The organism is Siphonobacter sp. SORGH_AS_0500 (genome assembly GCF_002838835.1).
Classification (GTDB): domain Bacteria; phylum Bacteroidota; class Bacteroidia; order Cytophagales; family Spirosomataceae; genus Siphonobacter.
Genome location: NZ_NHPP01000014.1, coordinates 1 through 57,671, shown reverse-complemented (window position 1 = coordinate 57,671; position 57,671 = coordinate 1). Strand labels below are relative to the sequence as shown.

The following is a 57,671-nucleotide window of genomic DNA, read 5'->3' as shown; positions in this document are numbered from 1 at the left end:
CATCAGCTTCTACATTCTGGATGAGTTGAGTTATGATCGTTTCCTGAATCATGCCGACCGGGTTTATCGCATTAACTCAGACATTCGATTTGGGGGCTCAGATACGCATACGTCCAATAGTTCGGCACCGATGGCTGCGGCTTTGGTTCAGAATTACCCTGAAATCGAAGCGGCTGCCCGCATTCTCAATCAGGCTCCCGGCATGATCTGGAAAGGCACAGAAAAGATTCAGGAAAAAGAAGTTTATGCAGATTCAGGAATTTTCGAAGTACTGGGTATCCCGATGCTTTCCGGTAATCCGAAGACGGCTCTCAATCAGCCGCACACGGTGGTTATTACTCGTAAAATGGCTCTGAAGTATTTTGATACCGTTGAAGCACTGGGAAAGACCTTACGCGTCAATGGTTCCGACGATTATAAAGTGACCGGAGTTATCGAAGACCTTCCCACTACTTCTCACCTAAAGACTGATTTATTTTTTACAATGCTGGATAACGCCAGAAGCAAGGAAGACTACTGGTTGAGTCATAATTTGTGTACCTACCTGTTGCTCAAACCCGGCGTTTCCCCGAAAAAAGTAGAACGACAGATGCAGGAACTTTTCACGCGTCAGGCGGGGCCGTTAATCCAGCAAACGCTGGGTAAAAGCATGGCTGAGCTGGAAGCTGCCGGCAGTTACATTCGTTACTCACTCATCCCCGTTACTGCTATTCATCTGTATTCGGATCGGGTGGATGAGATGAACCCGCAGAGTAACATTCAGTACGTGTATATTTTTTCAGCCATTGCTATTTTCATTCTCCTGATCGCCTGTATCAATTTCATGAATCTGGCTACGGCCCGTTCGGCTCACCGGGCGAAGGAAGTTGGCGTTCGGAAAGTACTGGGTTCGGGTAATGGAAATCTGATTGGTCAATTTCTTACTGAATCAGTTTTGCTAAGCCTGATGGCCTTTGCCATTGCTCTGGTTATGGCCGAGTTAGCGTTGCCCGCTTTCAATACCCTTGCGGATAAACAGTTATCACTCAGCTTTTTCAAAGACTGGTATCTCCTTCCCGTATTACTGCTTTTTGCCTTACTAGTGGGCATATTGGCGGGCAGCTATCCGGCTTTTTACTTATCTGCCTTTGAGCCTGCCAAAGTGCTGAAAGGAACGTTAACAACGGGTATGCGGAGCGGCTGGTTGCGAAGTTCGCTGGTCGTTTTCCAGTTTTTTTCTTCGGTATTTCTCATCATCTGCACCCTGGCCATTTATTACCAGCTAACATTCATTCAGAAGGAAAAAGTAGGCTTCAACCGGGATCAGGTTTTGATGCTGAATGGCGTGTATGGTCCTCAGGTACAAGCCCTGAAAAACGAAATCCTGCGAATTCCCGGCGTTCAGAATGGTACCGTAACGGGGTATTTACCCATTCCATCCTGGCGGGGCGATAACTCGTTTTTTCCAGAAGGAGAAGTGGTGCAGGAACGGGCCGTCCAAATGCAGGAGTGGTACGTTGACCCGGATTATACGAAAACACTGGGATTGAAAATTATTGCCGGGCGTAACTTTTCGCCTCACATGGCTACCGATTCTTCTGGCATTATTCTCAACGAAACAGCCGTCAAACTTTTCGGATATAAAGATCCGATTGGTAAAAAGATTTCGGTCCTTGAAGATATGCGAACGGGCCAAACCCAAGAATTAACGGTCATTGGCGTCGTTAAAAACTTTAATTACGAATCCCTGCGGGAAAACGTTGGGGCCTTGTCCCTGCAACTGAGTTCAAAACCAGCAGGATGGGCCAATTTCAGACTCAAGACGCAAAACCTATCCGAAACCGTCGGTCAGATTGAACAGGTTTGGAATAAAGTGATGCCGGGTCAGCCGTTTCAGTCTCAGTTTATGGATGAAGCCTTCGACAGTATTTATCGAAGTGAACAACGCATCGGGAAAGTGTTCATGGCCTTCGCCATTACGGCCATCGTAATTGCCTGTCTGGGTTTATTTGGTCTGGCGGCTTACTCAGCCGAACGCCGCACCAAAGAAATTGGCGTTCGAAAAGTGCTGGGAGCATCAGAAATTCAATTGATTACGCTATTATCCAGCGATTTTATCCGTTTGATTGGCATTGCCTTTCTCATTGCCTCGCCCCTGGCCTGGTACGTAATGAATCGGTGGCTGGAAGGCTTTGCCTACCGCATTACGTTGAATGTCTGGTTATTTCTGCTGGCGGGCGGATTAGCCTTGCTGGTCGCTCTGCTAACTGTGAGTAGCCAGGCCATCCGGGCTTCGCTGACCAATCCGGTCAAAAGTCTGAAAACGGAATAATTTCCTAACCCTACGGCAGAGGCTCTGCCGTAGGGTTTCCTTCGTCATTGACTTGTTGTTAACTCCTTTGCATCCGCACTTATGTTTCAGAACTATTTCAAAATTGCCCTCCGCAACCTCTGGAAGAGTCGCTTATTTACCGGCCTGAATATGCTGGGCCTTTCTCTGGGCCTTACGATTTCGTTACTGCTGTTTTTATACATCAAGGATGAGTTGGTCTTCGATCAGTATCATAAGCAGGCAGAACAGATTTACCGGGTGAATCTAGCGGTCTCTTTTGACGGAAAGCAGGAGAAATGGGCAACGGCTCCGAACATCATCGGTCCCACCATGCTGGAGAAAATTCCCGGGGTGAAGCAGCAGGTTCGGTTTCTGAAACACAACTTTGGCGAATCAGCTTTTATTACAACGGGCGAAAAAAATTCGTGGAAAAAAACCTGTACTGGGCCGATTCCACGCTTTTTCGGGTATTCGATATTCCGCTCATTCAGGGTAATCCCCAAACGGCATTGGACAAACCAAATCAGGTGCTGATCAGTCAGGGTACGGCTGAACGCTATTTCGGAGACGAAAATCCGGTCGGAAAAGTCCTAAAAGTCGATAACCGGACCACCCTTGAGGTTACGGGGGTTTACGCCGATTTTCCGGATCATTCCTCCTTCGATGCCAACCTGATTGGTTCTTTCGCCACGGAAACCTGGGCGTATAAAAACCTTTCCTGGAGCAATGCCAGTTTTGAAACGTACGTAGTGTTGAATCCTCAAACCCAACCCGCTTCGGTAGAACGGCAGCTGGATAAGCTGATTAAACAAAATGTTTCCGTCGAGAACCGTTATTATACCGCTTACCTGCAACTGTTAACGGACATTCATCTGCACTCCGAAGACGTCGCCCATGTCTACACTAGCAAAATCGGTGATCCGCAGCAGGTACGCATTCTGGTTATCCTTGCATTGGTGGTACTGGTGATTGCCTGTATCAATTACATGAATCTGAGTACGGCCCGCTCCCAGCAACGTTTTCGGGAGGTAGGTATCAATAAAGCATTGGGAGCCTCCCGAAATCTGATGGCCCGTCGATTTTATATAGAAACGGCGATTCTGGTCTTGCTGTCCATTCTTCTTAGTGTGGCTCTGCTGGAAGCCTTTTTACCGATATTCAATCGCCTTGCCTCTCGGCACCTGACGGCCTATGCCCTGCTGTCGCCGGAGGTTCTGGCCGGATTACTGCTGACGGGAACCCTCGTTACCCTGATTGCTGGTTCGTACCCCGCTTTGTACCTGTCATCGTACTCCCCTAAAAACCTGCTGCAAACCAATTTCCGGTCCAGCACGGGAGCCGGCCTGTTTCGTCGCAGTCTGGTTGTCATTCAGTTTACGGCTTCCATTGTGCTCATCATCAGCAGCATCATTTTTTACCAGCAGCTCCGGTTTGTGCAGCATCAGAAACTGGGCTATCAGCCTGAACAGGTGGTAGCGATTACGACGGTGGCGGCGGAGTCCAAACCGCAGATTGACGGACTGATGAACCGCGTCCGTTCTCTGCCCGACGTGGTGGAGGTATGCCGGAGCCAGACGTTTCCGGCCAACGGTGGCAGTGGGCGTTCCCTACGAAAGAATCTACAGTCTTCGGAAGAATTCAAAATGACGACCAATCATGCCACGCCGGATTTTGTACAGGTGCTAGGACTGAAACTGATCGCTGGGAAAACCCTTCCCTCCGTGGCCAAAGACGCCAAAGACACGACGGTTCAGGTAGTGTTGAACCGCAATGCCGTAACTTTTCTTGGCTATACTCCCGAAAATGCCATTGGCCGGAAAGCTTACGGGCTTTTTGGTGATAATAACTCGGAAATCGTTGGCGTAGTGGAAGACTTTCATTTTGAAAATTTCCATCAACCCATCGGCGGTTATGCTTTTCATAACGCCAATACCGAATCGTATCGCTACCTGCTGGTGAAACTTCGGACCCAGCGACTGACGCAGACCATGTCACAACTCGAAAACGTTTTTTCGGAAAGCCTGCCGCAGTCGGCTTTTGAATACACTTTTCTGGACCAGCACCTGAACAACCTTTACCAGACTGAACAGCGGACGGCCCAGGTTGTACTGGTTTTCTCCATCCTGACCATCCTCGTTGCCTGCCTCGGTTTGTTCGGACTAGCTGCGTATGCGGCAGAGCAACGGACGAAAGAAATCGGCGTACGTAAAGTACTGGGAGCCAATGAATTTCAATTAATCACCTTGTTATCTCGCGATTTTCTCAAACTCGTGGGACTGGCCTTCCTGATGGCCTCGCCGCTGACGTGGTGGATGATGAACGAGTGGCTAAACAGCTTTGCATATCGCATCCAGATTAGCGGGTGGATATTCTTGGCTGCCGGGCTGCTGGCCCTGCTGATTGCTCTGCTGACGGTGAGCAGTCAGGCCCTGCGGGCGGCCTTAATGAATCCCGTTCGAAGCCTGAAAAGTGAATAACTATACCCGCAAACGCTGAAGCCATGCTCCGCAATTATATTCAAATCGCCCTGCGAACCCTCTGGAAAAACAAGGTTTTTTCCCTCATTAACATCATTGGCCTGGCCGTAGGAATGGCCTGCTGTTTACTCATTCTGCTTTACGTTCAGCATGAATTAAGTTACGATACGCACAATGATCGTTCGAAAGACCTCTACCGTTTGGTTACCGAATTCGTTACGGAGGCTAAAACTGAAAAAGCTCCTACCTGTGCAGCACCGGTGGCAGCGGCCGTGAAGAATGAATTTCCAGAGGTAGAAGAAGTGACCCGAGTATTTATTCCTTTCTCGGAAGATAAAGCCATTTTCAAACGCATGGCTCATGGGAAAGCCCTGCAAAGCTTTTATGAATCCAAAGGTGTCTTTGCCGATCCCACTTTTTTTGATCTGTTCGCATACGAATTTCTCGAAGGTTCTCCCAAACATGCACTGGATCTACCGAATTCCGTGGTGATTTCCGAAGAGATTGCCCAAAAGCTGTATGGCACCAACTCCGCTCTCAATCAGGTTATTCGCATTAGCAGTTCCAATGGCGATCTGGATTTTAAAATCACGGGGGTGTTTCGATCTGTTGGTCCTTCCCATATCGACAGTCACTACTTTATGTCGTTAAGCAGTGGAGATATTGGCGACTTTGTTCGCAATACGCAGGATTTTGCCAGTAACAACATGTTCTTTACTTACCTCAAACTCCGTCCCGGATCAGAGGCCAAAAGTCTGGAAGCCAAGTTTCCGGCTTTCATCGAAAAGTACATGGGTAAAGATTTGAAACGGGTGGCATTCAAGAAAAACCAATATCTGGAGTCTGTTCCCAGCATCCATTTATACACCGATGCCGAAACGATTTTTAATAAAAAAGGAAACATTCAGTTTGTCTATATCCTGATTACCGTTGCCTTATTCACGCTGGTTATTGCCTGCATTAACTTCATGAATCTCAGTACGGCCCGTTCCGGTAAGCGGGCGGCTGAAGTGGGGATTCGTAAAGTCATGGGAGCTGAAAAAGAAACCCTGATCGGTCAGTTTCTCGGCGAATCCATGATCATCAGTTTGCTGGCTCTGGTCATCGCTATTTTTCTGGTTGAAGTAAGTTTACCGCTTTTCAACGGCATTGCCGGAACTGATTTAAGTATCTCATTTACCAAAGATTATACCAAACTTTTCCTCTTTTTAGGACTGGCTTTAATTACGGGAATACTGGCGGGTAGTTACCCAGCCTTTTACCTTTCTTCCTTTAATCCGGCTCAGGTTCTGAAAAACAAAGCTAGCAATAGTCTGGCAGCTATTAATCTTCGTAAAGCTCTGGTGGTGTTTCAGTTTGCCTTGTCCATTATACTAATTCTGGGCTCACTTGTCATCTGGCGTCAAATGGATTTTCTGCAACACCAGGACTTAGGTTTTGTGAAAGACCAGCAATTGGTTATTCCTCTTCGAACCAATCTGGCCAAAGATCATTATGCGACCTTCAAACAGGCCATTGAGAAAAACTCGGAGGTAGTTTCGGCCGCCGCCGCCACGAGTTATCCCGGCATTTTCGTAGCGGGCGATCAGACCTTTTACCGGGAAGGAAAAACGGTAGAAAACGGGGTTACCCTCCGCATGAATCACGTTAATTATGACTTCATGGAAACCATGGGGTTTCATAAAATCAGTGGTCGTTTCTTTTCGCCTCAATTTCCAGCCGACACGGCCCAGCGAATCATCATTAACGAACACGCCGTAGCAAAACTGGGCTATACGCCCCAAAGTATCCTTGGCAAGACGCTGCACTGGAATGGTTCGGAAGGACGGCTTGATTATCAGGTAGTGGGTGTGGTGAAAGATTTTAATTTTGCCGGGTTACAGCAACCCATTGATAATTTTGGCTTCATTCTGGCTCCCTGGGGCTTGAACTACATGATCGTTCGAACGAATACTACCAAGGTAAGCCGCTTACTGGCTTCCCTGGAAAATACCTGGAAAACATTTAACCCAGAGGAGCCTTTCGAGTATAGTTTTCTGGATCAGGATTTCCAGCGAAATTACGAAACGGAGCAGAAAATGGGTACCCTAATCAGTTACTTTACCACCGTTGCCATTCTCATTGCGTGCCTGGGGTTATATGGTTTGGCGGCTTTTACTGCTGAACAGAAAATCAAAGAAATCGGGGTGCGTAAAGTTCTCGGAGCCAGCATCACCAGCATCGTGGGCTTACTTTCGCGTGATTTTATAAAACTCGTCATGATTGCCTATTTCATTGCCGTGCCTACAAGCTGGTTTCTGATGAATAAATGGCTCGAAGAATTTGCCTATCGCACCGAGTTAAGCTGGTGGCTTTTTGCGGGAGCCGGATTAATCGCCTTTCTGATTGCCTTGGTTACTGTAAGTAGCCAAACCATTCGGGCGGCGATGGTAAATCCTGTCAAGAGCCTAAAAAGCGAATAACTAGTAAAGGCTACTCCCAACCGTAGAGACGCCGATGGATGGCGTCTCTGCTTCCCCCACCAACCATTTCATTACAGGCAAAAATCATTAACATCCAACCGTATTATAATGAATTCCCTGCTGACAAACGATTCGGTATGCGAAACAGAGACGCCATAAATGGACGTCTCTACGGTATGTCCGAAACTGTACATGAACCGTTCAGTTTCGGACATTTATTTTTTTATATCATACTGATAATCAAATAACTATTGACCTACCAATAAAGCTGGCATACTTTTAAAATGTAGAGCTTACCCTGATACAGTTACTTCATAACCAGCCAGAACTATGTCATACATTGCAATACCTCTGCCTTCGTTACCGGGAAAACATGAAATTGAAATTTCGGTGGTTATTAACGGTCAAAAACAGGATTTGCATTACCGGGTCGAGCTGTTTCGCTGGGACGACTGCTCTACGCCCTCTTTCAATCGGGTGGAATGCCTGCGGGAAATGCTGACGACTTACGATCAGGAATGGTCGCTGTATTACATCGGTGCCCCCACGGACGATTTTGTTCCGATTACTTTCGTTAAAAAAGAAGATTTAAGCCAAATGCGGGCCGTTACCCAACTCGCCTAATGCTCTCCATCGTATGCTAAAAAATTATTTCAAGATAGCCCTTCGTAGCCTGCTGAAACATCGGCTCTTCACTATCATTAACCTCGCCGGATTATCCGTTGGGTTAGTGGCATGTCTGCTTATTAGCCTCTACGTTCGACATGAACTGAGTTACGATACTTTTCATGAAAAAGGCCATCAGATTTACCGACTGGTAACTGACATCAAAACGCCCACCGAAACCATCCATTCCAATGTTACTTCTGCTCCGATGGCCCCGCAATTGGGCGAACGACTACCAGAAATAGAGGCGTATACACGTCTTTGGAAGCGAAATGCGGTTGTTGCGTATAAGGATCAGAAATTTCAGGAGAATGATCTTTACTTGGCCGATTCCACCGTTTTTAATGTCTTCACATTTCCGCTTCTGAAGGGCGATGCCCGCACTGCGTTGAAAGCTCCTTTTAGCGTAGTATTAACTCAGAAAACGGCAAAAAAATACTTCGGCGAACAGGACCCGATGGGCCAGACACTACGGATGGAAGGGCAATTTCCAGTAAAAGTAACGGGTGTATTAAAAGACATTCCTGAAGCCAGCCATATTCCTTTTGACCTGCTCCTATCCATGTCCACGCTGACTAAACATATGCAGCCGGGTCTGGACGAACAATGGGGTAATTTTGGGTTTTATTCTTATTTTGTACTCAAAGGAAATACCAATCCTCAGGCCCTGGAAACCAAAATCCGAGGCGAAATAGATCGCTTGATTGGCAAGGCCATGTCGAAAGATCAGATGTGGTATATCCTGCACCTGGAACCTTTGCAGGAACTTTACCTGAAATCGGATCGCGGGGCACCCCAACAGGGAAGTTTGAAAAACGTCTATATTTTTTCGGTTATCGCCGGATTTATCCTGATTCTGGCCTGCATCAATTTCATTAACCTGACCATCGCCCGAGCCAGCGAGCGGGCCAAAGAAGTCGGCGTAAGAAAAGTGGTAGGAGCCGGTCGGCAACAGCTTACCTTCCAGTTTCTGAGTGAATACGTATTACTAAGTACGTTCGCGTTCGGGCTTGCTGTATTACTCTGCGAGTTACTGCTTCCTTCCTTCAATGCGTTTTCCGGAAAAACGGTCCTTGACAGCACGTTCAGTAACCCAACCTTCTGGCTGATCCTGCTCGGTCTGGCCTTGCTGGTAGGAGTTATGGCAGGTCTATACCCTGCCCTGGTTTTATCGGGAATGAAAGCGATAACCGTTTTAAAAGGACGTTTTGCGACCAGCCGACAGGGCCTGATTCTTCGAAAATCGCTGGTGGTTTTTCAGTTTGTTATTTCGGTAAGTCTGATGGTCTGCACCTTTGTGGTGTATCATCAACTGGCCTATATGCGTCAGCAGTCCCTGGGCTTTTCGAAAGATCAGATGCTCATTTTAAACCTGAACGATCCGCAATACATGGCTCGGCACGGAGCTACGCTTAAAGCTCAGTTTTCTAAAATTCCGGGCGTGGAATCCGTAACTGAATCTTCTACCGTTCCCGGTAGCGGATCTATGGGAGCTTATACTCATTTGGAAAACCAGAAGGGTGAGTTACAGGCTTCCAACATTGGTCTCTACTCGATTGATTATAACTTCTTCGATCAGTATCAGATTCCGATCATCGCTGGAAGAAGCTTTTCTACAAAATTTTCCACCGATTCTACGCAGGCTTTATTGGTTAATGAAGCCGCAGTTCGTAGTTTGGGCTATACTTCGCCCGAACAAATTATTGGTAAAAAGTTTGATCAGTGGGGCCGTAAAGGGATGATTATTGGCGTAGTGAAAAACTTCCATGATGTCTCCCTTCGGGATGAAATCAGCCCGGCTAGCTTCCGAATCAATCCGAATGAATTCCAACAGATTTCGATAAAAATTAAAGCTCAGCACATTCCTGAAACGCTGGCGGCGGTTGAGCAGCTCTGGAAGCAGGCCGTTCCCGAACGACCTTTCGACTACTTTTTCATCGACCAGTCTTTCAATGATAAATACAAAGGCGAAGAGCAATTTGGAAAGCTGTTCATTTACTTCGCCAGCATCGCCATTTTCATTGCCTGTCTGGGGCTGATCGGCTTAACGTCTTATGCTACCTTTCAGCGAACCAAAGAAATTGGCGTTCGGAAAGTGCTGGGAGCGAGTGCCTGGCAGGTTACTACCTTACTTTCCAAAGATTTCCTGAAACTGGTTTTCATTGCCGTTTTGATTGCGAGTCCCATTGCCTGGTACGCCATGACACGTTGGCTCGAAGACTTTCATTACCGAGCGGCCATGCCCATCTGGGTATTTCCGCTGGCGGGTCTGCTTGCTCTGGGAATAGCCTTAGTAACGGTGAGTTCGCTCACGATCAAAGCCGCCACGGCGAATCCCGTCAAGAGTTTAAAAACGGAATAAAGTTTTCTAAAGGTGGGCGGATGGAAATTCGTCCACTTTTAGTTTGCATAGGTTAAAACAGCCTGAATCGCATCTTTAATATTTACTTCTTTTCCGTCGAAAAATCGGGTTTCAATCTGATATTCTTTTTTTATCATTACTCGCTTCCAGATACCTATTACCTGTCCATTTTTTACAATAATCGGCTTAAACAATCCATTATTACTTCCTACTACACTGAATAAATGCTCCTTAGCTAAGGCCAGACTCCGATCTCTATACCCCAGTAAAAACTCATCGAAGCTGGGTAATAAATGAACGGTATGAGCCGGAGCAGGCTCCATTTTGGGCGACATCCAATACGTTTCATGGTTAAATATGATTCGGGCTAACTCAGGTTCTACACTCGCTAAGCCCATTTTCGCCTCATTCATAGTCAGGCCCGACCACCATGCAAAATCGGCTATAGTGGCTGGGCCATGGCTCGTGAAATATCGAAAAGCCCATTCGGCTAAAGCCTCTTCCCTGGTTTTAATGTGTTTTCCTGAAATCCATTCATCCCTCAAGACGTAAGTAAATTCCTTTCCTTCGCGTGGCCCTAAACAAATTAGTCCTTCGATAGCAGCCCGAACCAGTAAATGATTAAAGCGAAGTCCTTCGCAGGAAAAACCGGATTGTTCAAGCTGGGTTTTCAAAGCGGTTCTTTAACAGGCTCCGCTAAAAGGCTGCTTAATACATTCAACCCCTTCAGAGCCTGTCCATCATCCAGGCCATCTCTTCGATGATGCGTTTGCAGACTCGCCAGTAACCTTGGTCGGATGAGATCGTTTACCCAATGAACATCTTCAGGAGCCATAAAATGCAAGGTCCCGCGAGCAGACCAGGTTCGGATTAAGCTTCGATCAGCAATGGCTTGTTCTATCATCACTTCTGTAGCCTGTTGCGTTCGTAAAGCCAGGGCCCATTTTCCTCCGGCAAAATCCTGAGCCTGAATTATTCCCATCCAGCGGGCTGCTTCACCCGACGATACGAATTTTGACGCACTGATTTGCTGGCTAGCCAGTCTGTATCGAAGTAATTCAGAAGCATTCATAGGCTGAGTTAAAATTCTGAACGCAAACTAACAGACTCTGGTGACAACCTTATGTCAGCAAAAAAGATTAAGCCTAGTATTTCCGTCTTCATTCAAAATTAAGCATCTTTATTAGGCATCTTTCGACAGCACTAGCCACAAACACTTTGTAGACCAGAAGCCCAATGGATCAGCGAATTATTAACCTCTTTGACGAATACACCCACAAGCCTCTTACCCGTCAGAATTTTCTGGGAAAACTGGCTAAACTAACGGGCAGTATGACGGCAGCCATGGCGGTATTACCCCTGCTGGAAGTGAATTACGCTCATGCTACCACCATCGCCGAAGATGATCCAGATTTACTGCTTGAAGACGTCACCTACCCCGGCGACGGACTGGACATGAAGGCTTATCTCGCTCAACCCCAAGCGGCAGGCAAGCGAGGGGTCGTGCTCGTTATACATGAAAACCGGGGATTGAATCCACACATTCGTGACGTAGCCCGCCGGGTAGCGAAGGCAGGTTATATTGCCCTTGCTCCCGATGCTTTATCGCCTTTCGGTGGGACTCCAGCCAACGAAGACGAAGCCCGTGGGCTTTTCGCTAAACTGGATAAACAGCAGAATCTCCATAACTTCCTGAAAGGCTTTATTTATGGGAAAACCCTGAAGAACAGTAATGGCAAAACGGGTTGTGTGGGCTTCTGCTGGGGCGGTGCTCTGGCAAATCAGTTGGCAATACATGATCCTGACCTGAAAGCAGCCGTGGCTTTTTATGGTCGCCAGCCCGAAACTGCTGAAGTTCCCCAAATTAAAGCGGCTGTTCAGCTGCATTACGGAGGTCTGGACGAGGGTGTGAATAAGGGCATTCCCGCTTACGAAGAAGCTCTGAAAACCCATAAGATCAAGTATGAACTGTACGTGTATGAAGGTGCTCAGCACGCTTTTAATAACGACACGGCTCCTACGCGTTACAACGAAGCGGCTGCAAAACTAGCCTGGGAACGCACGCTGGCATTTTTTAAAGAGAATTTATCCTGATCTTTAACTTCCCCAAAATTTATTACATCCTAACTATGAAACAAGGGTTACTATTTCTTCCGCTACTGGCCTTTTTGTTAACAGCCTCCAAACCCGAAAAAACGTATCCGATTGGGCAGATCAAGACGGATAAAGGCGAAATTCTTTTTTGGTTGTACGATGAAACGCCTAATCACAAAGCCAGCTTTCTGAAACTGGCCAAACAAGGCTATTGGGATTCGTATACGTTCAATCGGGTGATCCCCAATTTCGTAGCTCAGGGCGGTTGCCCCGATACTCCCGAAGGTTTTTCGGATTCCCCTTACCTACTCAAACCGGAATTTGTGAAAAGTATTCGCCACGTGTACGGAGCCGTGGGAGCCGGACGGGACGATAACCCTGAAATGCTTTCAGCAGGTTGTCAGCTTTACATCGTTCAAAACAAAAATGGTCTTGCTCGTTTGGACGATAAATACACCATTTACGGTCAGGTCTTCAAAGGCATGGACGTGGTAGACGCCATCGTAAACGTCAAAAGAGACAGCACCGACACGCCTTTAACGCCCATTAAAATCGACGTCAATGTGATTAACCTGAGTGCTTCGGAGTTGAAGAAATTGGGGTATGAGGTGAAGTAATAATAGTAGGGAGTTCTGAACTTTAACAGCATCAAAACTCCCTACTACTTTAGTTACCTTTTCTCGCTATAGCTTTAGCAATTAATTCTGGATATTTTGCTTCGAGTTCCTCCCCATAAGCAGGTTCATCTTCCATTTCATTATCCATAGAATCAAAGTGTATTACGTCGGGATAAAGTTCTTCTACAGCATCCTGAATTGCATACAGATCCTCATTATCATGATGAAGTGCATAAGCTTTATCACTAATGTATAATAAACCTTCGGCCCAAATTTCTTCAATGGGAAATGGGTATCGCTCACTTATGGCCAGATTTATATCTTTCGTTATTTCTTCGAAGAAATCTTTCCCTTTTAATAATAGCCAACACCGAAAGTAAATAAAACCATCTTCGGAAAGGTATCCGTCAAAATTTATTGTATTTCTGATTCCATCTAGAATAAAATACAACTCGGCAATTTCTTTGGTATAGAGAACATTTAACTTCTCCTGTAAGGTTTTCTCAAATTGAATTAGTGATTCTTTATCACTCGTAGACAATAGATTCGTTAAACTTTTGATATGCTCATTAGGGTCGTATTCTTTCCAATTTTCGCCCGTCCATTGATTTGATTTTTCAATGCTTTCCCAGAAAAAATTTTCCATTGTTTTAGTGTTAGGTAGATTTAGGTCAAAGATGTAAACTTTATTCGATTGATCTGTAAAATCCACCTACACAGCATTTAAATAAATGATCATAAAATGAGCTCTACCCAGTTATTCGAATGATTGCTTTACGCGTAAAACATTGATTTTCTCTAATATCAGCGACAATCTCATCTACCGTTGGTTGCACTTCGGGAGTTATGCATAGCATAAAAGCTTATATTTCTTTCGTAACAATTGCCCCTTCGCTTGCAGGTAGTATTCTTATGCCCCTATGTCTTCGATAATTTGCGGACGAGGATAGTAATAGTTACCAGTAGCTGTATTGCCTATAATGATCTTCAGCTTTTGCCAAGCTGTATTCTTTTTTAACAATATTTTTATTGTCACACTATTTTGACAACAAAATAGTTGTCAAATATTTAGAGATAATGGATTCTACAAGCCATAATCAAGAATAACCCCTCCTTCGTCCCGCTGAGATTCATAAATCTTTCTCTTACCTTACACATCAGTTCCTGAAAAAGCCGCTTACTTTTGCATCCCTTCTTGTAAAAGTCTTATTTATCGATCTATGAATCCAATTCTTGATCCACATACTCAGAAAATAAAATTTGCCTTCGCCGATATCGATGGTATCATGCGGGGAAAAATCATTAGTCGCGAAAAATTTGAAAAGGGCTGGGAAGAAGGATACGGTTTCTGTAACGTCGTTTTTGGCTGGGATAGCAACGATACGGCTTACGATAATGCAACTTTAACTGGCTGGCATTCAGGTTATCCTGACACGCCCGTTCGCATTGACACAGACACGCTTCGTACCATTCCCTGGGAGGACAATATGCCTTTTTTTCTGGCAGATTTTAGTAACCCCAACGGCGAAGACTTGCCCGCTTGTCCGCGAAGTTTGTTGCGACGCATTAAACGCCAATGCGAGGCAATGGGCTTTCACGCGGAATTTGCTCAGGAGTTCGAATGGTTCAATTTTCGGGAAACGCCCCAAAGTCTGCAACAGAAGGGGTTCCGCAATCTGGAGCCGCTTACGCCCGGCATGTTTGGGTATTCCATCCTGCGGCCTTCGCTTGAAAGCTCGTTTAATAATGATCTCTTCGATTTGCTGACGGCCTTTGATATTCCGCTGGAGGGTCTGCACACTGAAACCGGACCGGGCGTTTACGAAGCAGCCATTAAGCACGACGAAGTACTACGGGCCGCCGACAAAGCCGCTTTGTTTAAAACAGCCGTTAAGGAAATTGGGTACCGTCACGGCATTATCGCGACGTTCATGGCGAAATGGAATGCTGAGTTACCCGGCTGTAGTGGACATATTCACCAGAGTTTGTGGAATCCTGAACAGACGAAAAATCTGTTTTATGACGAGTCGTCGGCAGATCGCATGAGTCCGCTCATGAAGCACTACCTGGCCGGGCAACTGCACTGCCTGCCGCACGTCTTACCCATGTACGCCCCGACGATCAACAGCTATAAACGACTCGTGGAAGGAGCCTGGGCTCCCACTACCCTCACCTGGGCCATTGATAACCGAACCACGGCCCTTCGGGTACTTAACAACGGAGAAGCCTACACACGCTTGGAAAACCGGGTTCCGGGTTCGGACTCTAATCCCTATCTGGCCATTGCCGCTTCGCTGGCTTCGGGTTTATACGGCATTAAACATCAGCTTTCGCTCGACGTTCCGCCTACGGTTGGCAACGGTTATACCAATCAAACAAACGGCATTATACCCGCCAATTTGCGTCAGGCTACTGAGGTTATGAAACATTCTTCGCTTGCAAAAGAATTATTTGGGGAAGGCTTCGTTGAGCATTTCACTCAAACGCGTGACTGGGAATGGCGGCAATATGCCCGGCAGGTCAGCGAATGGGAATTAAAACGTTACTTCGAAATCATTTAATTTTAGTTGTTAGTTGATAGTTATTGGTTGCTAGTAAAACAATAACTATCAACCAACAACCATCAACTAAAAGGTTACCATGAAAATAGTAGATTATCCAGCTATTATTAAACAGGCTCTGGCTGGATTTGATGATTCAAAAATCATTGCCAAAGTTGAGGACATCAGTGCCCGGGTATCGACTAATCACGTCTTTCGGGTTACTTTCGACGATGATGATATCATCATCGCCAAGTTATCTTACTTTGGTTCGTACGAACAGTTTAAAGAAGACCATAAAATCATTCATACGCTTTCGAATAATTTACTTTATCCTTTTGAAAACGTGCTGGCTCGTTCCCTAGTTAAAGACAACGAAGTCTACACGTATCGCTACAGTGACGGTTTTATTGATGCCTGGGTCGTTCTTTATAATCCCATTCGGGCGATGCATAAAATGCCACGTCGGCTGGATGAGGAACACATTCGCAAGTTAGGTCGGGAAATTGCCCGTTTTCATAAAGCCTGTGCGAAGGTCAGTCCGGTATTACCTAAATCTTCCAAAACGCTACGTTCGGATGTCAATGATTTACTACGAATTCTGGAAACAGAAACGGGTAAATTTGAACATCGTATGCACATTAATGACCTGCGAAAACAATGTGAGATTTTCCTGGAAAATCGGCAGCAACTAGTGGAGCAATCCGTAGAAACCATGCCCGTTTTCGTAGACTGGAATATTGGTAATTTCTCAGTCAATGACCATCTCGAATTATTCTCCCGCTGGGATTACGACTGGTTCCGAGTCAGTTATCGGGTTATGGATTTTTACTTCTTCAGTCGCGTTGTTTCTGACATTGGTGATCGCACCGTGTTCAGTTACGTCATTGGACCGTTAATGGAAGACCGCTTTATTTTATTTCTTCAGGAATATCATAAAGTATATCCCTTAACTGAGCCTGAAGTTCGGTTCATGAAAGAAGCGTATCGTTTCTTTATTCTGACGTATGTAATTAAATATGGTCGGTATTTCTTCCACCGTACCTATGCTACAAAATTGCAGAAAGAGGCTTACGAAACGTATTTCCCATCGATTGACAAGCAATTTGATGCGGATAAAATTCTTCGGGCTTTGAATTTATAACGCATGCTGAGACGGAAGAATGACATTCTGCTGAAAAGTGCCTTCGAAGAAGCCTTTCCTGATTTATTACGTTTTTTTTCAAAGATGCCGATCAGCTTTTTGACATGCAACGCGGCTTCGAGTTCATGGACAAAGAGTTAATGGAACTTTTCCCGGAACTTGAAAAGAAAGGCGGTAATCGATTGGTCGATATGCTGGTGAAAGTTTATTCCAGCGAAGGTCAGGAAGAATGGTTACTGATTCATCTGGAGATTCAGGCTCAGCACGACCGCCAGTTTTCCCGACGAATGTTTCAGTATTTCTACCGAATTTATGATCGATATGATGTACCGATTACGGCCATTGCTGTTTTCACAGGCCATCAGAAACCAGTGAAGAGTGATGGCTTCCATTATCACTTTTTAGGCACCGAAATTCAGTATACATACAACGCTTATCACATTCTGGAGCATACGGAAGAACAGTTATTGAGCATGAATAACCCCTTTGCACTGATCGTTCTGGCAGCTCAAAAGGCTTTACTCATGAATAGAATTCCTGAACACGAGCTAGCCAAACACCGATTAACCATTGCCCGGGCTCTAATTGCTAGTAAACGATATGATAATGAACGGATTAAACGATTTTTGTATTTCTTAAAGACGTTTATTTACATTGGTAATTCTGAAATAAACAATACCTTTGATTACGAAATCGATTTATTAACAGGTAACACTTCTACCATGGGAATCATCGAAACTATCCAAATGCTGACTCAAGAAGAGGGGCGGGAAAAAGGCCTTGAAGAAGCAAAGACCACCTTTGTAAAAAACCTTTTGCAAAACACCGACTTTACTTTTTCTAAAATTGCTGCTCTTGCGGATGTACCTCTTTCATTTGTAGAAAAAATCCAGCAAGAAATCAATCGTTAATTCATACGTGACTCCGGTCATTTTTTCCTGCTCATGGGTTCGGTTCACTAATCGGCACATGAGCAGAACTTTTATAAGCCCATGTATCGCCTGATTTTTCAGGAAATCTTTAATCTCCCATGAACCTCAACGAATTTCGCACTATCATTTCTACGTATAAAGTCATTTTTTTGATGCTTATGGTGTACTTAAAAACCATAAAGGCCTGATTCCTGGCATTGAGAATACATTTCAATACCTGAAAGAACAGCATATTGATTACTATATTTTAACCAACGACGCCTCCAGAAGCCCTTTGCAGCTTGCCGAATCCTATCACCGACTTGGGGTTTCGGAGATCAAAGCTGAACATATCATTTCTTCCGGTTTGCTGGCTCAGGAGTTTCTAACCCAGAAAGTTCGTCGTGGTACCGTTGCCTATCTGGGCACGCCCGATTCGGCTTCTTACATTGATACAGGAACCTTAACCCCCCTGCCCATCAGCGAACTTGATATTGACGACTGCGACCATGTGGAGGCCCTTGTTTTCCTGGACGACGAAGGTTTTGACTGGAAAACGGACTTGAATAAAACCATTAATTTACTTCGCAAACGCAATATTCCAGTAATCGTTTCTAATACCGACGCCACCTATCCAGTTTCGAAGAATCAGGTGGCCATGGCGATTGGCGGCATTGCCAAGATGATTGAAAATTCGGTTGGCAAGCAATTCATTCGTTTCGGAAAACCTGAAACGCAACTTTTTATTTATGCCTACGATTACATCCGAAGTATTCAACCCGTCATGAAGCATGAAATTCTTATGGTGGGCGATACCCTTCATACGGATATTCTGGGTGGTAATAAATTCGGACTGGACACGGCTCTTGTGCTTACGGGTAATACCCAGGCTGAAGATGCCGCTGCTCGCATTTCTTCTTCGGGGATTATTCCAACGTATATCTGCGAATCTGCGGTTGTAACTTATTAATTTCATGAGGTTATCACAGCAAATTTGCTGTGATAACCTCAATTTTAATTCCTGAATTAGAAAACTAATTCAGGAATTAAAATTGAGGTAAAATCATCAACTATTGCGGCTTACGCAACACTATTTAAACTCATTTTTTACATAAACATTATAAGTATTTATTACTTATTACCTAGGTAATAATAAGTCAATATTTGTAAAGAATTTTAATTTATTTAATTTCTCTTTTTAGCTATTTAGGAGTAAGAGTGAATCATACCCAATTATTGATTATCAATCATTTATAAAATGATTAAATCGTTATTTAAATTACACATAAGATACTTGGCTATTGCAAAAATTTACGCTTTTTTCGAATAGTAAGTTATGTGCTTATGTAAGGCTATTACTCTACCCATCACTCTTTGTTAAAAAATAGTACCGACTAATCATTTTTATCAATTTCAATCTTTATCGTTTTTCTTTCTTAAGATTCTTAAAAACAAGAAACACTAGACAGTATTCAATGTTAATAATTTTAATTACAAGTACATATTATCATATATTTAATAATATATTTGCCAGTAAGAGAAACGAATCTCTTCAATCTATCTATTATTATGAAGTATAAATTATTTTCAAAGTCTTCTTTATTTATTGGTTTGACTGTATTATCTGGAACTCTCTATAGTTGTCAGAAAGAAATCCTTAAAGAAGAAAAAGCTTCAGTTCTTGAAAAGCGAATTATTAATGATTCAAAAACAGGAACGATCTACGATTTAAATCCTAATTATAGACAGTTAACGCCTGAGTCTAAAGCAGGAAGAGGCTTGTTATCTAGTATAACAGACGAATCAGGACAAATTGAAGTACGAGTATGGGAGGCTACTTCTGATGCTGTAAGTCACCCTGCTGTTGCTGTAAGCGTTGACCAAGGATTCGTAGTTGTAGGGGGAGGAGCCCGTGCATTTAATCCAAATGGTTCACAAGATCCCAATGCTTTATTAGTAGAATCAAGGCCATTAAACGATGGAACTTATTCAACTTGGGTCGCCAGATCCAAAGATCACGATTATGTATATCCGCATAAATTACAGGTATATGTAGTTGGAGTTCGAATGACAGGTGTTAGTACTTCAACTCTTATTAGCAATATGAGTATCAATGAAAATACATCTGGCGTACAATCTCACTCTAATACATCAGTTAGTGTACCCAATGGCTACAAATTAGTGGGTGGTGGAAGTCGAGTAAATAGTCAAGGAACTTGGGGTAGTTTGCTATTTAGATCAGAACCTGACGCATCCTTAACTACTTGGTCTTCTGGAGGTAAAGATCACATTATCACATCTCCTTCAAGTGTAACAGCTTATGCTATCGGCATGAAACCATCAATTCCTGGATTTGGAACGATAGATTTTTCTTTAGCAAATGGATACATAATGTCCAACAATTCACACATATTGACAACTTCAACCAACGTGCACCAAGATAAAGTGCTGACTTGTATTGGAGCTTCAACAAGCTGGATTGGAAAAGGTAGAATGCTATTTGCAATGTATCCAGAGTCCAACATTCGTTCTATTACAGCTAGCTCGAAAGACCATAAATTTGCTGATGTAACAAATGCTACATTGAGTGTTCAAGCGATTCAGATTAAAAAGCAATAATCAACTTGAATTATGAATATATTTTTTCGAGCAAGCCTAAAATTGTTAGGCCTGCATCAAAAAATATTTATTTCTTAATCCATTGTGTAAGCTAAAAATCTAAAGAATGTCTTAAATAATTTAAACGCCTATTGTTGTTAATATTAGTCCATTATAAAAGAATAACTCACTAATGTTGAAAACAGACTAGGACATAGAGACCATCGAAAGAATGATTGTATATTCAATTATATTATTTAATAAATTTGATAGAAAGATTTCAAACAGAACAAAAACCTTCTAATCTCATTTTTTTTCTTATAAGCCGTAATATCCTCCCAGTGTTTTAGAAATACAGATATTCTCTTACAATTATTAACAAAAGAAAAACTCATATAACTTTCATGTAATTTATTAAAAGATCGCTTTGTATCTTTTAATTTTTCTGGGCATTTACTAGCCAATAATTGCATTTTTTTAAGTTTTAATTCATTTTTATCTGATTTAGAAAGTATATTTCTTTTTGCCTTTACCTTACCTGCATTAACTCCTACTGTATTATTAGCATGCTGCCTGTATTTTACTAATGCGTGAGCATAAAATTTTAATGAGCCTGAAAATGTAGCTACAAAACCAAGCCAATAATCATGTGGGATAGATTCAGGAAAGGGAAAGCAGTCTACAACGGTTTCTCGTCGAATCAACATAGCATGGCCCGCAACAGAACCTCCTATTGCATAATTCAATGGGCTATCTAAATCTTTAAGCCTTTTAATATCAGACAATTTTAGATTCATGCTCATTCCATCGGAATGAATAAGTTCAGAGTCACAGTAAATAAGTGGATGATTACCAATATTTTTTAGCAGTTCTTCAATCTTATTTGGCAACCATATATCATCTTGGTCGCATGGAGCTATAAAGTCACCCTTGCACAATTCGAATCCACGTTCAAACGTTTTTACATGACCTTTATTAGTTTTTGATAAATCGAGATGAATATTAGTATATCTTAAAGCATATTCTTCTAGAACAATACGCGTATGATCTGTAGAATAATCGTCTACAACAATAATTTCTATATTTTGATAGGTTTGATTTATAATACTATCAATTTGCTCTTTTAAATACAATTCACCATTATAAGTAGCGATTACTACAGATACTAACGGTTTTAAATGAGTTACTGAATCCATCGTATGTAAAGTCACACTAACTAAAAGAGTAATTTATTTCAAAAATAATTAAATCTTATTTCCTAAAAAGAATTAATCAAAAATAGGTTATTCGGTAACTTATTCAAGCATACAAAAATGTTTTTTAATATCATTCAAGAAGTTCTTTGGAATAAAGGCTAAAATCTGAGAAGTGGTGTTTTACGCTTACTGATAGCTTTTTCCTTGTAAATTAATCCTAATGTCCGTAATTGAACAGAACCTGTCCGATTACGGACATTTACATTTACGCAAAACGCTAATAATCAATAACTTACCTAATAACCTTCCGTTTGGCATAACTTTCTAAAGCTCAGCAACGGCCACTTTCCCTGTTTTATCATGCTTCAGAATTACCTAAAAATCGCCTTGCGGAATTTGATTAAAAATCCGGTGTACAGCTTCATTAATATCATGGGTTTGGCCGTAGGCATGGCCGCCAGTATCATGATTATGCTGTGGGTACTGGATGAATTCAGTTATGATACCTTCCACCAAAAGAAAGACCAGGTATACCGGGTGATGCGGAATTTCAAAGAATCCGAAACCAAAATCTGGACTTCTTCTTCGCAGGGCGGTTTATTGGGTGATTACCTCCGAAAAAATATTCCCGAAATCAAACGCGTCACCCTGACCGATTGGGAGAACCCTATTGCTCTGGCTTATCAGGATAAAGCTCTGAAAAAGACGGTGATGGGTGTGGAACCCGATTTTCTGGATATTTTTTCTTTCGAAGCAGTGAAAGGTTCCTTGAAAACGGCTTTTAAAGATCCTAAATCTATCATTCTTACTGAGTCAACAGCCAAAGCTTTATTCGGCGATGAAGAACCCATTAATAAAATCGTTCGGTATTACGGCAAGTACGATTTAAAGGTATCGGCGGTTCTAAAAGATTACCCTAAACACTCCCGTTTTGCATTTGAAGCTCTGGTTCCGATGAAGTTTCTCGACAGCATCGGCTGGACTTTTTATGGCTGGAGTTCGAACAATTATCAGATTTACGTAGAACTAGACCCCAAAGCCAATTTAGCGGCAGTCAATGCCAAGATCAAGAACATTTACACCGCTCAGGAAAAGAAAGATAGTAATGGAGATATTTTCCTGTACCCTCTCACCAAATCACGTCTGTATGGTCGCTTTGAAAATGGCGTTCCCGTGGGTGGTCGTATCGAAAATGTCCAGTTATTCAGCATCATTGCCAGTTTTGTACTACTGATTGCCTGTATCAACTTCATGAATTTAAGTACGGCTCGCAGTGAAAAACGAGCCCGTGAAGTGGGCATTCGTAAGACTTCAGGAGCCATGCGAAGCGGCCTGATTAGCCAATTTCTCGGCGAATCTTTAATACTCGCTTTCTTAGGCCTTTTGGTAGCCATTGGTCTGGTGGAGTTAAGCTTACCCTGGTTTAATAATCTGGTAGAAAAGCAGTTGGACCTCGAACTAGCCCAACCCATTTACTGGGCCGCGGCCCTGGGTATCGTGATCATTACGGGTGTGTTAGCAGGAAGTTACCCTGCCTTTTACCTTTCCGCTTTCAATCCGGTAACCGTATTAAAAGGCACCATGCGGGTGGGACGCTCGGCTTCTATTCCCCGGAAAGTGCTGGTGATTCTTCAGTTTTCCTTCTCCATTGCTCTAATTATTTCTACCCTACTGGTCTATCAGCAGGTTCAGTTTGCGAAAAACCAGCCGCTGGGTTATAACCAGGAAAACCTGATGTATTTCTCGATGGAGGGCGATGCTGCTAATCACTGGCAGACGCTTCGGAATGAAATCATGGCCACCGGAGTCGCTGAAAATGTCTATTGTACCAGCTCCGTTCCCGGTTCTTCGGGCGGTAGCAATGGTTGGGGTTTTAACTGGCGGGGTCGCCGCCCGGAACAGGCCAATCAGGTCTTCGAATTCATGCGGGTGAGTTACGACTTTTTAAAAACAACGGGCGTACAACTGGTGGCCGGTCGGGATTTCTCCCCGGCCTTTCCCGGAGATACTTCGCGAGCAGTCATCATCAACGAATCTGCCGTTAAAACGCTGGGATTCAAAAATCCAATTGGAGAAACCATTACTCGTGGTGATGCCGATAATCCTTACTATGAACGCTATACGGTCGTGGGAGTTGTGAAAAACTTCTCTTACGGTTCACCTTACGAGGTGACCGATCCGATGTTTATTAACCTGACCGTTCAGGGTGGCAATATGTCTACGATGGTGGTTCGCCTCAAAGGCAATCAGGCGGCCTCAGCGAGTCTTGAAAAAATCCAGCATATCTACCAGAAATATGGTCGTGATGTACCCTTTGATCATCATTTCATGGATACGGATTTTGAGCGACGTTTTCAGGCCGAACAACAGTTAGGGGCCCTTGCCTTTACCTTCGGCGGACTGGCCATTTTTATTTCCTGTCTGGGTCTTTTTGGACTGGCCTCTTTTATGGCCGAACAGCGTCGCAAAGAAATTGGCGTTCGTAAAGTACTGGGAGCCACCGTTACTAATCTCTGGGGCTTACTATCGAAAGACTTTGTTGTGCTGGTTGTTATTTCTTTTCTGATTGCCTCGCCGCTGGCTTATTACTACATGAATCAGTGGCTTCAGAAATACACCATTCGCATCGAAATTGGATGGGTTGTTTTTGCTGCCGCTGGCACCATTGCCCTGGGGGTAACCCTTATTACGGTAAGTTATCAGGCCATTCGTGCCGCACAGGCCGATCCGGTGCGGAGTCTCAAAAGCGAGTAGAACGTAACTATCTATAACATGCTCTTTAATTACCTCAAAATCGCCCTGCGAAATCTCCTTCGGAGTAAGGTATTTTCGATTATTAATATCGCTGGTCTGAGCATTGGTTTAGCCTGTTGCATGCTCATTATCCTTTACACGAAAGATGAGGTATCTTTCGATGCCTTTCAGGCAAAAAAAGACCAGCTTTATCGCGTTACCTGCACCATTCAGCAAACGGATGGAACGCGTAATAAACTCGGCATTGCGGCTATGGTGCAAGGGCCAGTCTTTAAGGCCAACATTCCTGAAGTCCAGGATTTTTCAAGAGTTCAGGAGCGTAACTTTATTGTACGATCAGGCAGTGAAACTTTTCATGAAAAAGCTTCCTGGGCAGATAAAAATTTCTTTACGCTCTTTTCTTTTCCCTTACTGCAAGGTAATCCCAAAACTGTTCTTTCTGATCTGCATTCGCTGGTATTAACTGAAGAGATGGCCGAGAAATACTTCGGTACGACGCAGGCTTTAGGAAAGAAACTGGAGTTCGAAATCAACCATACATTTGAAACTTTTGTGGTTACGGGCGTAGCTAAAAATGCCCCACAAAACTCGACGATTCAGTTCAAAATGCTACTGCCTTTTCTCTATCAGGAAGTTCACGAGAAAGACGCGAGCTGGCTCTGGTTGTCGTATCCTACGTATATTTTATTGCATCCCTCGGCTAACCTTCAGGCGGTAGAAAAAAAGCTGAATCAGGCCTATCTGCGTTTTTCGCAAAAAGAACGCAACGAAGCCCGCAAACACGGTTTCAAAGATCACTTTCATTGGGGTTTGCAGCCGTTTATGGCCATGCATCTGGATACCGGAACGGAATATACGCCTCGGGCTGGTAACCCCATGTATTCCTACATTTTGCTGGGGATTGCAGCTTTCGTTCTCATCATTGCCTGCATTAATTTCGTGAATTTGACGGTAGCACAATCGCTGCGTCGCCGTAAGGAGATTGGCATCCGAAAAGTAGTGGGTGGCCAACGTTCTCAACTCATGCGGCAATTTTTAGGGGAATCATTTCTGCTGTGTTTTGTTGCCTTTGTTTTAGCCATTATTTTGGCCGAAGCCAGTTTGCCTTTCTTTAACAAATTAGCCAATAAACAGCTAAGCCTGAGTTACCTCTTTGACTATAAGCTAGTTCTCGGAATTATCGCTTTGTTTCTTATCACTGGTTTTGCCGCGGGCTTTTATCCAGCCCTGGTTTTATCCGGCTTCGATCCGCTCAAAACGCTGAATAATCGCTTCCGGTTTTCGGGTAAAAACTCCCTGGCGAAGGGGTTGGTGGTGTTACAGTTTTCACTGGCTACTTTCCTTATCATCACTACCTTATTCATTTACTCCCAATTCGATTACCTAACGCACAAAGACCTCGGGTACAATGATAAAAACCTGTTGTCGCTTACCGTCGGCTGGAGTTCCCAAGAAGACAGCCCTACGTCCCTGCGGCAACAAACGTTCACGAATGAATTTCGTCACGCTCCCGGAGTCACGCACGTCGCCCCGATTATGGACGGCGATTGGTTAACGATTTCGAAAGCCAACGGGGTTGATCTGGATGTGGCTTATAAACACATTGACGAGCATTTTTTGTCAACCATGCAAATTCCTTTAGTGGAAGGAAGAAACTTTTCACCCGCCTACCCTGCCGATTCTACACAGTCGGTCATCGTGAACGAAGCTTTTGTAAAGAAAGCGGGCTGGAAAGGATCAGCCATTGGTCGAACCATAGATTTTCTGAATGGAAATGATACCAAACTTGCCATCGTTGGGGTGGTGAAAGATTACCATTATGGTTCGCTGAAAGAAAAAATTGGCCCCGTGTTATTCAGCCCCAATCCTAGTTTACCCTTTGGTAGATTCCTCATCCGCATTCAGCCGGATCAACTGCCCCAGGCATTGGCTTCTATTGAAAGGACCTATCGGAAACTAAATCCGTATCGACCGTTCCAATACGATTTCATGGAACAGCTGAATTACAAAAATTACAAAGAAGAGGCTCAATGGAAACAGATTATTACCCTCGGAGCGGTGCTAACCATTTTTATTTCCTGCATCGGTCTGTTTGGTCTGGCCAGTCTTTCCATGCAGCAACGAACCAAGGAAATTGGTATTCGGAAAGTGATGGGAGCTTCCGTTCTCCAGCTTTCTCAGTTACTGAGTCAAAACTTCCTGACGCTCGTGCTAATTGCCTTTATCATTGCCATTCCGGCGGCCTGGTATGCTACGCATCTCTGGCTCGAAAACTTTGCGTATCGCATCGAAATCAGTTGGCAGATTTTTGCAGTAGCGGCATTATTAACTACCCTCATTGCTTTAGTAACAATCAGTTTCAACACCATCCGAACGGCACTAGCTAACCCCGTTAACTCGCTCCGTTCTGAATAGGCACTTCAAACCCAATGCTTGTTACTCCATGAAAAAACTTATTCTATTGGCAAGTTTACTGAGCTTTCCCGCTCTGGCTCAGCAACGTATTCATTCGTCCATTCACGATGACGGGAAGAAACTGAGTATTGATATTCAGGGAAAAGTAGACGGCAAAGCGGTTGAATTTCAGCACACGTATGAGGTCTCCAACCTCAGTAAAGCGGAGCGTGATCGGTTAGTGGCTGATGCTTACCGTTCTATTGGTCTGGACGCTCCTGAAGCTCCAGTACCTCCTACGCCACCCTCCCCTCCGTCGTCACCCTCAGCTCCCCCGCCGACGCCACCATCACCGCCGAACAGTCCGAATTATAAGATTCCTACGAATGCCTCCCTCACCGTTGATGAAGATCACAAGCATATGACGGTTAAGGTAGAACGCATGGAAAATGGGAAACGAAAAACCGTTCAGAAATCAATGAACACGGAAGGCAAGAGCGAATCTGAAAAGCGTAAAATGGTGAATCAGGTTATTAAGGAGTTTGAACAATCTCACTAGTATATTACCTCTTTTTGACTTCCCGAAAGCTCTAAGTTTTCGGGATTTTTTATACCGTTAAAGTAAAAACGAACGTAGCCCGTCTTCCAGATCAGAAACGAAACGTGAAGCCCAGGATCGACTTCGTTTATTGATCATTAGTAACGCCATTGAAGACGATGTCAAACGTACTTTTTTTAGGAATGCCTTCTCATGGGCATATCAACCCTACGCTGGGTTTGGTACATGAGTTAATCAAACACGGAGAGGAGGTGACTTACTTCGCCTCGGAAGAGTTCCGGCAGAAAATCGAAGCGACCGGAGCAACCTTCAAAAGCTACGCCGCCGATTTAAATATTTTTAAAGCCCAACCTTCTTCGGACGAGTCTCCCTTCTTGAGCATTTTCCGTTCTGCTGAAACGGTCATCGACCCTATTTTATCTGAAAACCAGCGTATCCCCTTTGATTATATGATTCACTCCGCCGCCTTCCCCTTTACCCGCATTATCTCTCAGATTCTCCGAATTCCTGCTATTTCTTCGCTTGCCGTTTTTGCGGGATTGAATAAATTTTTCAAAAAGAAACAACAGGTTCTGCAAAGCAAACAGGCAGCATACGCAGAGGTAATGAAATCTATTCAGAAAAAATACGGCGTATCTTTACCCGACCAGCCACTTCAGTTATTGCTGAATAAAAGTGACCTTAACCTGATTTATACCTCTCGATATTTCATTGCACCGGAAGATTTAGCTCAGTATGACGAGACCTACCGTTTCGTGGGACCGCCCGTGTATGATCGTAAAGAAGACTTGAACTTTCCCTGTGAACGCCTGCGTAACAAACTGGTGATCTACATCTCTCTGGGAACCGTCTTTGGCAGTTTCAACACAGATCTATACCCCATTTTCTTCCAGGCTTTTGCCCATACGGATGCCGTAGTAGTAATGGCTGCTCATCAGGTAGATCTCTCGGGATTCACGATTCCTGAAAATTTCATTATCCGGGATTACGTGCCACAGAATGCCCTTTTGAATTATACCGATGTGGCGATTACCCATGCCGGAATGAACAGCATTAGCGACTTGGTTTCGCACATGGTCCCTTTCGTGGCTATTCCGCTCGGGGCTGACCAGCCTTTATTAGCTCAGCGGGCCGCAGCATTAGGGGCGACCATCTCGCTAGAGGCTCAAACCTTAACTGCAGAGAGCTTACGGGCGGCAGTTAATCGGGTAAAAGACGATCCGTCTTACCTGGAAAATATGCAGAAAATCAATCAGTCGTTTAAAGAAGCAGGGGGTTACCCTAAAGCCGTTGAAGCGATTTTTGAACTGAAAGCAATGAAGGGGATTTCGGGTTAGCTTTCATGGAACAGATGCTTTGATTAGTAGGTTGGAACTACCCGAAAGTTTAGAATTTTCGGGTAGTTCATCACCGTCGCAACGAAAATTAAACGGGTTGTTTCTTAGCTATTTCCTTCCGCACGACCGGAGCCACTTCGGTACCGAATAACTCAATGGCCCGCAGTACTTTGGTGTGGGGAATCATGTGTCCACCGACGAGTTGAGCCAGGTAACGCGTTTGCTGGAATAACTCGTAGAAGTACATGATCTTATCAATAATCTGCTGTGGGCTTCCTACCATCAGCGGACCGCTTTTCTGCATGAACTCCACGTAGTCCCGGCCAATGGGCGACCAGCCCCGTTCTTTCCCTACCCGATTCATGGTTAATTCATAAGGCGGGAAAAATTCGTCCATTGCCTTTTCGTAGGTGTCGGACGTATAGAAGTGAGAGTTAATCGCCAAGGGTAACTTCGATACGTCATGCCCGGCTTTCTCGGCTGACTGACGAAAAAGTTGGATAAAGGGAACAAACCGCTCGGGCGTTCCGCCAATGATTGCAACCGTCATCGGGATATTTAACGCTCCGGCCCGAGCCGCTGAGGCAGGCGTACCGCCCACAGCCAACCAGATGGGTAGTTTCTCCTGCAAGGGTCGTGGATAAACGCCACGATTATCAATCGAAGGTCGGAAATGGCCCTGCCAGTTTATCTTCTCGCTCTCATTTAGTTTCAAAAGCAGCTCCAGTTTTTCTGAAAACAGAGCGTCATAATCGTTAAGGTCATAACCAAAAAGCGGGAATGATTCGATGAACGAACCACGTCCAGCCATGATTTCCGCCCGACCGTTCGAGACCAAATCCAGCGAGGAAAAATTTTGAAACACCCGCACCGGATCAGCCGAACTGAGTACAGTAACTGCACTCGAAAGTTTAATATTTTTGGTAGTTGCCGCCGCTGCCGACAGGATTATCTCAGGAGCCGAAACTACATAATCCGGGCGGTGATGCTCGCCCAAAGCGAAGACATCCAGTCCAACTTCATCAGCCAGTTTTATCTCTTCCAGGAGTTGCTGCACCCGCAGGTGAGCATTCTTCGCACCCCCAGATACATGATCCGGGTTTACTTCGCCAAAACTGGAAATTCCAAGTTCCATAGGTCTATGCATTTAGTAATATATGTCGATACATATAATTTTAATAGAGAATGAAAATCGGATAGAAATAATTCATTCTGGGTCAATAATTTAGCAGGTATGAGCATTTTATCTGAATAAACCACTTCTGCTTCGCCTTTTGATTGTACCCATTTCAAGGCTAATTTTAAAGGCATTACTAACTACACCTATCCTCCATGCATTCCACTACGAGTACCTCTTTCACTCATCCTTCTCCTGTAGAGGATCAATACACGATTAGCGTAGGAAAGTTTGTCTTCTTATGCTTTATTACTGCTGGCCTTTATCAGCTTTGGTGGTCCTACAAGGCCTGGCGTTTCTTCAAACAAAAACAGGAGCTAGCTATTACACCCGCTTTGAGAGCTCTTTTTGGTCTGTTTTTTCTTTGGCCTTTATTCAGTAGAATTAAAGATTTTTCAAAAAAAGAAGGGTATAAGCCCAGATTCAATCCTTTTCTATTATTTATTGGATCATTGTTTTTTGAGCTATTTTCTGCTTTACCTGAGCCTTATTTTATTCTATCATTCCTGAGTATTTTTTTCTTTATTCCCCCTTTTGAAGCTTTGAATTACGCCAAACTTCAGTGCAATGAATTTGTAACTATTGAACAGGAATCTTTCAATACCCGGCAAATTGTTCTCATCGTTATAGGCTCTATTTTATGGCTTTCAGTAATTTTGGAGATGTTTATGTAATCACTACTAACCTATAACCATTTGAGTCCATTTCTTCAGGTAATGGACTTCTTTTTACCCAGACCTAATTTCATTATTTCTTACTTGTAGCAACTTACCTTACGCCGTGGTTGGTATCTTACCAAACACCGTTTGCATACAAATGGCTGGTGAGACACCAGCCATGGCAGGGATAACAAAATCGCCTCTACCCAGACGCGATCAATCGCGTCTCTACCAAAAGAAAGAATAGGCATTGATTAGTAGTATAAAAGGCTAGCCCTCGTTTGAAGCTCCTATGCCGTGGTTGGTGTCTCACCAAACACCGTTTGCGTACAAATGGCTGGTGAGACACCAGCCATGGCAGGGATAACAAAATCGCCTCTACCAGACGAGATCAATCGCGTCTCTACGGACTCTGTCCGAAAGCGAACGAAACACTGTTCGTTTTCGGACAATTTATTTCCTTACCTTAACTGATAATCAACAACTTACCCATTACCCCTTTACAACGGCATAACTTTGGAATTAGCTTTTGTAACAGATCGCTTCACTTATGCTACGTAACTACTTCCTCGTTGCTTACCGCACCTTATTGCGTTATAAAGGATATACCCTGCTCAATGTCATTGGTCTTACGTTGGGACTTACCTGCGGTATTCTGATCTTTCAGACCCTTAAATTCCAGACCAGTTTTGATGCATATCACGCCCAAAAAGACCGCATTTACCGAGTAATGACTGAATTTCACGGTGATCAAGTCTTTCATACACCCGGCGTGCCCATGCCTATGAGCAAAGCCCTGCGGGCTGACTTTTCTTTCCTGGAAAAGGTAGCCCTGATTTACGACCAACACAGCCAGCTCGTAACCATCCCTCAATCGAAAGGGCTTCCGCAGAAAAAGTTCAGTGAAGAAAGCACCGTTGCTTACGCTGAACCCGACCTTTTTGACATTCTTGATTATCAATGGGTAACGGGCAATCCGAAACTATCGCTTACCCAACCCAATAATGTGGTATTAACCCGCAAAATGGCGGAGAAATTCTTTGGTTCTGAAGATCCTATCGGCAAACGACTCCGCATTAATAATGAGCTGGATGTAAAAGTCACAGGAATACTGGCCGACTTACCCGAAAACACGAGGGTTCGGCAGGAAATCCTTATTTCATGGTCTACGCTTAAAAATTACCAAAACGGTCCGGGGAAAAACCTTGAGGATTGGGGCAGCATCAATTCCAGCACCCATTGTTTCATTCTGCTGAGAGAAGGAACGAAGCAATCAACCGTTGAGCAGGCCCTGAAGGGATTTCTGAAGAAATATAAGCCTGATGATTATAAAGAGATGGCTCACCCTATTCTTTCTCTGCGTGAGGTTAGCTTTAATACCGATTATGATGCTGAAATTGGTTATTCTCAACTCTATGCTCTGGGAGTGATTGGCTTATTCCTCGTGGTCACAGCCTGTATTAATTTCATCAACCTGGCCACGGCACAGGCCCTGAAACGGTCCAAAGAAGTAGGCGTAAGAAAGGTCATTGGTGGAACGAAACCACAGCTTTTCTGGCAGTTTATCTCTGAAACAGGCCTGATTACGCTCATTTCCATTCTCCTGGCCGTCCTGCTGGTCGAGCTGATTATGCCCACAGTCAACCACTGGGTTCATGAGTCAACGGGGCTCAACCTGTTTGGTAGTCTGAGTCTCTTTACCGATGCCCCCATGCTGCTGTTTCTGGCTTTTCTTCTGGTAACGGTTACTCTGTTGTCGGGCTCTTACCCGGGAATCGTGCTGGCTGGTTTTCAGCCCGTAGCAGCCCTGAAAGGGAAAATAAACACCCAGCAAGTGGGTGGATTATCCGTTCGGCGTAGTCTGGTTATTGTACAGTTCGTACTCACGCAGCTACTCATCATTGGAGCTATCGTGGTTACCCAGCAAATGGATTTTTTCCGGGGAAAAGACATTGGTTATAACCCCTCAGCTATCGTTCTGATTGATATTCCTTTACCAGAAAAAGCAACCGAAGCATTTCGGACCCAATTACAGCGGGTTCCCGGAGTCAGCCAGGTTACCTTTCAGTCGCATGCCCCCAGTAGTCAGTCGAATAATGAAACCAGCCACCGTTTCGATACCCGTCAGGAAAATGAAAAATGGTCCGTTAATACCAAACTCGCCGATCCCCATTACCTTGAAACGTACGGCCTGAAGCTGGTAGCCGGTAAAAATCTGCCCGAAAGCGACAGTACTCGCGGTTACCTGGTCAATGAAACCTATGTCAAACGATTGGGTAAAAACATCAAGCCTGCCGATGTTATTGGCAGAAACTTAAAGCTCTGGAATATCAGTGCTCCCATTTATGGCGTGATTAAAGACTGGAATAATCTTTCTTTACACAGTCAGATTCAGCCCATAGCTATTTTCTCTGATCACAAACGCTATTACAGTGCTGGCTTGAAAGTTAACACGGCCCATTTGCCTCAAACCCTGGCTGGCATTGAGCAGGTCTGGAACGAAACCTTCCCGGATTTCCTCTATTCTCAATACTTTCTGGACGAACGAATCGCTAAGTTTTATCAAACGGAAAATCTTATTCTGCAATTCGTTCGTGTCTTTTCTTGCATTGCCATCATTATTGGTTGCCTGGGCCTGTACGGACTCGTCAGCTTCATGGCTGCCCAGAAAACCAAGGAAATTGGGGTTCGAAAAGTACTTGGAGCCAGCGTGAGTCAGATTTTGGGTCTTTTCGGGATGGAGTTTGGCAAGCTGGTCTTAATTGCCTTCGTCGTAGCCGCTCCGTTAAGCTGGTGGGTCATGACCAAATGGCTGGAAGATTACAGTTACCGCATCAGCATCGGCTGGACGGTCTTTGTACTTGCTATCGTTATTACAGCCTTCATCGCTATTCTTACGGTTGGTTACCAATCTTTCCGGGCAGCTACAGCTAACCCAGCCAAGAGTCTGAAAAGTGAGTAGTTTTTAGTTGCTGATTGTTAGAGTCTTCTAACAATCAGCAATCCATTAACCGCAGCAGTAGTCACTAAGCACCCCAAACGCCATGCTTAAAAGTTATTTCACCATTGCTTTTCGAAATCTCTGGAAAAACCGGACCTCCTCTTTCATCGACATCTTCGGACTCATGATTGGTTTAAGCGGCTGTCTTCTGATTGGTCTTTACATTCAGAACGAAGTGAGCTTTGACCGTTTTCAGCCCAAGGGCGATCGGATTGCACGGGTTATTATGGAGTATAGCTTTGGCAGCAACGACAAGGCTCAGAAGGGTAATTTTACCAGTACAAAAGTCGCTCCTGTTTTTCAGCGAACCTTTCCAGAAGTAGAGTCTGCGGTTCGGCTCTCGGGTTCTACGGCCACTCTAAGGTTAAACAATACCTTGGTTTCAGAACAGAAATTTGTCTACTCCGACTCCAGCTTTTTCAAAGTGTTTCAGGCGGACTTTATTCACGGAAGTTCAGCCCATGCCCTGGATGGCCCCTTCAAGGTGGTACTTACGGAATCTGCGTCCAAAAAATACTTTGGCTCGGCCAATCCGGTTGGGAAATTGCTGTTAACCGCCGCTGATACCATATCCTATCAGGTAACCGGGGTTATTAAAGATTACCCTGCCAACTCCCAGATGAAGTTCGATTTTCTGGCCTCATTCTCTTCATTGGGAGCCAATCAGGAAACTTCGTATTTCAACGCTAACTACACCACCTACCTGTTACTGAGAAAGCCAGAAGACCTGGCTTCCCTTCAGGCCAAGATTTCGCCTTTCATGAAAAAAGAAATGGCAGGCTCTGGAGCGACCATTGATTATTACCTGGAACGGTTTTCAGAGATCCATTTGCATTCTCCCTATGGTGGCCTGGTGGCGAATACCCCAGTAACCTATCTGTATATTCTGGCTGCTATCGCAGGATTGATTCTGATGATTGTTTGCTTTACGTATATTAATCTAAGTACCGCACGCTCCGTCGAAAGGGCTAAAGAAGTAGGCATTCGAAAAGTAATTGGAGCGGATAATTCACAACTCTTCTGGCAGTTTATCGGGGAATCTTTTATTGTTTGCGTGGTTGCTGTATTACTTAGCCTTGACGTAGTGGTGCTTTTGCTTCCCTATTTCAATGAAGTAGCGGCCACTTCCCTGCACTACAGTGCCCTTTTCACCGCTCCCTTTATAGCCTTTACGTTAGGCATTACCATTGCCATTAGTTTGTTGGCGGGAACTTATCCAGCCCTGATTATTTCCGGTTTTCAGCCCATTAAAGTACTCAAAGGAGCATTCAAACATACCAGTTCCGGGAAGCGGGTACAGCAGTCACTCATCGTTTTCCAGTTTACCATTTCTATTTTTCTGATTGCGGCAACGTTAATTATTCAAAACCAGCTTCATTACATTCAGAATAAGAATCTGGGCTTTGATCGTCACCAGTTGGTGCAACTCTTTCTTAATAGAGAAGCTCAGCATAAGATCCTTACGATCAAGGATGAATTAAAAAAGAATCCTGATATTTTATATGCGTCCCGCAGTGCAAACAACCCGGCTAATATTGTCAGTGGGTATAGTATGCGGTCGGCAGATATGCCTGAATCCAATCAGATTTCAGTCAATGCCAACCCTATTGATGAAGATTATTTAAAAACCATTGGCGTTCAGTTGATTGCGGGTCAGGATTTAACTCAACAGGATATTACGAATACCGACCTTCCCGATGCCAATCAGTCTGTTTATCAGTTTATTCTGAATGAAAGTGCCGCCCGCCAGCTCGGATGGACACCTAAGGAAGCGATTGGCAAACGCATGTTTCTGGACGCTTCCCGCCCAGGTTATGTCAAAGCCGTCATCAAAGACTTTCACTTTGCCAGTTTACACGAAAAAATTAAACCCCTGGTTCTTTTCCCGGAAAAACAGGGGCATCGTTTGTTCATTAAACTTAGTGGTCACAACGTGCCTCAAACGCTGGCTTTTCTGGAAGCTACTTGGAAAAAACTGGTTCCTTCCCAGCCCTTTGAATATACGTTTCTGGATGATACCTACAAGCTCCTCTACGACTCTGAAATTAGACTGGGTAGACTCATGAATATTTTCACTACACTATCCATCATTCTGGCCTGTCTGGGTTTATTCGGACTGACTTCCTACGTAGTACAACAGCGAATTAAAGAAATTGGTATTCGAAAAGTGCTGGGGGCTTCCGTTGGTAACATTTTTCTTTTGCTCTCCAAAGGGTTCGTTCAACTGGTGCTGGTTGCGGCCCTGATTGCCTTCCCACTGGCCTGGTTTGCCATGAGTAAGTGGCTGGAAGAATACGCCTACCGCGTTTCATTATCCTGGTGGGTTTTTGCTCTGGCAGGTCTGTCTACGTTAGTGGTAACGTTGCTGACGGTTAGTTATCAGGCTGTAAAAGCGGCCTTAATGAATCCGATCAGAAGTTTGAAATCAGAGTAGGAAGATGAGTTGTTAGTTGAAGTCGTTACAAAAACTAACAACCCGTAACTAACAACCAGCAACCTAAAAAGCTATGCTGAAAAATCATTTGAAAGTTGCTTTACGTAATCTACTGAAAAACCGGATGTTTTCAGTGATTAATCTGCTCGGCCTGGCGGTAGGTTTGGCAGCGTTCTGGATGATTGGACTATTTATTCTTGATGAACTCACCTACGACCGCTTCCACGAAAAATCGGATCGCATTTATCGGGTCGTACATTCGGCTAATTGGGATAATGGGCATTTTGATCTGGCCATCACTTCCGCACCTTTTGCTCCCACCTTAAAAAAAGATTACCCCGAAATTCAGGAAACCGTTCGGTTTTCTCCGGAAGGCGGCGGCCCAATTCGGGTCGGTGACAAGCAGTATACAGAAAAAGCAATCTGTTTTACCGATGCTAACGTTTTTGAGGTTTTCGATTTCCCTTTCTTGTACGGCAATCCTAAAACTGCCCTATCCAAACCCAAGTCCATCGTACTGACCGAAGGTATGGCTAAGAAGCTCTTTGGTGATGCGAAACGTGCCCTGAATCAAACAGTTTATCTGGAAAATAATTATGAGAATCTGGTTACCGGAGTTATCAAAGACGCTCCTACCCACTCTCACCTTCACTTTAAAGCTCTGCGTTCGTTACCAGCAGATTATACGGACGGTTGGCAGAATTTCTCGATTTACACCTATATATTACTCAAGCCTCATACGCATGTAGCTTCGCTGGAAAAGAAGTTAACCCGCTTTTTCCCCGATCATTTACAGAAGGAAATGGGGAATGTCGATTACAAACTTCATCTTCAGCCACTCACAGACATTCACCTTTACTCCCATCTGGATTATGAGATTAGTGCGAATGGCGATGTGAAATACATCATAGTCTTCAGCATTATAGCGGTATTGATTCTACTCATTGCGGCGATCAACTACATGAATCTTTCCACGGCCCATTCCGCTTTGCGAGTGCGGGAAGTGGGCGTCCGAAAAGCCATTGGATCAGACCGCAATCAACTGGTTAGTCTGTTTCTGGCCGAGTCAATCATTTTAACCCTGGCTGCTTCTTTGTTAGGCATTTTAATAGTTGAACTGGGTCTTCCTTTCTTTAATGATTTTTCAGGAAAAGAGCTATCACTCTGGCAGCTAGGCGTTCTTCCCACGCTGGCTTTATTACTCGTTTTCTGTCTGATTATGGGGGGGTTAAGTGGCAGTTATCCCGCCTTTTTTCTCTCCGGTTTCCGTACTATTCCGGCTTTAAAAGGACAATTAGGTAATACCGCTACCAACAAACGTTTTCGTCAATCGCTGGTGGTTTTCCAGTTTATGGTTACCATCAGTATGCTGATTGGCTCGGCGGTTATTTACCAGCAAATGCATTATACCTCCTCAAAAGACCTGGGTTTCAACCGCAATCAGGTATTAACTTTTCATGTCCATAAAACGGAGGTTCGCAAACAGATTCCACAGCTTAAAGATGAGTTACTAAAAAATCCATTGATCGAAGGGGTTTCGGCGGCGGGTAACCCGATTGGGAATAATGACCTGGGGGGTAAAGGATTCTACTTCGAGAATAATGGAGAAATTTCCGAATCCAGCGTGATTACCAAGCGAATTGATGTGGATGAAGATTTCCTCAACACACTGGAAATGAAACTCGTAGCCGGACGAAATTTTGACAAAAGTCGCAAAACAGACCTTTATGAATCTGTTCTGGTGAATGAAACACTGGTAAAAAAACTTGGCTGGAAAAACCCCATCGGAAAACGGGTAGAATTCAACGCGGGGCAGAATAATGAAATTCGTGGTCATTCGCAGGTCGTTGGTGTGGTGAAAGATTTCCATGTCTATTCACTCCAGCATACAATTGAACCGCTGGTCATGCAAATGCCGCTCGATTTTCAACAGGATAATCTTTACGTACGAATTCGACCCGAAAACACCCAGGCGACGCTGGCGTATATTGAAAAGGTTTATCAAAAATTCGACCCCGACCATGCGTTTGAATACAGCTTTTTGGATCAGAATTTCGCTCACCAGTACGAAGCAGAAATCAAACAGGGCCGTTTGCTGGTAACGTTTACCCTACTGACGATCTTCATTGCCTGCCTCGGTCTGTTTGGACTGGTAACTTTCACAGCCGAACAACGCACCAAAGAAATTGGCATCCGCAAAGTATTGGGAGCCAGCGTTACCAGTATCGTCGGAATGATCTCAAAGGATTTCATGATCCTGATCGGCATTGCCTCACTGATTGCCTTTCCCATGGCCTGGTACACCATGCATCGCTGGCTCGAAGACTTTGCCTATCGCATTGAGTTGCAGGGATGGGTATTCCTGGCGGCGGCTGGCGTGGCCTTACTGATTGCTTTGATTACCATCAGTACCCAGGCCATCCGGGCAGCTCTGGCCAACCCGGTGAAGAGTTTGAAGTCGGAGTAAATGATATCACTAATGCGGTACTTCTCTTAGCTGACTTCCAGAAAGTTTAGAACTTTCTGGAAGTTTAGTTTTGACAAACATTTTCAAAAACGATGCAACGAAAATTTCGGCTTTTTCATCTTTGAATTATACGCTGTTAAACCTTTACCTCATGATACGTAATTACTTTAAAGTAGCCATTCGGGCCTTACTGAAAAACAAGGTTTATTCCCTCATTAATATCGTTGGGCTGGCTTTAGGGATGGCTGTAACCATGCTGATTGGTCTCTGGATCTGGGATGAGTTGACCTACGACCGCTATCATCAAAACCATGATCGCATTGCTCAGGTCATGATGCACCAAAGCTGGGACGGTCGTAAAGGCACGCAGACCGCAGTGCCCGTTCCGTTACATCATGAGTTAAAAGAAAAATATTCAGATTTTAAATACGTCGTTCCCAGCTCCTGGACGTTCGGGCATATTCTGGCTTATAAAGGCACGAAGCTTAATAAAACCGGCAACTACATGGGTGCAGACGGCCCCCATATGCTCTCGCTTGAAATGCTGAAAGGCACCAGAATGGGCCTGAAAGATCCGCATTCCATAATTATTGATGAGTCACTAGCCAAGGCTCTTTTTCTGGATGAAGACCCCATCAATAAGATCGTTAAGATCGATAACAAATCGGAAGTAAAAGTAACAGGCGTTTATAAAGACCTCCCCAACAACACTGAACTCAATGAAGTGCATTACCTCTTACCCTGGGAGTTATATCTGATTGCAGAACCCTGGGTGAAGGAAAGCCGCGAGAGTTGGGGGAATAACTCCTTTCAGACTTACGTTCAGCTCCAGCCAACCGCCGACTTTGAAAAGGTTTCCGCCAAAATCAAGAATACCATTCTTAATCATAACCCCAAGGATGCAGCCAAACCAGAGGTCTTCCTTCATCCCATGTCGAAGTGGCATTTGTATTCTGAGTTTAAAAACGGAGTCATTGCCGGCGGACGGATTGAATTTGTCTGGTTATTTGGCTGCATTGGAGCTTTTGTATTGCTACTGGCCTGTATTAACTTCATGAATCTCAGCACGGCCCGCAGCGAAAAACGAGCCAAAGAAGTAGGCATTCGAAAAGCCATTGGCTCCGTTCGGACCCAGTTGGTCGGTCAATTTTTGAGTGAATCGTTGCTAGTTTCGTTTCTGGCTCTGGCCCTGAGTATTTTATTGGTTGAAGCGTCTTTACCCTTCTTCAACGATCTCTCCAGCAAGCATTTAGCCTTACCCTGGCAAAGTCCGGTTTTCTGGTTAATGGCCGTTGGCTTTACCGTGTTTACGGGTTTGATTTCAGGCAGTTACCCCGCTTTTTACCTCTCTTCTTTTCAACCCGTGAAGGTATTAAAAGGCACCTTCCGCGTGGGGCGTTACGCTTCCTTACCCCGAAAGGTGCTGGTTGTTCTGCAATTTACCGTTTCCGTAACGCTGATTATCGGCACTATTGCGGTATTCCGTCAGGTACAGTTTGCCAAAGATCGTCCCGTAGGTTTTAACCGCGAAGGACTTATCTACCTGAATATGAACACGGAAGAAAGTTACAAAAACTACCAGGCCTTCCGCACGGAGTTACTTTCCAGCGGTGTGGTAGCGAATGTCACTAAATCTTCAAGCCCGATTACCCAGCTCTATTCCAATCAGATTGGTTTCGACTGGAAGGGCAAAGATCCCAATAAACAAGCCCTGTTTGGTACGGTTGCCGTGAGTGAAGATTTTGGAAAACGGTAGGATTACAATTCGTCAGTGGACGTGACTTTTCAACCAAATTTGCTACCGATTCCAGTGCATTGATTCTGAATGAATCGGCGGCCAAGTACACCGGCATGAAGAATGTGGTTGGGGAAACGATCAAGTGGAACGATAAGGCTTATACCGTCATTGGTGTGGTGAAAGATGTCATTATGGATTCTCCCTATCGACCCGCCATGTCCACTATTTTCACCTATAATCCCGGCTGGTCAGGCATCATTACCATCAAAATTGCTCCGCAAACGGGCGTGAGCCGGGCGTTAAGTCGCATTGAAGAAATTTACCGGAAGCACGACCCCGGTGCCCCATTCGACTATAAATTCTCCAGCGAAGAATACGCTCGGAAATTTGCTTCGGAGGTTCGTGTGGGTAAACTCGCTACGTTCTTTGCCTGTCTCGCCATCTTTATTTCCTGTCTGGGCCTGTTTGGCTTGGCTTCCTTCGTGGCCGAGCAACGCATCAAGGAGATTGGTGTTCGGAAAGTGTTGGGAGCCTCGGTTTTCAACCTTTGGGGGCTACTCTCCAAAGATTTTGTCGGACTGGTGATTATCTCATTCTGCATTTCCGTTCCCATTGCCTATTATTTAATGAATAACTGGCTCTCTCGTTATGAATACCATTCAGACCTTAGCTGGTGGATTTTCGCCAGTGCGGGTATCGGAGCCCTGATTGTTACCCTAGCCACAGTAAGTTACCAGGCCATTTCGGCAGCATTAATGAACCCGGTGAAGAGTTTAAAAACCGAGTAATGTGCTATTTGCTATGAACCCGCTTCCGGGCGGGTTCATAGCAAATCACCGATGCTTAACCGAAAACCATGCTTACCCAAGAAACAAACCCTACCCTGTTACAAACCAGGCAACACTTTGAAGTGCTGGATGGCCTGCGTGGAGTGGCTGCCGTTGCGGTAGTCATTTTTCATTTCATGGAACTCATCAAGCCCGATTACCATGACAATTTCATTGCTCACGCCTACTTTGCCGTTGACTTTTTCTTCTGTTTATCGGGTTTTGTGATTGCCTATGCCTATGATCAGCGAATCCGGCAAATGGGCATTAGTACCTTTTTGAAACTACGACTCATTCGTTTACATCCGCTCGTCGTCATCGGTTCGGTCATTGGATTACTCGCTTTCGTTTTTGATCCTTTTAGTACTCTTTACCAGAAGTACGCCGACCGAATCATCCCCATGTTTATTACCTCCTGCCTGATGATTCCGTACCCACTGGTCAAAGAGCGTTACTTTAATCTTTTTCATTTAAATCCACCCACCTGGTCTTTATTCTGGGAATACATAGCCAACCTTATTTACGTTTTATTTCTGGTTAAAATCAATCATAAAATTCTCTGGTTATTAACCATTGCTGCCGCTGTTGCCCTGGCTTTTGAAGCCCATCGTTCGAACTTTTTAGGCGTAGGTTTTGGCGGAGATAACGTGATGGGTGGTGGGTATCGAATGTTATATTCCTTCCTGGCCGGAATCCTTGTGTACCGTTCCCAGTGGATCATTCCATCGAAACTCGGATTAGTTTCATTGAGTATCCTGTTATTACTCAGCTTTCTGATCCCTTTCTCGAAGCACACCAGTAGGCTGGTAGATCCTCTGGTGCTTATCTTTTACCTGCCTTTTCTGGTAGCTCTTGGGGCTGGGGCTACGCATCATTTAGTGTATCAGAAAATCTGTAAGTTCCTGGGCGATATTTCTTACCCTTTATACATGACGCACTACCCTTTCATCTGGCTGGTGCTGAGTTATATGGAAGTAAAAAAACCGTCCGTTCAAGAGATGGTTGTCGTCATGATTGCTGGTGTTATTTTGTTAATCCTCTTTGCCTACGCAGTCATGGTCCTACTGGATATTCCGTTAAGAAAATACTTTACCCATCGCCTCAAAAGAGGTTGGACAAAGTCGTAAGCAAAAAATTGACAGCCATAAGCTCATTCTTTAAAGAAGGGCTAAAAATAAGATTTTAGTAAGTCCCGGGATTTCATCTGGAGACACGGTTGGTATTTAGGGCTATTTCATACTTGAAGGAGACATCATTACTTGATCATCAGCGTCTGTCATTCAGAGCAAAGCGAAGAAGCGTATGAGCTTTTTCAAGCTTATTGGGTCAGGCAGTAACTTAATGAAACCAGCCCCGCCCCATTCCTGAGAAGGTCTCTCGCTACGTTTTAGAGGACAGGCAGGAAAAATTGGCTCCCCCCGTCGCTCGGCTCTGGCCTAGTGACAGTGCAGGGGTATCAACAATTGGATGTTAGCCGAATGATGCCAGCGAAAAAGCTGGCATCATTCGGCCTGAAGTCTATGGATTTGTCCCTTTCATTTTCTCGCAGTTACGCCGTGGTTGGTGTCCCACCAACCACTGTTTGCGTACAGATGACTGATGAGACACCAGCCATCACGGGAAAGGCAAATGCGATGAAGTCGCGTCTATACCCTTTCAAAACCAAAATTTTGAGTTAAACTACGAACGTGTGATGTAGGCCGCTTTACTCAAAGATTTTGGTTTAACTAACTAAAACCCACTGCTGCGAGATTCCCTCTCGCTCCTACAAAGAGGCAGGTTCTACCTGCCGTTATCCCAAACCTATTAACCCTAACAAAACAAAGGATCGCATTCTGATTTGCATGAAGGGCTTCGATTATAACTTTCAGACAGCTTTTAATAGACGGTCTAACATTTATAATTTCCAGTGCGAATCATGGCTTCTGATTGAGAATCGAAAAGCAAGTTTCGCTGCGGATAACCAGCTTCAGGTTGATTAGGGAGAGTTGATTTAAATAGGTACTTATGTCCATTTGCGTACAGTGAACTGTACGTAAATGGACATAAGCTTTTATTCAATTCCCTATAAATCAGATACTTTTTATTTTTCAAGCGATAGGGCACGACTTTCTAGGCACCGCCTCAACATCCTGGATCCCTGAACGTATGCTGAAGAACTACCTGCAAATAGCCTTGCGTAACCTCCGACGGAATCCCCTGTACAGCCTGCTCAACATTGGCGGGTTAGCCGCTGGATTGGCCGTCAGTATTCTGATTTTGCTGTACGTTGTCCACGAATACAGTTACGATACGTTTCATCAGAAAGGCAGTCGGATTTTTCAAACGATGGACCGGATGCCTTACGGCGACACGCACATCCAGACGCAGTCCATGTCGCCACAACTGGGACCGCGTACACAAGACGCCCGCCCGGATCTGGTGGAAGCGACGGTTCGTACGCGACCTTCCGTGCGAACGGTGTTAAAAACGGTCACTAACTTCCACTCCTTTGAGGATGAGCTTCTCTTTGCCGACCCTTCCTTTTTGAGCGTCTTTACGTATCCACTTCAGAAGGGAAACGCAGCTACTGCCTTAACCCGTCCCAATACGATTGTACTTTCCCCAGAATTAGCCCAGAAATATTTCGGAGCGGCCAATCCGCTGGGGAAAACCCTGGTCTACGACAATAAAGTACCGCTGGAAGTAACCGGCGTGCTGGAAAGCCTGCCTTCCCACAGTACGATTTCCTTCTCCGCACTTATTTCCTTTGCTACGCAGAAAAATCTGGCTTCCTACGACGATGGCTTACGACAGCAATTGGAATACAGCCACGTTGGCGGCGGGGCTTTTTATACGTATTTCCTGCTGACAAAAGCCGAACACCGACCCAAGGTGGAACGGTTAATCAGTCAACTGCACCTGAAGGATCAACCCGTCAAAAAAGGTGAGAAACCCGAGGAGTTCATTTTAGAGCCCTTCACTGATCTTCACCTGCACGGCATCCTGGTGGATCATTCCCAGCAATACCATGGCTTGTTCACGGGTATTGCCTTGGGTATTTTGCTGCTAGCCCTGATCAACTACATGAACCTGACCACGGCCCGGGCTACGCAACGGGCCAAAGAAGTAGGCGTGCGGAAAGTACTCGGTGGCTTACGCAGTAACCTAGCCGCTCAGTTTTACACCGAATCCGTACTGATTACCCTGATTTCCTTTGGGCTAAGTCTACTGCTGGTTGAAGCTTTACGGCCCTTTTTCTTTCAGTGGCTGGATCTTCACATTAGCGATACCTTCCTGAGTACGCCACTCTTCATCGGGTTACTGGCTGGTCTGCTTCTGATTTGTACACTGTTGGCGGGCAGTTATCCGGCCCTGCTCCTCTCCCAATTTGCTCCGGCCGAAGTTCTGAAAGGACGGTTTTCCAAGGCAAACGGCATTAATATTCGCCGCATCCTGACCATTTTTCAATTTTCCGTTTCCATTGGTTTGATTGTGTGCAGTCTGATTGTCAAAAATCAGCTTGACTTTCTCCGTCAGCAGAATATCGGACTGGATCGTGAAGGCATTGTTGTAATTACCGTTCCACAAACGATGGTTGCTCACTACGCCGCATTCAAGCAGGAACTCCGGCAACAGGCTGGTATTCAAAACGTAGCGGCGGCGAGCTGGCCACTGTTCAAGGGTGGTGTGAGTATGTTCTTTACGCAGTCGCCGGTTACTAAAAAGGATATTTCTCTTCAGATTACGGCTGTAGACAATTCCTTTTTCCAGACTATGAATGTACCCTGGAAAATCAAGCCTACCCGCCCCTACTCGTCCAATCCACCGTCATTGATTCTGAATGAATCGGCTTTAAAAGATTTTGGATTTACGGAAAGACCGATTGGCGAAAAAATTCAGTTGGGCAACCAGGCTTCTGAAGTGGTGGGAGTCGTGAAAAATTTCAACCTCTTTTCCAGCAAGAACCCACAGGGCGGACTGGGTATCTCCGTAGTAGCCGATACGACGCGGGAACTGATGACTTACGGAGGCTGTCTGTACCTGAAGCTGGCCGCTGGTGGTAACGTGACTTCCCGACTGGCAACGATAGAATCGGTATTCAAAAAATACGAGACGGAGTATCCTTTCGAGTATTACTTCCTCGACGAAGCCTACGATGCTCTGTACAAAGCCGAAAGTAAACTGGGCACCATGCTGGCAGCCTTTACCGGTCTGGCTATTCTGATTGCCTGCCTTGGACTGTTCGGACTGGCTACGTTTGCCGTTGAAACCCGTCGTAAAGAAATTGGCATACGTAAAGTACTGGGGGCCACCTTATCAAGCATTACGCTACTTTTATCCAAAGAATTTTTAAAACTGGTACTGATTGCTAACGCCATCGCGTTTCCGCTGGCCTGGTATTTCATGCAAGACTGGCTACAAGCCTACGCCACCCGTATTCAGATGGGTTGGGTAGCCTTCGCCCTATCGGGTTTCATCGCTCTGTTGATTGCGTTTATCACGGTAAGTAGTCAGGCCATTCGGGCAGCTAATGCCAATCCGGTGAAGAGTTTGAAAAGTGAGTAAAGATTACCTATTCCTACCTGGTTTTCCTAATACCTTACCCCTATGCTGAAAAACCACATCAAAATTACCTTCCGCAATTTATGGCGAAACAAAATGTATTCGGGACTCAATATCGGGGGCCTGGCCCTTGGTATGACGGCCTCGATTCTGCTTTTGTTATGGGTGCAGAATGAACTGCGTTTCGATGCCTATCACCAACGGGCAGATCGGATTTATCGGGTGACCAATACGCTCCAAATCAGTCCGCAGGATTCGTGGGTATGGTCTAATTCGCCACTCGTCCTGGGAGATTTTGCCCAAAAGCAAATTCCAGAAGTTGAAAAAGTAGCTCGTTTTCAGAAGCCCTGGAGTCCACTCGTTGTTCGGATAAACCATGAGCTTTTCAAGGAACCAAACGCTGCGTATGTCGACTCCACCTGGTTTGAAGTCTTTGATTACCAGTTCGTCATGGGCAGTCCCAAAGTCGTTTTCAAGGACTACAATAGCATCGTTTTAACCCAGTCAAAAGCAAAACGTTTTTCGGCGATGCCGCTTCGGCTATCGGTCAGACCATTCGACTCGATTCTACAGACTACGTCGTCAAAGGCATCGTCAGGGATAATCCGGCCCAGTCCAGCTTTCAGTTCGATCTGATATTGCCCATTGCGGCCCTGTTGAAAAATCCTGAAGACGCCGCCAACGATCGCCAGTGGGGAAACTTTAACTATCAACTGTTCCTACAACTGGTGCCTGGCTCCAGTACCAAGGCCGTCGGAGCTAAATTGACGAACCTCTTTCGTACCTACAAAAAAGACACGCATACCATTGCCAGCCTGCTCCCCCTTACTGACATCCACTTTGCCAAAGGATTTCAGCGGGATGAGTTAGCCAGCGGAAATGAACGTACTACGCAGATTTTGGGTATCGTCGGCTTACTAATTCTCATCATTGCCTGCATCAACTACGTAAACCTGTCCACTGCCCGAGCAAGTACGCGGTCCAAGGAGGTAGGTGTTAAAAAGTTGATTGGGGCCGAACGGGGCCGATTATTTGGGCAGTTTCTGACGGAATCACTGGTCTTTACGTTACTAGCTCTTGGCCTGACGCTCGCGTTAGTAGAGCTGCTATTACCCTTTTTAATGACTTCACGAAAAAACACTTTGTGTTTACCCTCAGCGACCCCGGCGTAGCGAGCATACTATTGGGAACAATGCTGGTGACCATTTTCCTGTCGGGCATTTATCCGGCCCTGCTGCTTTCTTCCTTTCAGCCCATTCAGGTTCTGAAAGGCAATCAGCTGCTAGGAACGAAAACAACGCACTTCCGAAAAGCACTGGTGGTTCTTCAGTTTACCATTTCCATTACCCTAATCATTGGCACGCTGGGCATTTTCAAACAACTTCATTTCATTCAGACACACGATCCGGGGTATTCCCGGGAAGGTGTTTTCAGCCTGGAGCTTCCTTCCGACGAGTTCAGAAACCGCAAGGATCGGGAAGCGTTCAAAACTCAGCTTCGTACTCTGACTTCTATTGATGGCGTAACTGCCACCAGTCTTCCGCTCGAAAATAACCCCAACAGTATGTCGGGCGGTCTGCAGTGGAAAGGCAAGGCAGAAGACTTCAATCCTACTGTTTCGGCGTTGTCAGTTGAACCTGAGTTCCAGCCTATATTCAACCTTAAGCTACTGGAAGGCCGTTGGTTCAGTCATGCCGTACGAATGGATACGGCTAACGTGATTCTTAACGAAAAAGCCGTAAAAACCCTGGGATTGAAACCGCCCTATGTCGGACAATCCATCACGTTTAATGGTAGAGCCGGACAAATCATTGGAATTGTCAAAGATTTTCATTTCCGCAATTTTCACGAAGCCATTGCTCCGGCCGTTTTATTCTATGATCTTTCCTGGCAACGTACGTTTTACGTAAAAGCCTCGCTGGCCAATACCTCGCGGGCTCTGGTAGAAACGGAGAAAATCTGGAAACGCTTGTATCCAGACCAGCCCTTTGGGTATCATTTTATGGAAGAAAGCTTTCAGCGGCTACACGAGCAAGAACAACAGACCGGAATACTTTTCAACCTGTTCGCTACGATCGCTATTCTTATTTCCTGTTTAGGTCTTTTTGGATTGGCTACGTATACCGTAGAAGTTCGAACCAAAGAAATCGGTATTCGAAAGGTATTAGGAGCCAGTGTTTTTCATATTTCAAGCCTCATTTCCAAAGATTTCGTTGTCCTTGTACTCATCGCTTTTGCCATGGCCTCTCCCTTGGCCTGGTATGCCCTTGATCGCTGGCTGGAGGGCTTTGCCTACAGGGCCAGCCTGGGCGGGCTTACGTTTGGCATAGGTGGATTGATTGCTCTGGTGATTGCCCTTGTGACCGTTTCTACGCAGGCCATTCGGGCAGCCAATGCCGATCCGGTGAAGAGTCTCAAAAGTGAGTAACGAGTTTACATCTTTTCATCAGGAAGCCCCCTTCCCAACCTTACTATCATGTTCAAGAATTATCTTAAAATCGCTCTTCGCACGCTTTGGCGAAATCGCCTGACGACTAGCATTAATGTCCTGGGTTTGGCGGTAGGGCTTTCGGCCTGTATCGTTATTTTTTTACTGGTTAATTATGAATTTAGCTTTGACCGACATCCACCCGACGCCGATCGGATTTATCGGCTCGTGACGGAGTTCAAATTTGGCGACGATCCGGGACACAACGCCGGCGTTTCTGCTCCCATTCCCGAAAGTATTCGGCGGGAAGTAACGGGTCTGGAGACCGTCGCTGCTTTTCACCAGGAAAGTTTTGAGCAAATTGAAGTGCCTCGCTTGGGGCAAGCACCTATCCTTTTTCCGGCAGCGAAGGAATCCTCTTCTCACATGATCTTTACGGATGCTCAATTCTTTAAGATCTTGCCAGCGGAGTGGATCGCAGGCTCGCCTCAGACGTCGCTCGCCAAACCCAATCAGATCGTCCTGACGCAACGTCTGGCTGAACGTTATTTTGGCGAAGCCTCGTCCAAGGTACTGGGTCGAACGTTACGGGCCGTTTCCTACCAGGATACCCTGGAATTAACGGTATCGGGCCTTGTAAAAAATGCCGTTGAGCGAAGTGACTTTTCGTATCCGGCCTACCTATCCTTGGCTACCCTGACAAGCAGTAAAAAACGTCGCGAAAACTACGGTTTTGACGCCTGGACGAACACCAATGGAGCGTCCCAATGCCTGATAAAAATCAAGCCCGGTGCCAATCCTGATCAACTGGCCCAGAAGGTTACAAAACTGATTGATAGTCATTCCGGGGATTCTTCCATCGAGTGGAAACGCTGGTTTAGTTTTCAGCCTTTATCTGACGTTCATTTCAATCAAACCTACGCCAATGGCTTGCGAATAGCCCACAAGCCTACCCTGTATGGGCTGGCCGCAGTGGGTGTATTTTTACTGCTGCTGGCCTCCATCAATTTTGTAAATCTGTCTACGGCTCACGCCAGTCAGCGAGGCAAGGAAATCGGTATTCGTAAAACCCTAGGCAGTCGCCGCAGTCACCTCATCTCGCAGTTGCTCGGCGAAACGCTGCTGGTAACCGTCGTAGCCGTTTTGTTCTCCATTGCTCTGGCCGAACTGGGTCTGATCTACCTGAGTGAACTGATACCATCGGGCGTGGAATTGGACTTAAGCCAGCCTACCTTTTGGCTATTCCTGCTGGCCATGGCACTGCTTACGGCTTTGCTAGCCGGTATCTACCCCGGTTTACTGATCTCGCGTTTTATGCCCATTCTTACCCTTCGTGGTACCAACCTTTTTGTTCAGCCGGGAAAAATCGGTCTTCGTCGGGTACTCATCATTTCGCAGTTTGTGATTGCCCAAATGTTCATTATTGGAGCCTTATTCGTTAGTCGGCAATTGCAGTACATGATTCAGAAAGACCTGGGTTTTAACCGGGAAGCTATCGTTACTTTTCGCGTACCGACTAAATACTTCTGGATCAGTGATCAGAACCAACGCATTACGCTGGCCGACCGTATCCGAAAACTTTCGGGCGTCAAACAGGTGAGTTTGGCGAATCAGTCGCCTATTTCTTCGGGCTACAGTTCATCCATGATGAATGCCGTTCGCAACAAACAGAAAGTAGCGATCAATGTGTACCGCAAAGATGGCGATACGCAGTACTTAAGTCTCTTCGGGTTTCATCTGCTGGCGGGGAGAAATTTCGCCGAAAGCGATACCACGAGCGAACTGGTTATCAACGAAACCCTGGCCCGACAGATGGGTTTCCGCCAACCCACGGAGGCCATTGGTCAATTCCTGCAATACGGGAATGGGGCCCAGATTCCGGTGGTGGGGGTTGTACAAGATTTTCATGGTCGTTCATTACACGAATCCATCCAGCCTACGGCCTTGATGAACAATAGCCCTAGTAGTCTATCCCAATTTAACGTGCGGTTACAAACGGGCAGTGCTCAGGCGTTCGATGCTACACTGGCTCAGATCAAACAACTCTGGAATGAAACGTACCGCGGGGAGGATTTTTCGTACACCTTCTTCGACGATGAAATTGCCAAGCTCTACAATAAAGAACGAAATCTGGTAAAGCTCACCAACCTAGCCACGGGAATCGCCATTTTTATCAGTTGTCTGGGCTTATTTGGATTGGTAACTTTTACCGCTGAACGGCGTACCAAAGAAATTGGTATCCGGAAAGTGCTGGGAGCATCAGTTACTCAGCTGGTGGCTTTACTCTCCAAAGAATTTCTGATTCTGGTCGGACTAGCCTTCCTGCTGGCAGCCCCGGCGGCCTGGTATTTACTCCGGGAATGGCTCAATGGTTTTGCCTACCGCACGGAGCTAAGCTGGTGGCTGTTTGCGGCGGCGGGTACGTTAGCGTTGCTGGTTGCCCTGCTGACGGTGAGTACCCAAGCAATCCGGGCGGCGAATGCAAATCCGGTAAAATCATTAAAGGTGGAATAGTATTTCCATTAGCAAGACTCAAAAACTCACAAGCAATTGTGAGTTTTTTTGTATACACGTAACTACAAGTAGTACACAAGTCTCTGATCGATCAAACGTCTAATTTTCCAGGCAGACAGTTAATTATTTATCTTAGTATTCTCTTGTCTCGTGAATTCACTTATTCAGCTATTGAAAAAGCAACGTTCACAATTTCCCACGTACCATTCATTTTCACTAACGTCCAATATTCTTTTTCCCAATTAGTAATTTTACCGTTATTCCAATATTGATAGTCGAAGGTAACGCTACCGATAACGTCATCATTAGTGATTATAATATTTTCGCAATCACTCGGTTAGAGCCGAGCAACTTGTTGCGGGAACGGGATAGTTCTGAATGGCAAATCGCGGTGTAGACTTTTTCTGCTATTACTTCTCGAACGCAGGGAAAGGTCTATTTACTTTGTATTTAAATCTCAGTTTTAAACAGCCGCTTAGCTTATCCCGAAAAAATCGATTTTTCGGGATAATTTGTTTGTATTCCTGAGCCGGATACTAAGCATCATAATGCTGATTTAGCTACATTAGTGACATCCATATCAAACCATTGATTTTACTACATGAAACGACTCCTTTGGGGGGCATTCCTATTGTTTGCCCTCGTGCCTTCCACCTCTCAAGCTCAGAAAAAACACGCCTGGGAAACAGCCTCCAGCGGGGGTTACACCTACCGTTACGTCGCGAATGACCCCATGAAAACCCGTTTTTATACTCTCAAAAACGGACTGACGGTTATTTTGACGGTTAATAAAAAAGAACCCCGCATTTTCTCTTTCATGCCCACACGGGCAGGTTCCAACACCGATCCCCGCACCAATACGGGTTTGGCTCACTACCTGGAACACATGCTTTTTAAAGGCACTGATCAATATGGAACGCTAAACTGGGCCAAGGAAAAACCGTTGCTGGATGAGATTAATGCTCTTTACGAAAAGTATCACAGCACCACTGATACGGCTCAACGGAAGGCCATTTACCGCCAGATTGACCAGAAATCGGGCGAAGCGGCCAAGTTTGCCATTGCAAACGAATACGATAAAATGATTGCCAGCATGGGCGGTCAGAATTCCAACGCATTTACGAGTTATGAGGTAACAGCCTACATGGAAGACATTCCTTCCAATGCTCTGGATCGGTATTTGAGCTTGCAGGCCGAGCGTTTCCGCAAACCCGTTTTCCGCATTTTCCACACGGAGTTAGAGGCCGTTTACGAAGAAAAAAATCGTAGCCTGGATAACGACCCCTGGAAGGTGGAAGAGGTAATGATGGCCGCTTTGTTTCCTACGCACAACTACGGACAGCAGACCACCATCGGAACCGTTGAGCACCTGAAAAATCCTTCACTGATTGAAATTCGGAAGTATTTCGATAAGTATTATGTGCCGAATAACATGGCTGTCATCATGGCCGGAGATTTCAACCCGGATGAACTGGTTAAGATGATTGATCAGAAATTCAGCTTCTGGAAACCGAAACCCGTTAGCCTGTATAACCCGCCCAAAGAGGCTCCGCTAACGAGTATCCAAACCAAAGAAGTGTATGGCCCCACGCCCGAATCGGTGAGAATTGGATTTCGGTTACCCGGCGTTCTCGATGCCAAAGCATCCATTCTGGAAACGCTGATGGATGAGGTTATGTCCAACTCAGCGGCTGGTCTGATTGACTTGAATCTGAACAAAGGCCAGAAAATTCTGGGTGGCGGCTCGACTATTGAAAAACTGAAAGATTACTCGGTTTGGTCTATGTCGGGACGTCCGAAAAAAGGGCAATCGCTGGAAGAAGTGAAAGATTTATTGATGGGTCAGGTAGCGAAATTGAAGAAAGGTGAGTTTGACGAAAAAATCCTGCGTTCCATCGTCAATAATTATAAACTCAACGCCATTCGCGAACTGGAAAACAACTACAGCCGCGTGTATCCTTTGCTGGAATCATTCACGAATGACAAAGGCGAAAGCTGGCTGGCCTATACCGATCGGCTGGACGCAATGTCGAAGGTTACAAAAGCGGAAGTAGTAGCTTTTGCGAATGAATGGCTGAAGGATAACTATGTAATTGTCTACAAACGCAAGGGCGAAGACAAGAGCATTCAGAAAGTAGATAAGCCCACGATCACGCCCGTGGCTACCAATACCGACAAAGAGTCCCCCTTCCTGAAAAAGATTGATAACATGCCCATGGCGGCGATCAAACCCGTTTGGCTGGATTATCAAAAAGACGTAAAACAGGGTAAAGCGGGAATCGCCGAGGTACTGTACGCCGCGAATACCGAAAACGAAATTTTCCGTCTGGGTTACCGCCTGAAACTCGGTACCTACCACAGCAAATTATTAGGACTGGCCACGCAGTATATCGGTTTGTTAAGCACCGACCAAATGACCGCCGACCAGATCAGCACGGAGTTTTATAATCTGGCCTGTAGTTACACGATTCAGCCGGGGAATGAGTACACTACCATCCGTCTGACGGGCTTACAGGGGAACTTCACCCCTGCCACCCAACTGCTTGAACAATTGCTCCGCACCTGTAAACCCGATGAGAAAGCTCTGGAAGAACTGAAAGGTCGCCTGCTGAAACAACGGGCAGATAATAAACTCAACAAGGGTAGTATCATGCAGGGTTTGATGCAGTATGCCGAATACGGTGCGAAAAATCCGTTTAATAACCAGTTGAGTAATGAAGAACTGGAAAAGGTAACGGCTACTGAGCTCGTGAATTTCATTCATTCACTGGTAACGATGCCTCATCAAATCATCTATTACGGCCCGCTGACGTTACCTCAGTTTGAACAACAAATCGTAGCTCTGCACGCATTACCAGCCTCATTTGCGGCGGTTCCGGCCAAGCAGGAATTCAAACAATTGAAACAGTCAGCAAACGAGGTATTATTCGCCGATTATGACATGGTTCAGTCGGAAATTTCCTGGATTCGGAACACGGAGACGTATAACGCTGCCGAGACGCCAACGATTGAGTTTTTCAATAACTATTTTGGTGGAGGAATGGCTTCGGTAGTGTTCCAAACGCTTCGGGAATCGAAGGCCCTGGCCTACTCTACGTATGCGTACTACAACACGCCAGCCAAGAAAAATGATGACTATACACTCATTGCCTACATCGGTTGTCAGGCCGATAAGTTACCCGAAGCCGTTGCGGGCATGAATGAATTACTGAATAAACTTCCTGAATCTCCCGTAGCTCTGGAATCGGCGAAAAAAGGAATGAAGAAGTCACTGGAAACGGAACGCGTTCTTCAGGACGGAGTGATTTACAATTACCTGGCCGCTCAGGAAAAAGGGCTGAATTACGACGAACGGGAAAAGATATACGCCGCTTTGGATCAACTCACTTTTGCTGATCTGAAGAAGTTTAGCGAGAAAGAATTAGCGAACAAACCCTACACTTACTGTATTGTAGCCTCGGAAAATAAAGTGCCGCTGGCTTCTCTAAATAAATACGGTAAAGTGAAGAAGGTAACTCTGGAAGAGATTTTCGGGTATTAATGAAAAGCAGGCCGGACGTAAAACCCGGCCTGCTTTTTCAATTCTAAAAGATTTCCTTTTCCGTAGAGACGCAATAAAATTGCGTCTGGGTAGGAGGCTGTTTCTGTCTTCGCTATGCCCAATGGTCCCAGCTAAATTCTCCATAAAGCTGCTGTTTCAGATTGGTATTCTGTAAGGGATTTTACAATCCCAATGATGGATCACAGATTCTCCGCAGACAGATCTGGATTACAAACCCGAAACAGCTTATGGTATTGTCCTTACGCATTTACCAACGTTTCAATCTCCATTTTCTTCATTTTCATAAAGGCGGCTCCAACCCTGGGAGCCTTTTCCGGATTGGACATCAGTTGCCCTAGCATGGATGGAATCACCTGCCACGAGACACCAAACGGATCCTTACACCAGCCGCATACGCCTTCCTGACCTTTCTCGGTGAAATGATTCCAGTAATGATCAATTTCTTCCTGCGTGTCACAACTAATGACCATCGAAATACCTTCATTGAAAGTAAACGGCTGCGGAACCGCACTATCCATGACCATAAATAACTGATCGTTCAGTTTAAAACGGGCGTGAACTACGCTAGCCTCCAGCTTTACCTGACCGGGTTCATAACGAGCAATGAATACTTCTTCAGTACCGTTAAAGACATCCCTATAAAACGAGATAGCCTCTTCGGCTTTGCCCTGCTGATCACCGCAAAACATGAATAAAGGCACGATACTTTGTCTCACTTCTGCTACTTTACCCAGTGATAATTGCCAGGTAACTCCGTACCGATCCTGCACCCAGCCGTATACTTCACTCCAGTCGTAACTCCCCAGAGGAATAAACGCTTCGCCTTCCACCATCAATTCATTCCAGATGTTTTCAAGCTCCTCGGGATCTTCGAGCGTTACGTAAAACGAAATTGAGGCATTGGGCTGGTATTCAGGCCCTCCATTCAAAGCCATGAAAGGATTCCCGTCCAACTCAAAATAACTAACCATAGGGTTACTACTTTTTATGGAAGAATTCCTGAACAGAGACACATATAACTCGGCGGCCTCCTGGGCCTTTCCGTCAAACCAAAGACAGGGATACAGGGCTGGTTTCATACGTTTCTAGCTAGAGGCTTCGCAAATGTCCTTTAATTTTTTCAGAGCTCGCGGCCAGGTTTCATTGAAGTAATCAATGTATTTTTCGGTTGTATCCACATCGACGGTAAGGGTAGTTACTCCATCTTTTTCGTCAAAGGTATAATTCTCCAGCGATCCAGCCCATTCTTCTACCGCTGGGCCTTCGGTGACTTCCTCTCCTTCTGAAAGAACCCCATAATGCTCAATGGAAACAAATGTAGCAGGAATGTTCTCCCGGATTTTAGCGACCATTCCTTGTTTTTTTCCATCTTCACCTATGGCCGTAAAAATGATCTTTGCTCCTTTCGCCCAACTACCATCAAAGTCTGAGGTAGGGCCAAATTCCGCCGTCCAGAGTTTATAGGATTCCTGATTCAGCATCAAATCATAAACCCGACTGGCACTGGCGTTAATATCTATTTTATACTGCTGAGTTTTCATAGCCATGACTGTTTGAGATTAAGAAAAGCGTTTCGTAGCCTATTCCATACACATTACGAACCTCAAAGTGGATTTACTGCATCGAAAAAAAGCCAAACGGATTTCCTTCCGTATCGGTACAGATGGAGCAAAAGCCAAATTCTCCAATCGAAAATTTTGATCGAATGACCTGACCACCCGCTTGTTCCACCCGGCTTTCTTCTTCCGTACAATTCTGCGTTGGGAAGTATACCATCGTATTCACGCAATGGCCATCGCCTTCCTTGGTTCCCGGCATTTCGATCAGGGCACCGCTGACCCCCTGATTTTCCATGGGCGAAAAGAAAGCCATTTTCATTTCTCCTGCGTCGCCCGGAGCCGGAGCATCCGTAAATTTCGTACCTATTACTTCACTGTAAAATTTCTTGGCCCGCTCGATGTCTTTTGTGTAGATCTCAAACCAGCAAATGATGTTTTCGTTCATAGGAATTGAGGTAGTTAGGCTGTAGCCTGCTTCGTTTGGTGTTTTTTCAGAATTTCAATGCATAATTAATCATCCAGCATACCCCGTATTGGTCTTTGAAGCTGCCGAAATAATCACCCCAAAACATATCAGCCAGAGGCATTTCTACCTCTCCACCCTCAGAGAGAGCAGCAAACAGATGATCGGCTTCTGCTCTACTTTCGGCGTGCAGTGAAATGTAATGGTTTGTTCCCTGCGTGAATGAATGCCCGTAGGATTTGATAATATCTGAGCCCATCAAAACCTGACCGTTACTTAAAAGAATACTGGCATGCATGATCAGGTTTTTCTCTTCTTCCGTAAAATTTTCTACGCCCGGAGCCTCACGCATTTTTTGAATAACTAATTCACCGCCAAACACAGATTGATAAAACTGGAACGCTTTTTCCGTCTGGCCATCGAAGTTGAGATAAGGATTCAGTTGTAACATGGTTGATTCATTTAGGATTGATTTGCCGGACTGCCTGTTGCGTAGAAAGCAGATTTTCTGCGTGTTAAAGAGCCTTGGCCTTTGTTATTAGCCTTGGCAAACTTACTTTGGTGGAAGAAAAGAGAAGGGGGTACAAAGTGCCAATTAGCAGGGGTATTTGTGACATTTATCCGTTCAACCCAAAGGTTTTCATGCAATTATCCATTCTACTTACCCAGAACCACCGCCTGCTTAGTGTAGCAGCCATCATTGATGTATTCGAAACGACCAATCGTTTTCTGGAAGAAGAAAAGCTGGATCGTCAGTTTGACATTCAGTTCATTGGACTTAATCCTGAATTGCCTTCTAGTTTCAGCCAATACCCCTATCGTGTCCTTTCGGAAGTCAGTGAAAAGAGCGATCTGATCTTTATTCCAGCTTTCAGATCGGATGATATGGCCCAAACCATTCAGGAAAATGCTGAATTTATTGGCTTTCTGCATCGCCAGTTTCAGATGGGAGCCAACCTCATCAGTCTTTGCACGGGCTCCTTTCTCTTGGCTGCGGGAGGCTTACTCAACGGTCGTCAGGCTACGACGCACATTGAAGCCGTTGATGCCTTTGCTCAGTTATTTCCGTCGGTACAGCTTCAACCGCACGCGATCATTACTCAAAGCGAGAATATTTATACCAGTGGCGGAGCAACGAGCAGTTTTCACATGAAGCTGTTACTCATTCAGCAACATTGCGGACGGGAAATGGCGGTACGAATTGCCAAGACATTCGCCATTGATATGGATCGAAACAACCAGTTATATTTTGAGCATTTCAAACCCTCGATTACCAATGATGATGCTCTTGTTCGAACGGTTCAACTGACCATTAATAAACGTTTCGGTGAAATCAAAAATGTAGAAGAAGCCCTGGACGAAGTACCTTCGAGTCGTCGAAATATCATCCGCCGATTCAAGCAGGCCACGGGCATGACGCCCATTCGTTATTTGCAAAAAACAAAAATTGAAGCGGCGAAAGGTATGCTCGAAACAACCCATAAAGATATGGTTGAAGTAATGGTCGCGTCGGGTTATAACGATATGAAGAATTTTCGATTACTGTTTAAAAACCTGACTGGGTTAACTCCGAAGGAATACCGCGATAAATTTGGCATCGGCTCCATGATGACCGCCCGACCCGCGTCCGTAGCTCATGAGTAACCTTGTAGAGACGCGACTTCATCGCGTCTGGCAGGGAAATGAGTGCAATACAGAGGTTAATAAAAACACCTCTTCCCCAATGCAAATAAGGTTCACGTAACGAATAATCGCCTCTACCCAGACGCGATGAAGTGGACTAGCCCCAAGAAGTTGGACGGTTGTTTTAAAAGCCAGCGTTGATGCGGAAGTCTACGGGACTCATACCCTGTAGGTTCAAACGGATTCGCTGGT

39 protein-coding genes and 2 pseudogenes (1 of these 41 running past the window's edge) are annotated in these 57,671 nt (G+C 45.1%); 32 read left to right on the top strand and 9 right to left on the bottom strand.

The window, feature by feature from the left end; all coding sequences use genetic code 11:
- The 6 genes from BWI96_RS16005 to BWI96_RS15985 all read left to right on the top strand — a co-directional run.
- Window positions 1-2,311 carry the 3' portion of an ABC transporter permease gene (locus BWI96_RS16005; RefSeq protein WP_106637602.1) on the top strand. It extends 107 nt beyond the left edge of the window, so the window shows 2,311 of its 2,418 coding nt (coding positions 108-2,418); its start codon lies beyond the left edge, outside the window; it ends in the stop codon at window positions 2,309-2,311.
- 81 nt (window positions 2,312-2,392) lie between these two features.
- Window positions 2,393-2,845, top strand: coding sequence for an ABC transporter permease (locus tag BWI96_RS22525; protein WP_232793764.1), 453 nt, complete (start codon window positions 2,393-2,395; stop codon window positions 2,843-2,845).
- Window positions 2,737-4,788 (top strand): FtsX-like permease family protein, encoded by a 2,052-nt coding sequence (locus BWI96_RS16000; protein WP_232793763.1) that lies wholly within the window; start codon window positions 2,737-2,739, stop codon window positions 4,786-4,788. Before BWI96_RS22525 ends, BWI96_RS16000 begins: the two co-directional genes overlap by 109 nt.
- Before the next feature lie 23 nt (window positions 4,789-4,811).
- Window positions 4,812-7,250 (top strand): ABC transporter permease, encoded by a 2,439-nt coding sequence (locus BWI96_RS15995; protein ID WP_106637556.1) that lies wholly within the window; start codon window positions 4,812-4,814, stop codon window positions 7,248-7,250.
- A gap of 330 nt (window positions 7,251-7,580) precedes the next feature.
- On the top strand, window positions 7,581-7,874 hold the full coding sequence (locus BWI96_RS15990; RefSeq protein ID WP_106637555.1) for a hypothetical protein: 294 nt from the start codon (window positions 7,581-7,583) through the stop codon (window positions 7,872-7,874).
- Between the two features lie 13 nt (window positions 7,875-7,887).
- A complete protein-coding gene (locus BWI96_RS15985) occupies window positions 7,888-10,278 on the top strand; it encodes an ABC transporter permease (RefSeq protein ID WP_106637554.1) in 2,391 nt (796 codons plus the stop codon).
- Window positions 10,279-10,316: 38 nt separating this feature from the next.
- Here BWI96_RS15985 and BWI96_RS15980 read toward each other — a convergent pair whose 3' ends face one another.
- Both BWI96_RS15980 and BWI96_RS22965 read right to left on the bottom strand, forming a co-directional pair.
- Window positions 10,317-10,952, bottom strand: coding sequence for a winged helix DNA-binding domain-containing protein (locus tag BWI96_RS15980; protein WP_106637553.1), 636 nt, complete (start codon window positions 10,950-10,952; stop codon window positions 10,317-10,319).
- Window positions 10,949-11,350, bottom strand: coding sequence for a DNA glycosylase AlkZ-like family protein (locus BWI96_RS22965; protein ID WP_106637552.1), 402 nt, complete (start codon window positions 11,348-11,350; stop codon window positions 10,949-10,951). The genes BWI96_RS15980 and BWI96_RS22965 overlap by 4 nt, the downstream gene beginning before the upstream one ends.
- A gap of 164 nt (window positions 11,351-11,514) precedes the next feature.
- Here BWI96_RS22965 and BWI96_RS15970 point away from each other — a divergent pair, with 164 nt between their 5' ends.
- Together BWI96_RS15970 and BWI96_RS15965 are read left to right on the top strand one after the other, a co-directional pair.
- Entirely contained in the window at window positions 11,515-12,372 is an 858-nt protein-coding gene (locus tag BWI96_RS15970) for a dienelactone hydrolase family protein (protein WP_106637551.1), read from the top strand.
- A 35-nt stretch (window positions 12,373-12,407) separates the two neighbouring features.
- Entirely contained in the window at window positions 12,408-12,989 is a 582-nt protein-coding gene (locus BWI96_RS15965) for a peptidylprolyl isomerase (RefSeq protein WP_106637550.1), read from the top strand.
- 49 nt (window positions 12,990-13,038) lie between these two features.
- On the opposite strand, the gene BWI96_RS15960 is transcribed toward BWI96_RS15965, so the two are convergent.
- Window positions 13,039-13,635, bottom strand: a complete 597-nt coding sequence (locus BWI96_RS15960; protein WP_106637549.1) for a DUF4240 domain-containing protein — start codon at window positions 13,633-13,635, stop codon at window positions 13,039-13,041.
- A 574-nt stretch (window positions 13,636-14,209) separates the two neighbouring features.
- On the opposite strand from BWI96_RS15960, the gene BWI96_RS15955 reads away from it, so the two are divergent.
- From BWI96_RS15955 to BWI96_RS15935, 5 genes and pseudogenes are all read left to right on the top strand, one after another.
- On the top strand, window positions 14,210-15,550 hold the full coding sequence (locus BWI96_RS15955; RefSeq protein ID WP_106637548.1) for a glutamine synthetase family protein: 1,341 nt from the start codon (window positions 14,210-14,212) through the stop codon (window positions 15,548-15,550).
- A 79-nt stretch (window positions 15,551-15,629) separates the two neighbouring features.
- Window positions 15,630-16,673: a hypothetical protein gene (locus tag BWI96_RS15950; protein WP_106637547.1), complete on the top strand. Its 1,044-nt coding sequence runs from the start codon at window positions 15,630-15,632 to the stop codon at window positions 16,671-16,673.
- Between the two features lie 104 nt (window positions 16,674-16,777).
- A complete protein-coding gene (locus tag BWI96_RS15945; RefSeq protein ID WP_106637546.1) occupies window positions 16,778-17,584 on the top strand; it encodes a hypothetical protein in 807 nt (268 codons plus the stop codon).
- A gap of 119 nt (window positions 17,585-17,703) precedes the next feature.
- A pseudogene (locus BWI96_RS15940) lies at window positions 17,704-18,554 on the top strand (HAD-IIA family hydrolase).
- 599 nt (window positions 18,555-19,153) lie between these two features.
- Window positions 19,154-20,203, top strand: coding sequence for a hypothetical protein (locus BWI96_RS15935; RefSeq protein WP_106637545.1), 1,050 nt, complete (start codon window positions 19,154-19,156; stop codon window positions 20,201-20,203).
- Between the two features lie 236 nt (window positions 20,204-20,439).
- On the opposite strand, the gene BWI96_RS15930 is transcribed toward BWI96_RS15935, so the two are convergent.
- Entirely contained in the window at window positions 20,440-21,378 is a 939-nt protein-coding gene (locus BWI96_RS15930) for a glycosyltransferase (protein WP_106637544.1), read from the bottom strand.
- Between the two features lie 360 nt (window positions 21,379-21,738).
- On the opposite strand from BWI96_RS15930, the gene BWI96_RS15925 reads away from it, so the two are divergent.
- The 4 genes from BWI96_RS15925 to BWI96_RS15910 all read left to right on the top strand — a co-directional run bounded on the left by BWI96_RS15925 (window position 21,739) and on the right by BWI96_RS15910 (window position 28,422).
- Window positions 21,739-24,132 (top strand): ABC transporter permease, encoded by a 2,394-nt coding sequence (locus tag BWI96_RS15925; protein WP_106637543.1) that lies wholly within the window; start codon window positions 21,739-21,741, stop codon window positions 24,130-24,132.
- 18 nt (window positions 24,133-24,150) lie between these two features.
- Complete coding sequence (locus tag BWI96_RS15920) at window positions 24,151-26,547, top strand: ABC transporter permease (RefSeq protein ID WP_106637542.1); 2,397 nt, start codon at window positions 24,151-24,153, stop codon at window positions 26,545-26,547.
- Between the two features lie 28 nt (window positions 26,548-26,575).
- Window positions 26,576-27,085: a hypothetical protein gene (locus BWI96_RS21670; protein WP_157830394.1), complete on the top strand. Its 510-nt coding sequence runs from the start codon at window positions 26,576-26,578 to the stop codon at window positions 27,083-27,085.
- A 158-nt stretch (window positions 27,086-27,243) separates the two neighbouring features.
- On the top strand, window positions 27,244-28,422 hold the full coding sequence (locus BWI96_RS15910) for a macrolide family glycosyltransferase (protein WP_106637541.1): 1,179 nt from the start codon (window positions 27,244-27,246) through the stop codon (window positions 28,420-28,422).
- Between the two features lie 88 nt (window positions 28,423-28,510).
- On the opposite strand, the gene BWI96_RS15905 is transcribed toward BWI96_RS15910, so the two are convergent.
- Entirely contained in the window at window positions 28,511-29,557 is a 1,047-nt protein-coding gene (locus BWI96_RS15905; RefSeq protein ID WP_106637540.1) for an Atu2307/SP_0267 family LLM class monooxygenase, read from the bottom strand.
- Between the two features lie 197 nt (window positions 29,558-29,754).
- Here BWI96_RS15905 and BWI96_RS15900 point away from each other — a divergent pair, with 197 nt between their 5' ends.
- The 14 genes and pseudogenes from BWI96_RS15900 (at window position 29,755) to BWI96_RS15840 (ending at window position 53,753) form a co-directional block, all read left to right on the top strand.
- Window positions 29,755-30,273, top strand: coding sequence for a hypothetical protein (locus tag BWI96_RS15900; RefSeq protein ID WP_106637539.1), 519 nt, complete (start codon window positions 29,755-29,757; stop codon window positions 30,271-30,273).
- Between the two features lie 535 nt (window positions 30,274-30,808).
- Window positions 30,809-33,220 (top strand): ABC transporter permease, encoded by a 2,412-nt coding sequence (locus BWI96_RS15895; protein WP_106637538.1) that lies wholly within the window; start codon window positions 30,809-30,811, stop codon window positions 33,218-33,220.
- A gap of 82 nt (window positions 33,221-33,302) precedes the next feature.
- Window positions 33,303-35,693, top strand: a complete 2,391-nt coding sequence (locus tag BWI96_RS15890; RefSeq protein WP_106637537.1) for an ABC transporter permease — start codon at window positions 33,303-33,305, stop codon at window positions 35,691-35,693.
- A 73-nt stretch (window positions 35,694-35,766) separates the two neighbouring features.
- On the top strand, window positions 35,767-38,160 hold the full coding sequence (locus BWI96_RS15885; RefSeq protein ID WP_106637536.1) for an ABC transporter permease: 2,394 nt from the start codon (window positions 35,767-35,769) through the stop codon (window positions 38,158-38,160).
- A 151-nt stretch (window positions 38,161-38,311) separates the two neighbouring features.
- Window positions 38,312-39,916, top strand: a complete 1,605-nt coding sequence (locus tag BWI96_RS15880) for an ABC transporter permease (RefSeq protein WP_369804192.1) — start codon at window positions 38,312-38,314, stop codon at window positions 39,914-39,916.
- 44 nt (window positions 39,917-39,960) lie between these two features.
- A pseudogene (locus tag BWI96_RS23415) lies at window positions 39,961-40,155 on the top strand (hypothetical protein); the annotation flags it as partial.
- Between the two features lie 30 nt (window positions 40,156-40,185).
- A complete protein-coding gene (locus tag BWI96_RS23410; protein ID WP_369804195.1) occupies window positions 40,186-40,686 on the top strand; it encodes an ABC transporter permease in 501 nt (166 codons plus the stop codon).
- A 68-nt stretch (window positions 40,687-40,754) separates the two neighbouring features.
- Complete coding sequence (locus BWI96_RS15875) at window positions 40,755-41,852, top strand: acyltransferase (RefSeq protein ID WP_106637535.1); 1,098 nt, start codon at window positions 40,755-40,757, stop codon at window positions 41,850-41,852.
- Between the two features lie 1,021 nt (window positions 41,853-42,873).
- Window positions 42,874-45,273, top strand: a complete 2,400-nt coding sequence (locus BWI96_RS15865) for an ABC transporter permease (RefSeq protein ID WP_106637533.1) — start codon at window positions 42,874-42,876, stop codon at window positions 45,271-45,273.
- A gap of 42 nt (window positions 45,274-45,315) precedes the next feature.
- Window positions 45,316-45,906 (top strand): ABC transporter permease, encoded by a 591-nt coding sequence (locus BWI96_RS15860; protein WP_106637532.1) that lies wholly within the window; start codon window positions 45,316-45,318, stop codon window positions 45,904-45,906.
- Window positions 45,813-46,442: an FtsX-like permease family protein gene (locus BWI96_RS15855; protein ID WP_106637531.1), complete on the top strand. Its 630-nt coding sequence runs from the start codon at window positions 45,813-45,815 to the stop codon at window positions 46,440-46,442. The genes BWI96_RS15860 and BWI96_RS15855 overlap by 94 nt, the downstream gene beginning before the upstream one ends.
- Window positions 46,415-47,698, top strand: a complete 1,284-nt coding sequence (locus BWI96_RS15850; RefSeq protein WP_157830392.1) for an ABC transporter permease — start codon at window positions 46,415-46,417, stop codon at window positions 47,696-47,698. The genes BWI96_RS15855 and BWI96_RS15850 overlap by 28 nt, the downstream gene beginning before the upstream one ends.
- A gap of 48 nt (window positions 47,699-47,746) precedes the next feature.
- Window positions 47,747-50,212 (top strand): ABC transporter permease, encoded by a 2,466-nt coding sequence (locus BWI96_RS15845; protein WP_106637529.1) that lies wholly within the window; start codon window positions 47,747-47,749, stop codon window positions 50,210-50,212.
- 601 nt (window positions 50,213-50,813) lie between these two features.
- On the top strand, window positions 50,814-53,753 hold the full coding sequence (locus BWI96_RS15840) for a pitrilysin family protein (RefSeq protein ID WP_106637528.1): 2,940 nt from the start codon (window positions 50,814-50,816) through the stop codon (window positions 53,751-53,753).
- Window positions 53,754-54,013: 260 nt separating this feature from the next.
- On the opposite strand, the gene BWI96_RS15835 is transcribed toward BWI96_RS15840, so the two are convergent.
- From BWI96_RS15835 to BWI96_RS15820, 4 genes are all read right to left on the bottom strand, one after another.
- A complete protein-coding gene (locus BWI96_RS15835) occupies window positions 54,014-54,853 on the bottom strand; it encodes a VOC family protein (protein ID WP_106637527.1) in 840 nt (279 codons plus the stop codon).
- A 6-nt stretch (window positions 54,854-54,859) separates the two neighbouring features.
- On the bottom strand, window positions 54,860-55,315 hold the full coding sequence (locus tag BWI96_RS15830; RefSeq protein WP_106637601.1) for an SRPBCC domain-containing protein: 456 nt from the start codon (window positions 55,313-55,315) through the stop codon (window positions 54,860-54,862).
- A gap of 73 nt (window positions 55,316-55,388) precedes the next feature.
- Window positions 55,389-55,778 (bottom strand): VOC family protein, encoded by a 390-nt coding sequence (locus BWI96_RS15825; RefSeq protein WP_106637526.1) that lies wholly within the window; start codon window positions 55,776-55,778, stop codon window positions 55,389-55,391.
- 46 nt (window positions 55,779-55,824) lie between these two features.
- Entirely contained in the window at window positions 55,825-56,247 is a 423-nt protein-coding gene (locus tag BWI96_RS15820; protein WP_106637525.1) for a VOC family protein, read from the bottom strand.
- Between the two features lie 191 nt (window positions 56,248-56,438).
- Here BWI96_RS15820 and BWI96_RS15815 point away from each other — a divergent pair, with 191 nt between their 5' ends.
- Window positions 56,439-57,440, top strand: coding sequence for a GlxA family transcriptional regulator (locus tag BWI96_RS15815; RefSeq protein WP_106637524.1), 1,002 nt, complete (start codon window positions 56,439-56,441; stop codon window positions 57,438-57,440).
- The last annotated feature ends 231 nt before the right edge of the window (window positions 57,441-57,671 follow it).

Coding starts and splice junctions, on each gene's coding strand:
- BWI96_RS15965 (WP_106637550.1), top strand. CDS start 12,408: ATGAAACAAGGGTTACTATTTCTTCCGCTACTGGCCTTTTTGTTAACA.
- BWI96_RS15935 (WP_106637545.1), top strand. CDS start 19,154: ATGAAGTATAAATTATTTTCAAAGTCTTCTTTATTTATTGGTTTGACT.
- BWI96_RS15900 (WP_106637539.1), top strand. CDS start 29,755: ATGCATTCCACTACGAGTACCTCTTTCACTCATCCTTCTCCTGTAGAG.
- BWI96_RS15955 (WP_106637548.1), top strand. CDS start 14,210: ATGAATCCAATTCTTGATCCACATACTCAGAAAATAAAATTTGCCTTC.
- BWI96_RS15820 (WP_106637525.1), bottom strand. CDS start 56,247: ATGTTACAACTGAATCCTTATCTCAACTTCGATGGCCAGACGGAAAAA.
- BWI96_RS15875 (WP_106637535.1), top strand. CDS start 40,755: ATGCTTACCCAAGAAACAAACCCTACCCTGTTACAAACCAGGCAACAC.
- BWI96_RS15905 (WP_106637540.1), bottom strand. CDS start 29,557: ATGGAACTTGGAATTTCCAGTTTTGGCGAAGTAAACCCGGATCATGTA.
- BWI96_RS15990 (WP_106637555.1), top strand. CDS start 7,581: ATGTCATACATTGCAATACCTCTGCCTTCGTTACCGGGAAAACATGAA.
- BWI96_RS15945 (WP_106637546.1), top strand. CDS start 16,778: ATGCAACGCGGCTTCGAGTTCATGGACAAAGAGTTAATGGAACTTTTC.
- BWI96_RS22525 (WP_232793764.1), top strand. CDS start 2,393: ATGTTTCAGAACTATTTCAAAATTGCCCTCCGCAACCTCTGGAAGAGT.
- BWI96_RS15845 (WP_106637529.1), top strand. CDS start 47,747: ATGTTCAAGAATTATCTTAAAATCGCTCTTCGCACGCTTTGGCGAAAT.
- BWI96_RS15925 (WP_106637543.1), top strand. CDS start 21,739: ATGCTTCAGAATTACCTAAAAATCGCCTTGCGGAATTTGATTAAAAAT.
- BWI96_RS15950 (WP_106637547.1), top strand. CDS start 15,630: ATGAAAATAGTAGATTATCCAGCTATTATTAAACAGGCTCTGGCTGGA.
- BWI96_RS15885 (WP_106637536.1), top strand. CDS start 35,767: ATGCTGAAAAATCATTTGAAAGTTGCTTTACGTAATCTACTGAAAAAC.
- BWI96_RS15995 (WP_106637556.1), top strand. CDS start 4,812: ATGCTCCGCAATTATATTCAAATCGCCCTGCGAACCCTCTGGAAAAAC.
- BWI96_RS15960 (WP_106637549.1), bottom strand. CDS start 13,635: ATGGAAAATTTTTTCTGGGAAAGCATTGAAAAATCAAATCAATGGACG.
- BWI96_RS15815 (WP_106637524.1), top strand. CDS start 56,439: ATGCAATTATCCATTCTACTTACCCAGAACCACCGCCTGCTTAGTGTA.
- BWI96_RS15835 (WP_106637527.1), bottom strand. CDS start 54,853: ATGAAACCAGCCCTGTATCCCTGTCTTTGGTTTGACGGAAAGGCCCAG.
- BWI96_RS15920 (WP_106637542.1), top strand. CDS start 24,151: ATGCTCTTTAATTACCTCAAAATCGCCCTGCGAAATCTCCTTCGGAGT.
- BWI96_RS22965 (WP_106637552.1), bottom strand. CDS start 11,350: ATGAATGCTTCTGAATTACTTCGATACAGACTGGCTAGCCAGCAAATC.
- BWI96_RS15890 (WP_106637537.1), top strand. CDS start 33,303: ATGCTTAAAAGTTATTTCACCATTGCTTTTCGAAATCTCTGGAAAAAC.
- BWI96_RS15880 (WP_369804192.1), top strand. CDS start 38,312: ATGATACGTAATTACTTTAAAGTAGCCATTCGGGCCTTACTGAAAAAC.
- BWI96_RS15840 (WP_106637528.1), top strand. CDS start 50,814: ATGAAACGACTCCTTTGGGGGGCATTCCTATTGTTTGCCCTCGTGCCT.
- BWI96_RS15985 (WP_106637554.1), top strand. CDS start 7,888: ATGCTAAAAAATTATTTCAAGATAGCCCTTCGTAGCCTGCTGAAACAT.
- BWI96_RS15830 (WP_106637601.1), bottom strand. CDS start 55,315: ATGAAAACTCAGCAGTATAAAATAGATATTAACGCCAGTGCCAGTCGG.
- BWI96_RS15865 (WP_106637533.1), top strand. CDS start 42,874: ATGCTGAAGAACTACCTGCAAATAGCCTTGCGTAACCTCCGACGGAAT.
- BWI96_RS15910 (WP_106637541.1), top strand. CDS start 27,244: ATGTCAAACGTACTTTTTTTAGGAATGCCTTCTCATGGGCATATCAAC.
- BWI96_RS15895 (WP_106637538.1), top strand. CDS start 30,809: ATGCTACGTAACTACTTCCTCGTTGCTTACCGCACCTTATTGCGTTAT.
- BWI96_RS21670 (WP_157830394.1), top strand. CDS start 26,576: ATGAAAAAACTTATTCTATTGGCAAGTTTACTGAGCTTTCCCGCTCTG.
- BWI96_RS15930 (WP_106637544.1), bottom strand. CDS start 21,378: ATGGATTCAGTAACTCATTTAAAACCGTTAGTATCTGTAGTAATCGCT.
- BWI96_RS15825 (WP_106637526.1), bottom strand. CDS start 55,778: ATGAACGAAAACATCATTTGCTGGTTTGAGATCTACACAAAAGACATC.
- BWI96_RS15970 (WP_106637551.1), top strand. CDS start 11,515: ATGGATCAGCGAATTATTAACCTCTTTGACGAATACACCCACAAGCCT.
- BWI96_RS15860 (WP_106637532.1), top strand. CDS start 45,316: ATGCTGAAAAACCACATCAAAATTACCTTCCGCAATTTATGGCGAAAC.